The organism is Azotobacter armeniacus (assembly GCF_054779355.1).
Genome location: NZ_BAAGYK010000120.1, coordinates 1 through 56,526 on the forward strand (window position 1 = coordinate 1; position 56,526 = coordinate 56,526).

At 65.9% G+C, this 56,526-nt stretch carries 47 protein-coding genes, 1 tRNA gene and 2 pseudogenes (1 of these 50 only partly in view); 24 read left to right on the forward strand and 26 right to left on the reverse strand.

Annotated features, from left to right (window positions below; all coding sequences use genetic code 11):
- Window positions 1-893 precede the first annotated feature (893 nt).
- On the forward strand, window positions 894-1,334 hold the full coding sequence (locus ACYVD0_RS16190) for a universal stress protein (RefSeq protein WP_460427764.1): 441 nt from the start codon (window positions 894-896) through the stop codon (window positions 1,332-1,334).
- Window positions 1,335-1,372: 38 nt separating this feature from the next.
- On the opposite strand, the pseudogene ACYVD0_RS16195 reads toward ACYVD0_RS16190, so the two are convergent.
- Window positions 1,373-2,045, reverse strand: a pseudogene (locus ACYVD0_RS16195) (DUF6901 family protein).
- Between the two features lie 58 nt (window positions 2,046-2,103).
- Window positions 2,104-4,020, reverse strand: a complete 1,917-nt coding sequence (locus tag ACYVD0_RS16200) for an ATP-binding cassette domain-containing protein (RefSeq protein WP_460427765.1) — start codon at window positions 4,018-4,020, stop codon at window positions 2,104-2,106.
- Window positions 4,021-4,186: 166 nt separating this feature from the next.
- On the opposite strand from ACYVD0_RS16200, the gene ACYVD0_RS16205 reads away from it, so the two are divergent.
- Complete coding sequence (locus ACYVD0_RS16205; RefSeq protein WP_460427766.1) at window positions 4,187-6,118, forward strand: transglycosylase SLT domain-containing protein; 1,932 nt, start codon at window positions 4,187-4,189, stop codon at window positions 6,116-6,118.
- Between the two features lie 3 nt (window positions 6,119-6,121).
- Here the strand turns inward: ACYVD0_RS16205 and yegS are convergent, their stop codons facing one another.
- From yegS to moaB, 3 genes are all read right to left on the reverse strand, one after another.
- Window positions 6,122-7,051: a lipid kinase YegS gene (gene yegS / locus ACYVD0_RS16210; RefSeq protein ID WP_460427767.1), complete on the reverse strand. Its 930-nt coding sequence runs from the start codon at window positions 7,049-7,051 to the stop codon at window positions 6,122-6,124.
- Window positions 7,052-7,123: 72 nt separating this feature from the next.
- On the reverse strand, window positions 7,124-8,329 hold the full coding sequence (locus tag ACYVD0_RS16215) for a molybdopterin molybdotransferase MoeA (protein WP_460427768.1): 1,206 nt from the start codon (window positions 8,327-8,329) through the stop codon (window positions 7,124-7,126).
- Window positions 8,330-8,333: 4 nt separating this feature from the next.
- The gene (gene moaB, locus ACYVD0_RS16220; protein WP_460427769.1) at window positions 8,334-8,873 is read right to left on the reverse strand and encodes a molybdenum cofactor biosynthesis protein B; all 540 of its coding nucleotides are present in this window, start codon (window positions 8,871-8,873) and stop codon (window positions 8,334-8,336) included.
- 67 nt (window positions 8,874-8,940) lie between these two features.
- Between moaB and mobA the strand changes: the two genes are divergently transcribed.
- From mobA to ACYVD0_RS16240, 4 genes and pseudogenes are all read left to right on the forward strand, one after another.
- On the forward strand, window positions 8,941-9,552 hold the full coding sequence (gene mobA / locus ACYVD0_RS16225; RefSeq protein WP_460427770.1) for a molybdenum cofactor guanylyltransferase: 612 nt from the start codon (window positions 8,941-8,943) through the stop codon (window positions 9,550-9,552).
- A 120-nt stretch (window positions 9,553-9,672) separates the two neighbouring features.
- Window positions 9,673-10,554, forward strand: coding sequence for an IS630 family transposase (locus ACYVD0_RS16230; protein ID WP_460427771.1), 882 nt, complete (start codon window positions 9,673-9,675; stop codon window positions 10,552-10,554).
- Window positions 10,555-11,144: 590 nt separating this feature from the next.
- Window positions 11,145-11,221, forward strand: a tRNA-Pro gene (locus tag ACYVD0_RS16235).
- Window positions 11,222-11,375: 154 nt separating this feature from the next.
- Window positions 11,376-11,719: pseudogene (locus tag ACYVD0_RS16240) on the forward strand (transposase); the annotation flags it as partial.
- Between the two features lie 747 nt (window positions 11,720-12,466).
- Here the strand turns inward: ACYVD0_RS16240 and ACYVD0_RS16245 are convergent.
- Window positions 12,467-12,799 (reverse strand): DUF2790 domain-containing protein, encoded by a 333-nt coding sequence (locus ACYVD0_RS16245; protein ID WP_460427772.1) that lies wholly within the window; start codon window positions 12,797-12,799, stop codon window positions 12,467-12,469.
- Between the two features lie 1,273 nt (window positions 12,800-14,072).
- Between ACYVD0_RS16245 and ACYVD0_RS16250 the strand changes: the two genes are divergently transcribed.
- Window positions 14,073-14,285, forward strand: coding sequence for a cold-shock protein (locus tag ACYVD0_RS16250; protein WP_039805696.1), 213 nt, complete (start codon window positions 14,073-14,075; stop codon window positions 14,283-14,285).
- 96 nt (window positions 14,286-14,381) lie between these two features.
- The gene (locus tag ACYVD0_RS16255; RefSeq protein ID WP_460427773.1) at window positions 14,382-14,879 is read left to right on the forward strand and encodes an RDD family protein; all 498 of its coding nucleotides are present in this window, start codon (window positions 14,382-14,384) and stop codon (window positions 14,877-14,879) included.
- Between the two features lie 59 nt (window positions 14,880-14,938).
- Here the strand turns inward: ACYVD0_RS16255 and lptG are convergent, their stop codons facing one another.
- Window positions 14,939-16,000 carry an LPS export ABC transporter permease LptG gene (lptG, locus tag ACYVD0_RS16260; RefSeq protein WP_460427774.1) on the reverse strand — a complete coding sequence of 354 codons (1,062 nt, stop codon included), beginning with the start codon at window positions 15,998-16,000 and terminating at the stop codon, window positions 14,939-14,941.
- On the reverse strand, window positions 15,993-17,114 hold the full coding sequence (gene lptF / locus ACYVD0_RS16265; RefSeq protein ID WP_460427775.1) for an LPS export ABC transporter permease LptF: 1,122 nt from the start codon (window positions 17,112-17,114) through the stop codon (window positions 15,993-15,995). The genes lptG and lptF overlap by 8 nt, the downstream gene beginning before the upstream one ends.
- Before the next feature lie 273 nt (window positions 17,115-17,387).
- On the opposite strand from lptF, the gene ACYVD0_RS16270 reads away from it, so the two are divergent.
- The 8 genes from ACYVD0_RS16270 to ACYVD0_RS16305 all read left to right on the forward strand — a co-directional run bounded on the left by ACYVD0_RS16270 (window position 17,388) and on the right by ACYVD0_RS16305 (window position 29,426).
- On the forward strand, window positions 17,388-18,878 hold the full coding sequence (locus ACYVD0_RS16270; RefSeq protein ID WP_460427776.1) for a M17 family metallopeptidase: 1,491 nt from the start codon (window positions 17,388-17,390) through the stop codon (window positions 18,876-18,878).
- 46 nt (window positions 18,879-18,924) lie between these two features.
- Window positions 18,925-19,353, forward strand: a complete 429-nt coding sequence (locus ACYVD0_RS16275; protein WP_460427777.1) for a DNA polymerase III subunit chi — start codon at window positions 18,925-18,927, stop codon at window positions 19,351-19,353.
- 6 nt (window positions 19,354-19,359) lie between these two features.
- Entirely contained in the window at window positions 19,360-19,698 is a 339-nt protein-coding gene (locus tag ACYVD0_RS16280) for a DNA polymerase III subunit chi (RefSeq protein ID WP_460427778.1), read from the forward strand.
- A 130-nt stretch (window positions 19,699-19,828) separates the two neighbouring features.
- Window positions 19,829-22,663, forward strand: a complete 2,835-nt coding sequence (locus tag ACYVD0_RS16285; protein ID WP_460427779.1) for a valine--tRNA ligase — start codon at window positions 19,829-19,831, stop codon at window positions 22,661-22,663.
- A 368-nt stretch (window positions 22,664-23,031) separates the two neighbouring features.
- Window positions 23,032-24,408 carry a sodium:proton antiporter NhaD gene (gene nhaD / locus ACYVD0_RS16290; protein WP_460427780.1) on the forward strand — a complete coding sequence of 459 codons (1,377 nt, stop codon included), beginning with the start codon at window positions 23,032-23,034 and terminating at the stop codon, window positions 24,406-24,408.
- A 355-nt stretch (window positions 24,409-24,763) separates the two neighbouring features.
- Window positions 24,764-26,527: a putative bifunctional diguanylate cyclase/phosphodiesterase gene (locus ACYVD0_RS16295; RefSeq protein WP_460427781.1), complete on the forward strand. Its 1,764-nt coding sequence runs from the start codon at window positions 24,764-24,766 to the stop codon at window positions 26,525-26,527.
- Window positions 26,528-26,595: 68 nt separating this feature from the next.
- Entirely contained in the window at window positions 26,596-27,585 is a 990-nt protein-coding gene (gene rlmF, locus ACYVD0_RS16300; protein ID WP_460427782.1) for a 23S rRNA (adenine(1618)-N(6))-methyltransferase, read from the forward strand.
- A gap of 281 nt (window positions 27,586-27,866) precedes the next feature.
- Complete coding sequence (locus ACYVD0_RS16305) at window positions 27,867-29,426, forward strand: TerC family protein (RefSeq protein WP_460427783.1); 1,560 nt, start codon at window positions 27,867-27,869, stop codon at window positions 29,424-29,426.
- A 3-nt stretch (window positions 29,427-29,429) separates the two neighbouring features.
- On the opposite strand, the gene ACYVD0_RS16310 is transcribed toward ACYVD0_RS16305, so the two are convergent.
- From ACYVD0_RS16310 to ACYVD0_RS16335, 6 genes are all read right to left on the reverse strand, one after another.
- Window positions 29,430-29,660, reverse strand: a complete 231-nt coding sequence (locus ACYVD0_RS16310) for a hypothetical protein (protein WP_460427784.1) — start codon at window positions 29,658-29,660, stop codon at window positions 29,430-29,432.
- 166 nt (window positions 29,661-29,826) lie between these two features.
- On the reverse strand, window positions 29,827-33,246 hold the full coding sequence (locus ACYVD0_RS16315; protein WP_460427785.1) for an AAA family ATPase: 3,420 nt from the start codon (window positions 33,244-33,246) through the stop codon (window positions 29,827-29,829).
- Window positions 33,243-34,463, reverse strand: coding sequence for an exonuclease SbcCD subunit D (sbcD, locus tag ACYVD0_RS16320; RefSeq protein ID WP_460427786.1), 1,221 nt, complete (start codon window positions 34,461-34,463; stop codon window positions 33,243-33,245). The genes ACYVD0_RS16315 and sbcD overlap by 4 nt, the downstream gene beginning before the upstream one ends.
- A 105-nt stretch (window positions 34,464-34,568) precedes the next feature.
- Window positions 34,569-35,090, reverse strand: coding sequence for a cytochrome b (locus ACYVD0_RS16325; RefSeq protein ID WP_460427787.1), 522 nt, complete (start codon window positions 35,088-35,090; stop codon window positions 34,569-34,571).
- A 57-nt stretch (window positions 35,091-35,147) separates the two neighbouring features.
- A complete protein-coding gene (locus tag ACYVD0_RS16330; protein ID WP_460427788.1) occupies window positions 35,148-35,942 on the reverse strand; it encodes an SDR family NAD(P)-dependent oxidoreductase in 795 nt (264 codons plus the stop codon).
- Window positions 35,943-35,969: 27 nt separating this feature from the next.
- Window positions 35,970-36,785, reverse strand: a complete 816-nt coding sequence (locus ACYVD0_RS16335) for a DODA-type extradiol aromatic ring-opening family dioxygenase (protein ID WP_460427789.1) — start codon at window positions 36,783-36,785, stop codon at window positions 35,970-35,972.
- Window positions 36,786-36,891: 106 nt separating this feature from the next.
- Between ACYVD0_RS16335 and ACYVD0_RS16340 the strand changes: the two genes are divergently transcribed.
- The 4 genes from ACYVD0_RS16340 to yejK all read left to right on the forward strand — a co-directional run bounded on the left by ACYVD0_RS16340 (window position 36,892) and on the right by yejK (window position 41,808).
- On the forward strand, window positions 36,892-37,803 hold the full coding sequence (locus ACYVD0_RS16340) for a substrate binding domain-containing protein (RefSeq protein ID WP_460427790.1): 912 nt from the start codon (window positions 36,892-36,894) through the stop codon (window positions 37,801-37,803).
- A gap of 87 nt (window positions 37,804-37,890) precedes the next feature.
- Window positions 37,891-39,228: a TAXI family TRAP transporter solute-binding subunit gene (locus tag ACYVD0_RS16345; protein WP_460427791.1), complete on the forward strand. Its 1,338-nt coding sequence runs from the start codon at window positions 37,891-37,893 to the stop codon at window positions 39,226-39,228.
- Between the two features lie 117 nt (window positions 39,229-39,345).
- On the forward strand, window positions 39,346-40,047 hold the full coding sequence (locus tag ACYVD0_RS16350; RefSeq protein ID WP_460427792.1) for an HAD family hydrolase: 702 nt from the start codon (window positions 39,346-39,348) through the stop codon (window positions 40,045-40,047).
- A 747-nt stretch (window positions 40,048-40,794) separates the two neighbouring features.
- On the forward strand, window positions 40,795-41,808 hold the full coding sequence (yejK, locus tag ACYVD0_RS16355; RefSeq protein WP_460427793.1) for a nucleoid-associated protein YejK: 1,014 nt from the start codon (window positions 40,795-40,797) through the stop codon (window positions 41,806-41,808).
- 58 nt (window positions 41,809-41,866) lie between these two features.
- Here yejK and ACYVD0_RS16360 read toward each other — a convergent pair whose 3' ends face one another.
- Genes ACYVD0_RS16360 through ACYVD0_RS16370 form a run of 3 tightly spaced genes read right to left on the reverse strand, consistent with a single transcriptional unit; the run spans window position 41,867 to window position 43,805 of the window.
- Window positions 41,867-42,802 (reverse strand): glutathione S-transferase family protein, encoded by a 936-nt coding sequence (locus tag ACYVD0_RS16360; protein WP_460427794.1) that lies wholly within the window; start codon window positions 42,800-42,802, stop codon window positions 41,867-41,869.
- Window positions 42,803-42,831: 29 nt separating this feature from the next.
- The gene (locus ACYVD0_RS16365) at window positions 42,832-43,110 is read right to left on the reverse strand and encodes a GIY-YIG nuclease family protein (RefSeq protein WP_460427795.1); all 279 of its coding nucleotides are present in this window, start codon (window positions 43,108-43,110) and stop codon (window positions 42,832-42,834) included.
- The gene (locus ACYVD0_RS16370) at window positions 43,107-43,805 is read right to left on the reverse strand and encodes a glutathione S-transferase family protein (RefSeq protein ID WP_460427796.1); all 699 of its coding nucleotides are present in this window, start codon (window positions 43,803-43,805) and stop codon (window positions 43,107-43,109) included. Before ACYVD0_RS16370 ends, ACYVD0_RS16365 begins: the two co-directional genes overlap by 4 nt.
- A 137-nt stretch (window positions 43,806-43,942) precedes the next feature.
- Here ACYVD0_RS16370 and ACYVD0_RS16375 point away from each other — a divergent pair, with 137 nt between their 5' ends.
- From ACYVD0_RS16375 to rhlB, 3 genes are all read left to right on the forward strand, one after another.
- A complete protein-coding gene (locus tag ACYVD0_RS16375; RefSeq protein WP_460427797.1) occupies window positions 43,943-44,602 on the forward strand; it encodes an alpha/beta hydrolase in 660 nt (219 codons plus the stop codon).
- Window positions 44,603-44,630: 28 nt separating this feature from the next.
- The gene (locus ACYVD0_RS16380) at window positions 44,631-45,797 is read left to right on the forward strand and encodes a dipeptidase (RefSeq protein WP_460427798.1); all 1,167 of its coding nucleotides are present in this window, start codon (window positions 44,631-44,633) and stop codon (window positions 45,795-45,797) included.
- Between the two features lie 100 nt (window positions 45,798-45,897).
- Window positions 45,898-47,379 carry an ATP-dependent RNA helicase RhlB gene (gene rhlB, locus ACYVD0_RS16385; RefSeq protein ID WP_460427799.1) on the forward strand — a complete coding sequence of 494 codons (1,482 nt, stop codon included), beginning with the start codon at window positions 45,898-45,900 and terminating at the stop codon, window positions 47,377-47,379.
- A 159-nt stretch (window positions 47,380-47,538) separates the two neighbouring features.
- Here rhlB and moaE read toward each other — a convergent pair whose 3' ends face one another.
- From moaE to dmeF, 5 genes are all read right to left on the reverse strand, one after another.
- Window positions 47,539-47,985 (reverse strand): molybdenum cofactor biosynthesis protein MoaE, encoded by a 447-nt coding sequence (gene moaE, locus ACYVD0_RS16390; protein ID WP_460427800.1) that lies wholly within the window; start codon window positions 47,983-47,985, stop codon window positions 47,539-47,541.
- 1 nt (window position 47,986) lies between these two features.
- Window positions 47,987-48,235, reverse strand: a complete 249-nt coding sequence (locus ACYVD0_RS16395) for a MoaD/ThiS family protein (protein WP_460427801.1) — start codon at window positions 48,233-48,235, stop codon at window positions 47,987-47,989.
- A gap of 23 nt (window positions 48,236-48,258) precedes the next feature.
- Window positions 48,259-48,729 carry a cyclic pyranopterin monophosphate synthase MoaC gene (gene moaC / locus ACYVD0_RS16400; RefSeq protein WP_460427802.1) on the reverse strand — a complete coding sequence of 157 codons (471 nt, stop codon included), beginning with the start codon at window positions 48,727-48,729 and terminating at the stop codon, window positions 48,259-48,261.
- A gap of 96 nt (window positions 48,730-48,825) precedes the next feature.
- Window positions 48,826-50,220 (reverse strand): PhoH family protein, encoded by a 1,395-nt coding sequence (locus ACYVD0_RS16405; RefSeq protein ID WP_460427803.1) that lies wholly within the window; start codon window positions 50,218-50,220, stop codon window positions 48,826-48,828.
- Between the two features lie 326 nt (window positions 50,221-50,546).
- Window positions 50,547-51,527 carry a cation diffusion facilitator family transporter gene (dmeF, locus tag ACYVD0_RS16410; protein ID WP_460427804.1) on the reverse strand — a complete coding sequence of 327 codons (981 nt, stop codon included), beginning with the start codon at window positions 51,525-51,527 and terminating at the stop codon, window positions 50,547-50,549.
- An 89-nt stretch (window positions 51,528-51,616) separates the two neighbouring features.
- Here dmeF and yaaA point away from each other — a divergent pair, with 89 nt between their 5' ends.
- On the forward strand, window positions 51,617-52,396 hold the full coding sequence (gene yaaA / locus ACYVD0_RS16415; protein WP_460427805.1) for a YaaA family protein: 780 nt from the start codon (window positions 51,617-51,619) through the stop codon (window positions 52,394-52,396).
- 26 nt (window positions 52,397-52,422) lie between these two features.
- Here the strand turns inward: yaaA and ACYVD0_RS16420 are convergent, their stop codons facing one another.
- The 4 genes in view from ACYVD0_RS16420 to coxB are tightly spaced (each overlapping or abutting the next) and all read right to left on the reverse strand, a layout consistent with a single transcriptional unit that may run on beyond the window.
- A complete protein-coding gene (locus ACYVD0_RS16420; protein WP_460427806.1) occupies window positions 52,423-53,280 on the reverse strand; it encodes a cytochrome c oxidase assembly protein in 858 nt (285 codons plus the stop codon).
- On the reverse strand, window positions 53,271-53,606 hold the full coding sequence (locus ACYVD0_RS16425; protein ID WP_460427807.1) for a hypothetical protein: 336 nt from the start codon (window positions 53,604-53,606) through the stop codon (window positions 53,271-53,273). The genes ACYVD0_RS16420 and ACYVD0_RS16425 overlap by 10 nt, the downstream gene beginning before the upstream one ends.
- Window positions 53,603-56,122, reverse strand: a complete 2,520-nt coding sequence (gene ctaD / locus ACYVD0_RS16430) for a cytochrome c oxidase subunit I (RefSeq protein ID WP_460427808.1) — start codon at window positions 56,120-56,122, stop codon at window positions 53,603-53,605. Before ctaD ends, ACYVD0_RS16425 begins: the two co-directional genes overlap by 4 nt.
- Window positions 56,119-56,526, reverse strand: the final stretch of a protein-coding gene (gene coxB / locus ACYVD0_RS16435; RefSeq protein WP_460427911.1) for a cytochrome c oxidase subunit II. Its footprint extends 540 nt past the window's final position; 408 of the gene's 948 nt are visible here — the last part of the coding sequence; its start codon lies beyond the right edge, outside the window — the gene reads right to left on this strand; it ends in the stop codon at window positions 56,119-56,121. The genes ctaD and coxB overlap by 4 nt, the downstream gene beginning before the upstream one ends.

Sequence of the window (56,526 nt, forward strand, 5' to 3'; positions counted from 1 at the left end):
AATTTATTGACGGAGTCGCCCTCGAGGTCGAACTGCATCTCGACAATGCCATCCCCCAGGGCCTGGACCCGGATGGCTTTCCCTTCGTAAATCATCGACTGATTAATCGGCCGCGTCGGGCCGACCATGAAGCCTGCGAGCCGCCGCCGAATGTCTTGCGGACAGCTTGGCCCAGTGCTGGTTTCAGGATAGTTGCGGGAGCCTGTCGCAGCTCCGGCTGCCCGGACTGACCATCGGGCCTTTTCCGGCGGGAAATCCTCGACGGCGAGCCATGGGTGTATTCAGCATCCGTCCGCCCCCTTGGGCAAGGGGCGGCGCGCGAAACATTGCTTCTGGATGGTTTCCGGCAAACATTGCAGTGTTTTTATGTAGATTAATTATTAACCCAGCCCCAAAATACCTTAGCCATTAACACGGCCCAAAAATAAATTTGTCATGGACCCGGTTTTCGTGGCCTCCACAATCATCTTTGTCAGTCTATTAATGGGCCTGGTTAACAACAATGAAGCACTGACATTTCAAAAAACACTTTTCACCATCAGTGGCCATGAAATTATAGGGACAAATGGCTAATAGTGAAAATTCATAACAATACAGATACTACTGGCGCCCAGTTGGTCCCCCAGGGCAATCGCATGAAGGGACAGGTGCAGCCGTTCACTCCCTCTCCCGCGAGCAGGCTGGGGAGAGGAAAAACAGGCCATTGCTGCTCATTTGCCCTCTCTCCCGGCCCCTCTCCCATGAATGGGAAAGTCGTTCATGCGATTGTCCTGGCTGATCCCCCCACGCTGCCTTGTCATGGTTCAAGGAACTGCGCATTAGTTCCGCCGGAGACTTTTCTGTTCACGAGGGCAGGTCATACTTGTTGCAGGCTCACCGCACAGGACACGACCATGCCTTACCAACACATCATGACCGCCGTCGATCTCACCGACGAATGCCATCCGGTCATCCGTCAAGCCATTGACCTGGCCAACTGTTTCCGGGCCCAGCTGTCGCTGGTGCATATCGTCGAGCCGATGGCCATGGCTTTCGGCGGGGACGTGCCGATGGACCTGTCGACGCTGCAACAGCAGCAGATCGACCAGGCACGCGAGCGGGTCGCAGCCTTCGCCAGCCAGTACCCCGAGTTGCTGCCCGAGCAACGGCATATCCTCTTCGGCCAGCCGCGCCAGGAGATCCACCAACTGGCGAGGGAGAAGGGATGCGACCTGATCGTGGTCGGCAGTCATGGCCGCCACGGCCTCGCCTTGCTGCTCGGCTCCACCGCCAACGACCTCCTGCATGGAGCGCCTTGTGACGTGCTGGCAGTGCGGCTGAAGAAGCCCGAATAAGGGGGACGCTGCCCCTCCTTGCGGGTGAGGAGGCGCGCTCAGTTCTCGCCGGCGCTCACCACCAGCGGGCGGATCTTCGCGAGCTGGGTCTCCAGGGAATAGCTCATGCTGGACACCATGGAGAAGAAGGTCAGGAAGGCCTTGAGATTCGAGTCGCTACCACAGGTGCCATGGCTGCGCTGCCAGAAGGCCTGGTTGACCAACCGCAGCTGCTGGAACAGGCGCCCTTCAGCTCCCAGTCGGCATGGCGCCTTTCCCGGAAGTTGAAATACTGCCACGCCAGATAGAGGGAGACCGCGCGCAGGGCAAACTCCTGCTGGCTGGCGAACGGCGGATGCTGCTGCTCCATCGGCCGCAGGCGGGCCAGCCGGGGACAGGCACTGGTGGCCATGATCACCCCGAGTAGCGAGCGCACGCCCTCCTCCAGGCTGATCTGCTTGCGGTATTCCCGCTCCGGCATGCCCACCCGGACCTGGGCCTTCTGGAACGCTGGCAGGCCCTGGAAGTCTTCGATCACTTCCTGCAGGTCAAGCGCCGCCGGGCAGTAGCTGTGCTATTCCAGGTCAGCGGGCAATTGCTGCACTGCTGGTATTCCAGACACGCCCAGCCAGGCGCGACCTCGGTCCGCGCGCAGTCGTAGCCACGCTCCTACTCGATGCGATAGCTGAAGGCGTGCCAGTCATCCAGGGTGATGCAGTATTCGATTGCCATGCATGCCTTCCGGCAGATCGCTGAGAGAAAAACCGCGGCGCCCGGTTCGGCGAGCCGGTCAACCTTCTTCCAGCTCCGCCCAGCGCTCCAGCAGGCGGTCCAGCTCCTGCTGCAGGCTTTCCAGGCGGGCCAGGACGGCGCCGGCCTGCTCTGCCGGCTGCTGGTAGAAAACCGGATCAGCGATGCTCCCCTGCAGCTCGGCCAGCTCCGCCTCCACTGCGTCGATCTGGGCGGGGATCGCCTCCAGCTCGCGCTGCAGTTTATAGCTCAGCTTTTTCTTGACGACGGTCGACGGGCTGGCAGCTTCCGCCACAGCGGCAGCCGGTGCCTCCTGTTTCAGCGCCTCGTCCCGGCTCGGGCGTTCGCCGACGCCCAAGAGGCGCGGCGAGCCGCCCTGGCGTAGCCAGTCCTGGTAACCGCCGACGTATTCGCGAACCATGCCGTTGCCCTCGAACACCAGGGTGCTGGTCACCACGTTGTCGAGGAAGGCGCGGTCGTGGCTGACCATCAGCACGGTGCCGGGGAAGTCCAGCAGCACTTCTTCCAGCAGCTCCAGGGTTTCCACGTCGAGGTCGTTGGTCGGTTCGTCGAGCACCAGCAGGTTAGCCGGCTTGCTGAACAGCTTGGCCAGCAGCAGGCGCGCGCGCTCCCCGCCGGACAGCGCCTTGACCGGGGTACGGGCGCGCTGCGGGCTGAACAGGAAATCGCCGAGATAGCTCAGCACGTGGCGGTTCTGGCCGTTGATGGTAATGAACTCGCGGCCTTCGGCGAGGTTGTCGATCACCGTCTTTTCCGGCTCCAACTGGTGACGCAACTGGTCGAAATAGGCCACTCCCAGCTTGGTGCCGATTTCGATGCGCCCGCTGGTCGGCTGCAGTTCGCCAAGCAGGAGCTTGAGCAGGGTGGTCTTGCCGCTGCCGTTGGCACCGAGCAGGCCGATGCGGTCGCCGCGCTGCAGGACCATGGAGAAATTGCGGATCAGCGGTTCACCACCGGGATGGGTGAAGCCGACATGTTCGGCGACAATTACCTGCTTGCCGGATTTTTCCGCCGCCTCCACCTGGAAGCTGGCCTTGCCCTGGCGCTCGCGACGCTCGGCGTGCTCGTTGCGCATCGCCTTGAGCGCGCGCACGCGGCCTTCGTTGCGGGTGCGGCGAGCCTTGATGCCCTGGCGGATCCACACCTCCTCCTGAGCCAGGCGCTTGTCGAACAGCGCATTGGCAGTCTCCTCGGCGGCCAGCTGCTGCTCCTTGTGCACCAGGAAGCTGGCGTAGTCGCCGTTCCAGTCGATCAGGTGGCCGCGATCCAGCTCGAGGATGCGCGTCGCCAGGTTCTGCAGGAAGGCGCGGTCGTGGGTGATGAACAGCACGGCACCGTTGAAGCCGGCGAGCGCCTCTTCCAGCCAGGCGATGGCGCCGATGTCGAGGTGGTTGGTCGGCTCGTCGAGGAGCAGCAGGTCGGGCTCGGAAACCAGGGCCTGGGCCAGCAGCACGCGACGACGCCAGCCGCCGGACAGTTCGGCCAGGGTTTTGTCGGCCGGCAGCTGCAGGCGGCTCAGGGTGCTCTCGACCAGCTGCTGCAGGCGCCAGCCGTCCTTCGCTTCCAGCGCCTGCTGGACATGCATGAGCTGGTCAAGGTCGGCATCGCTGTGGATGTTCTGGCTGAGGTGATGATACTGGGCGAGCAACTCGCCGACACCGGCCAGGCCCTCGGCGACCACGTCGAAAACCGACCGTTCGTCGGCACGCGGCAGCTCCTGCGGCAGCTCGCCGATCTTCAGCCCCGGCGCGCGCCAGATCTCGCCGTCGTCGGCACCCTGCCCGCCTTTGACCAGGCGCAGCATGCTGGATTTGCCGGTGCCGTTGCGGCCGATGATGCAGACGCGCTCGCCCCGGGCGATCTGCCAGGACACCTGGTCGAGCAACGGCATGGCGCCATAGGCGAGGGAAACGTCGGTGAACTTGAGCAGAGTCATGGGCAAGGTCTCGAGGAAAATCGGCGCGCATTCTATCAGGCCCGGGCGCCGGCCATGCGCTCGCCCCCCCTTGTATGCTGTCAATGCACAGGGCGCTACAGCTAAACTAAACAAGAGTTCCCATTAGCTCCGAAGCTCCATCGCCACTCCTTCCCCGAGAAGACTCATGCGCAGTCGATTCCTCAGCCTGTTTTTCTGCCTCTCCCTGATCCCCCTGACCACTCCGGACGCCGAGGCGACATCGCTCGGCGAGCAGCGCATCCTCTACGACCAGGCCAAGCGGGCGCTGGCCAAGGGCGATGCCGGCCCCTACCTGCGCAACCGCCAGGCCCTGCGCGACTATCCGCTTGAGCCCCACCTGGCCTACGATGAGCTGACTGCCCGGCTGAAGAGCGCCAACAACAGAGAAATCGAGAAATTCCTCGCTGAACATGGCGACCTGCCGCAGATCGGCTGGATGAAGCTGCGCTGGCTGCGCTGGCTGGCGGAACGCAGCGATTGGCGGACTTTCGTCAACTATTACGACCCAGCCCTGGATTTCACCGAGCTCGACTGCCTGTACGGTCAGTACCAGCTCGCTCACGGCCACAAGGCCGAAGGCCATGCCAGCGCCGAGCAGCTCTGGCTGGTTGGCAAGTCGCAACCCAAGACCTGCGATGCGCTGTTCGAGCGCTGGGCCGCCGACGGTCAACTGACCGATCGGAAGCGTTGGCAGCGCCTCCGGCTGGCTGCCGACGCGCGTAACTACGGTCTGGCTACGTATCTGGCGAAGAGCACCCCCAGCCTCGAGCGCGAGGGCCTGCTGATGGTGGAGGTGGCGCAGAAGCCGCAACTGCTGCTGAGCCAGGGCTCACGCTTCGCGCCGGCCAGCGAGCGAATGGCCGACGTGGTCGGACTCGGCCTGCGCCGTCTGGCCCGCCAGGAGCCGGACAAGGCTTTGACCCTGCTCGACGGCTACGCCCGGCGCATGCGGTTCTCCAGCGAGGAGAAAGTGGCGATCGCTCGAGAAATCGGCCTGACCCTGGCCAAGCGCTTCGACAGCCGGGCCCTCGCGGTGATGGCCGAATACGATCCGGAACTGCGCGACAAGACCGTGGCCGAATGGCGCACCCGCCTGCTGCTGCGCCTGGGTCGTTGGGACGAGGCCTACCGCCTGACCCGCCAGATGCCGCAGGAGCTCGCCAGCAGCAACCGCTGGCGCTACTGGCAGGCACGCAGCCTGCAACTGGCCCAACCGCAGAGTCAGCAGCCGACCGGCCTCTACCAGCCAGTCGCCCGCGAACGGGATTTCTACGGCTTTCTCGCCGCCGATCGCATCCAGGTGCCCTACCAACTGAACCACAAGCCAATAGCACTGGATCCCCGGGTGATGCAGAAGGTACGCAACACCGCAGGCATCCGCCGGGCCTTGGAGTTCTACGCACGCGGGCAGATCGTCGACGCGCGCCGCGAGTGGTATCACGTCAGCCGGCTGTTCAGCCGAGAGGAAATGGTCGCCCAGGCCAAGCTGGCCTATGACATGGAGTGGTATTTCCCGGCCATCCGCACCATCAGCCAGGCACAGTATTGGGACGATCTGGACATCCGCTTCCCGATGGCCTACCAGGGCAGCCTGACCCGCGCCGCCAGGAGTCGCGGCCTGCATTCGAGCTGGGTGTTCGCCATCACCCGCCAGGAAAGCGCCTTCATGAACGATGCACGCTCCGGCGCCGGTGCCGGTGGCCTGATGCAGCTGATGCCGGCCACCGCCCGGGAAACCGCACACAAGTTCGGCATCCCGCTGAGTTCGCCGCGCCAGGTCTACGACCCGGACACCAACATCCAGCTCGGCGCCGCCTACCTGAGCCAGGTGCACGCCCAGTTTGGCGGCAACCGGGTGCTCGCCTCCGCTGCCTACAACGCCGGCCCCGGGCGCGTGCGCCAGTGGCTGCGCGGCGCCAATCATCTGGCCTTCGATGTCTGGGTGGAAAGCATCCCCTTCGACGAAACCCGTCAGTACGTACAGAATGTACTGTCCTACTCAGTGATCTACGGGAACAAGCTCAACGCTCCGCAACCCTTGGTCGAGTGGCACGAGCGCTATTTCGACGATCAGTAGGGGTCACGCTGCAACTGCCGGCCCGGCATTGCCGCGCAGCACCGGTGAGTCAGGCGGCAGATGTATCCGCAGTGCGGCCACCCGGGTGGTAAAATGCAAAGCCTGGCTGTTTGCCGGCTCGCCGTCCAGGTTCAGGTCCAGGCCTTCTGGCGCCTCGACCTCAATCCACGGCAGGCGCGCACTGATGGAGATGGTCTCCGCACCGAGAATACGCAGGGAAATCAACGCACCCAAGGTGCTGAGTGGACTTCCGGCATCCTCTGGCGCCGGCACGATGCAGAGATCGAGCAGACCATCGTCCACCAGCGCCTCAGGGCAGAGCAGATTGCCGCCCCCGGCCTGGCGCCCGTTGCCGATGCCCAGCGCGAGAAAATCGCCCTCCCAACGGAAATCCGGTCCATGGAAACGCCCGAAGGAGGCGCGCAGTTCGGAGAAGCGGGTCAGCCCGGTAAGAAGGTAGGCCGCCCCGCCGAGGGCCTTCTTCAACTCCTCGGAAGTATGGGCAGTGACCTTCGAGCCGAAGCCGCCGGTGGCCATGTTGAGAAACAACTGGCCATTCACCTCGCCGAGATCCACTGGAGTGGGTGCAACCGCCAGCAGGGCCAAGGCCTCTGCTGGCGACAAAGGCACGCCCGCCGCGCGGGCGAAGTCGTTGGCCGTGCCCAGCGGCAGGATTGCCAGACTGGCATCGCTGCCGGCCAGGACCATGGCTTCCGCCACTTCACGCAAGGTGCCGTCGCCGCCGCCGGCGATGAGTGTCTGATAGCCTGCCGCCAGCCCCTCCTCGACAAACCGGCGGGCATCGCCGGCCTCCCAGGTCAGGCGCACGGCAATTTCCCAGCCCGCCTTGCGCTGTGCAAGAATAGCGGCGCGCAGCTCTTCGTTCGTCGCCTGCCGGCCATGCAGCACCAGCCATGCCTTGTACTCACCCATCGTTCACCTCGGAAAACGTTCTAGCCAAGTATGGACGACAGGAGGATGGCCAGTGCCTGCCAGCACGAACCGTCAGCCCAGTACTTCACTCAGTGGAATGAAGCGCACCGGATCGCCCTCGGCCAGGGTCGTGTTCTCGAGTATCTCGACCAGCCCGTTGGCCCAGGCGGCACTGAGCAGGACGCCAGGGCTCTGGTTCGGATAGAGCACGGCCCGCCCATCCTCCAGGCGCGCACGCAGATACTCGCGGCGCTTGCCGGGTTTGCTCCAGACGAAACCAGCCGGCACCGGGAAAGTCAGCGGCGTTACTGCCTGCACACCAAGACGACGCAGCAGATAGGGCCGAGCCAACAGGGCGAAGGTGACCAGCGAGGATGCCGGATTGCCCGGCAGGCCGACCACTGGAACGCCCCGGTAACGGCCGACGGTCAGTGGCTTACCCGGCTTAATCGCCAATTTCCACAAGGCCAGCTCGCCCTCCTCGCGCAGGATCTGACCGAGGAAGTCCGCCTCACCGACCGACACCCCGCCTGTCGAGAGGATCAGATCGACGGCTCCCAGCTCGCCAAGACGGGCGCGAGTCAGCTGCAGACTGTCAGGCAGGATGCCAGCATCCAGCACGCTACAGCCCAGGTGCTTCAGCCAGCTGTGCAACAGGGTACGATTACTGTTGTAGATCTGCCCCGGTCCCAGCGGCCGCCCAGGCTCGACCAGCTCGTCCCCGGTGGACAGCAGCGCCACCCGCGGACGCCGCCGCACCAACAGCCCGGCAGTCCCCAGGGATGCGGCCAGCCCCAGCTGCGCAGGTCCCAGACGGGTGCCGGCGGCAAGCACGGTTTCGCCACGACGGGTCTCTTGGCCCTGCTCGCGGATGTTCTGCCGCGGGCGCAAGGCCTGGGCGAAACGTACCCGCCCACCCTCAAGCAGCTCGGTGTTTTCCTGCAGCTCGACGCAGTCCGCCCCCTCCGGCACCGGCGCTCCGGTGAAGATGCGCGCACAGGTCCCGGGCTGCAGGGGCTCCGGGGCCTGCCCGGCGAAGATCGTCTGACTGATCGTCAGCGGCTCGCCAGTCCAGTCAGCCAGATACAGGGCGTAACCGTCCATGGCGCTGTTCGGCCAGGGCGGCAAATCCAGGGGAGAGATCAGGGACTCGGCCAGCACGCGCCCTTCGGCGTCATCCAAAGCAACCCGTTCGGTCTCGCCGATCGGCGCCCTCTCGGCCAATTGCAGCAGGCATTCGAGAGCCGCCTCGACGGACATCAGTGCGGATTTTTTCATCAACCTACCCGCGAGTCTCGCAGAGCGGCACCGGTTTTAAGTGGGGCACGAAACTACATGGCCGATGACGGGCATCCAACTGCTGGGCAAGGATACCGTCCCAGGCAGTGGCGCAAGCACCGGTCGAGCCCGGCAGGCAGCAGACCAGGGTGCCATTGGCCAGACCGGCCAGCGCGCGGGACTGCACGGTGGAGGTACCGATCTCGGCTATGGAGATGTGCCGGAACAACTCGCCGAAGCCGTCAACCTGCTTGTCGAACAGGCAAGCTACGGCTTCAGGGGTGCTGTCGCGGCCAGTGAAACCGGTTCCACCAGTGATCAGAACAGCCTGTACGTCCTTGTCGGCGATCCAGGCAGCGACCACAGCACGGATATGGTACAAGTCGTCCTTGAGCAGCAGCCGCGCCGCCAGCTTGTGTCCAGCTGCGCTCAGGCGCTCGACGAGCAGTTGACCAGAAGTATCGGTTCCCAGGGTGCGGGTATCGCTGACGGTCAATACTGCGATGTTCAACGGCACAAAGGCCGCCTCAACCTTGTGACTCATGCTGCCTTCCAGTGTTGTGGAGAAGTCGGGCTGGAGTTATACCACAAGCCACCGCTGGAGCCATCCGATGACCTCCCCCACTGCCCTGCCCCCCTGCTCTGTGCTAGTGCTGGCCGGCGGTCGCGGACAACGCATGGGCGGCCGCGACAAGGGACTGCTGGAATGGCGCGGCAAGCCGTTGATCGCCCACCTGCATGCGCTGGCCCGGCCGCTCACCGACGACCTAATCGTTTCCTGCAATCGCAATACCGAACGCTATGCCGCCTATGCCGACCGCCTGGTGCATGACGACAGCCAGGATTTTCCCGGACCTCTGGCCGGCATCCGAGCCGGACTAGCGGCTGCCCGGCACGCCTGGCTGCTGGTGCTACCCTGCGATGCCCCACTGCTCGATGCCGCGCTGCTGTACACCATGCGCCAAAATGCCGCCGGCCAGCCTGATCAGCCACTGCTACTACGCCAGGGCGAACAGTGGGAGCCTCTGTTCTGCCTGCTGCCCAAAAGCCTGGAACCAGCCCTTGAAAGAGCCTGGCAGGACGGCGAGCGCAGTCCGCGCCGGGTCTTTCTAACGCACGGGGCCACAGTCCTGCAATGCCCTCCAGCGGATCCCCGGCTGGCCAATCTAAACACCCCGCAATTGCTGGCCAAAGTAGAAAATGGAGCAAGCCACCACACTTGACGGACGTTGTTGACATCCGCGTTAAACGACGTCGAACTGCTGCTTGTTGCAAGCTAATAGCCTGTGCGGTTGATTGGTTACAAGGTGGCCTTTAAATAGACTTCTAGTTAGACTTCAGGCATGGAAAAGATCGACGCTCGCAAACTGACCGCAGACGGTCGCAAGATGCTTCGCCAGATAGTCATTCGCCTGCGCCAGCAGTCCGGCATGAAAGTCGAGGAGCTGGCCTCGGTCACCGGTGTGCATCCGACCACCATCAAGACTTGGCTGACCCGTGCCAAACGCGAGGGCGCGCAAGCCCTGGAGGAAAAGCGTCGGGGTCGCCCGGTGGGCGCCTGCCGCAAGCTGACGCCGGCCGACGAGCAGTGGCTGCGCGAGCAAATCGTCGAGCAAACCCCGCAGCAACTGCAGTTGCCGTTTGCCCTGTGGACGCGCCCGGCCATCAAGGCGCTGACCTGGGAACGCCTCGGGATCGAGTTGCAGGACCGGTTGATCGGCAAGTATCTCAAGCGCTGGGGGTTCACGCCTCAGCGTCCCGTGAAGCGGGCGCAGGAGCAGCGGCCGGAGGACATCGAGCGCTGGCTGGACCAGACCTACCCCCAAGTCAAGGCGCGCGCCGACGCCGAAGGGGCGGTGATTCACTGGGGGGACGAAACCGCAGTCAAGGAGGATGCGAACTGGATACGCGGCTACGCCCCCAGGGGCCAGACGCCGGTGCTGGCGACGCCTACCCGTTGGCACAAGCTGTCCATGATCTCCGCCATTTCGCCCCGTGGAGAAGTGGCATTTCAAATCGTCGAAGGCCGCGTCAATGCGCCCCATTTCATTGACTTCCTGGGCCGCCTCGTTGAAGGGGCACCACAGAAGATCTTCCTGGTGGTCGATAACCTGCGCGTCCACCACGCCAAGATGGTCACTGAGTGGCTCAGCGACAAGCAGGACAAAATCGAACTGGTGTTCCTGCCCCCTATGCGCCCGAGTCCAATCCCGACGAATACCTGAACCGGAATTTCAATACGGCGCTGTACAGCGGCCCGATCAGCCATGACAAGGCCAGCCTGCTGGACAAGGCGATGGCCTTCATGAACACGCTCGGCGCCTTGCCCGACAAGGTCAGCCTATTTCCGACATCCTGCGGCACGCTATGCCATGGCGTGAATTTAAGTGCTGGATTAATAACTCACGTTCGAATGACCCAGGCTTCGAGCAGGGCGCCACGATGATTTATAGTAGGGCTATAGCGAGGAGGGGGCAACGCAGTATCGGAGCCTCGAGCGCCGAAATTGACTAGGGCCTTATATGGACGCCTCCCCCGACAGCGGGCCAACAGCAGCACCTTGATGGCTATTTGCGAAGGCTTATGAGCAACTCAACGAGTCCGTCATAACGGTTACTCACACAAAAGAGCCCCCGGGATTTCCGGGGCGGTTCAGTCTCCCTACTGAACTGGAGTGGCGCAGAGAGTGCTGGCTGGAATGATCGGGGGAAAGGTGACGGGGTTGAGCACTTACCCTTCTTGGGCCGCGTTTCGTAAAATTTTTCATCTAACCCCTTGTGCAGGAAAACTTTTTCTGTAGAATGCGCGCCATCTTCGGAGCGTAGCGCAGCTTGGTAGCGCGTCTCGTTCGGGACGAGAAGGTCGCTGGTTCGAATCCAGTCGCTCCGACCATACCCTAGTTTCTGGCTCTAACTCTAGAAACATACGCAAGAAGCCCACATCGTCAGCAGCCTACGTGAAAACCAGGCAGTCCGCCGAGTGGATGAAGACAATGCCCGTATCGAAAGACACGGGCATTGTCATTCACGGGTTACATCCGTGACGAATCTCCCGAGCAGGCAGCCTGTTCCCGGCCAGCCTCGATGAGCCGATCCCCAAAGACCATCTCTAGCGCAGGTCATTACCTTGGCCCGCATGGATCTGCAGCAGCTCGGCTTTACCAAGGCCCGACCGGACCAAAACCGAGCGCCCGAACTACGATCCGGCCGACCTGCCCAAGCTCTATCAGTCTGCGTGGCCATTTCCAGCATATTCGCCCCCGCCTGAAGGCTGAAGGCTGAAGGCCAGCGTAATGCCGAAGTCATGTGGCTGCCCAGGCGCCGGACTCCGGATTTCAAGACCATCGCCGACCTTCGCAAGGATAAGGGTGCGGCGCTTCAGGCTGCCTGCTCGGGAGATTCGCCAGAGCCGATTTTTATTGCCTGCAACCCCCTATCCCTTTGCACACTCCCTCAATCGGGCCTGGAGCCAGGCTCGTTCCTGCTCGGCGATTCGCGCCCGTACACGCCGCTGATACAGCGCCAGCCGCTTCTTCCGTTCAACGACCGAAAGCCCATCCCATCCACAGAACAGACCAACATCGTCCACTGGATCCTCCAGATCCGTTTCCGACTTTGGGGAGGGACGCATCCAGCTTCCCAGACACAAACCGGCCGCGAACAGACCGCAGCATACGAGCACAAGAGAAAGAATCGAATTGATGGTCATCAGTTGCCCTTCCTGGCGTTACAACTCATACAGGGTATTCAGGTAGTTGCCATTGTGACCACGCGACGCGCCCAAAGTGCCATTGGACTCAAGCCCTCTATCTCAATCAGCATATTCCCACATCCTGGAGGAGAGATCGTCATGTCATAGCCAAACAAGGCCCCAGGCGATCTCACATGAACAGTCACCCCCGGCAAGACTACGCAAAAGCATGCCCAGAATACCGCTCTTAAGTGCTCGAAGAAAAATAATCCGATATTTTTCCCCTGCATTGCCCGTGCAAGCCTCTGAAATACAGGGGTTGGCCTGGTTCGGGACAGCAGAAAATCCGGGGAAATTTCGTTCGAGCACTTATGATGAGCCGTCTCGCTTGCCTTGCCGTACGCTGCGAAGTCGCTTTACAAGCTTTACAATTTTCCAGTCCATTTTCTAATTTTCACTACACCCCGCCGTTTCCGGATATAGATAACGAATGGCCTTGAGATCTCCCATAGAATCCTCATAAGTCATTTGTGCCGGAATGACCCCGCAAAAATCCGGCTCAGGAGGGAAGTATTCCATGGCTATCACCTTGGCAATATCCAAGCGCATTCCATACCTATAGTCCCGAACTTCAGGCATTTGCGAGTAAATAACTATATCCTCCAGCGCTGTCGAGTCAGCGACCGACCCGTCGTCACTCTCAGCCATAGACAAGGAAGCCGATAAAAGCATGGCCATTGTGAAAATCAATTTCACGGGTTTTACACTAAAAACTGTCATGGAATGCCCTCCTACACGAGAAGGAACTCGAAAATCCTGCGATGCGGAGCCTGCCGGCCCGACATCAGCCCTCTGGCAGTCATAATAAAATGGGATCGATCAAAAGCACCCGTCCGACCACCCTCTCAAATGATGAAAGGCATAACCAAGACCAATACTTGTATCGCCAACGACACGCCACATGCCCTTGGCGGACAAGATGATCACCGATCACTCATCCTTGCTTCAGCACCTGCCATCCAGCATAAAAATAAGGGCCAGGATGGCAACCCCATGGCCTGTGTTTGAGCGAAAGCGCATGACCGCCCGATACTTCATATGATAAAAATGCATGCCATGCCTTTACATCCATGCCTGCATCCGCTCAACTATTCACTGAGCGGGACACTCGGGAGCCCTGCCATGCCCAACTCCCGAGGAAAGCCTGTAACAATGTATAACCAATACAAGAAAAGACCCTGAGGGCATCAAGGTCAAGGCAATACTTATTGGATAACGTTATTTTCAAATCGCCAAGCAGAATTAAAAATATCTTCTTAGACTCACTTCTTTCAAGGTGTACAAAAGCAGCATTGTTAATCAATGCACTTACGCATGATCTCGATGCGTAAAGCTCAGTCGCAGGAAGAGCCTATGCAAGGAAAAATCAATAGGTTGCAAGAAGACACCTTGAAAGCCCTGCTTCCTTAGACCTCACAACCACCACAAACCGCCCTAATCGAGATCCGCCCACTCACCAGTCATGGCAAGAGGGGCACTCCACCCTAGCCCGCCCGGAGCACGCAAAAGGCTTCGGCCATCACCCCCTGCACTTGCCGGTAACCCCTGATCCGCCCCAGCGAGGCTGGAACCAGCCCGGAACCGATCGGCGCAGCAAGGCCTGCCCACGGGCGCAACTAACTGCCGCCGGAACATTGCCAACCTACCGATAAACCTTATCCAGTTGCCACCACAGGAAGAGACAACGACCCAAGGTGCACGGACATTATTACCTAGCGTAAAAATCCATCATTTTCCAGAGAAAATGACTGTAATTTGACAGCTAGAAAACCCTCTGCAAAAAACCTTCCGCTCTGGGGCTTGGCTTTTCCCGCAGACTTGGCGTACAGTAGCTAAACTGTGTTTGCGTGGGTCGCTGTTGAATCTTGACTTGGTGGCAGTAGGTCCTACGGGTCCGCTACATCCCGCTCGACTTCTCTTACTCTCTGCAACCAGTTCCAGATCTCTGTTGTCACAGGGACTGCCATCAACTCCAGTTTCAAGGAAATAAGACATGTCGAATCGTCAAACCGGCACCGTCAAGTGGTTCAACGACGAGAAGGGCTTTGGTTTCATCACCCCCGAAAGCGGTCCGGATCTGTTCGTCCACTTCCGCGCAATCGAAGGCACCGGCTTCAAGAGCCTGAAAGAAGGCCAGAAAGTCACCTTCGAAGCGGTACAAGGCCAGAAAGGCATGCAGGCTGACAAAGTTCAGATCCTAGGCTGATCTTAGGCTTGACGAAAGCTCCTGATGGCAACACCAGGAGCTTTTTTTGTCCAATTTTTCGTAAAATGTCGGTCTTTGCCTTAGCGCGAGTCCGTCATGCCCACCCCCCCCCTGATGCCCCAAGGCGACTTCCCTGCCGCGGGACTGCTCCGCCGCCTGGCAGCGATGTTCTACGACTTCCTACTCTGCATCGCCCTGCTGATCGTTATCACCTTCACCTACAAGCTGATCCAGATGACCGTTGTTGGAAGCGAGCGACTTAGGCAGCTGTCCGATGCTGGCGCGCTGGACGGTGACCCGCTGCTCTCCACCCTGCTGCTCTTCTGCCTGTTCGGCTTTTTCGCGAAATTCTGGACGCACAACGGCCAGACGCTCGGCATGCAGGTCTGGGGACTGCGCATCCAGAACACCGACGGCACCGCCATCGACCTGTGGCAGGCCTTGCTGCGCTTCCTGATAGCCATCGCCTCCTGGCTATGCTTCGGCCTGGGCTATCTCTGGATGCTCCGGGACAAACAGGGGCGTACCTGGCAAGACATGTACTCCAACAGCCGAGTGGTCCGGCTGCCAAAGAACACCCACAAGAAGAAGTAGCCGTCGACCAACCCATCTACCCCCTCCCGCCCACCCATGAGCGGGCACCCGCCTCGCCCCTACCCAGCCCGGCGCAACAGGTAAAGCCCCAGCAGCGCACAGAGTCCGGCCGGCAGGGCCACCGCCAGCAGGGGCGAGAAACCGAACACTTGGCTCGAGGGGCCGAGCAGATCCTGGAACATACGGAAGACGAAGCCGACCAGCACCCCGGTGAAGAGCCGCTGGCCGAGAGTGACCGAGCGCAGCGGGCCGAAGATGAAGGAAATCGCCATTAGTACCAGCGCCGCGGTCACCAGAGGCTGCAACACCTTGGTCCAGAAGGCCAGCCAGTAACGCGCATTATTCAGCCCCTGCTCGGCCAGATAATGAAGGTAGTGCCACAGCCCGGTCATCGACAGAGCTTCCGGATCCATCACCACGGTCCCCAGCAGCTGCGGACTCAGCACCATGTCCCATTGCTCGCTGGCAGCCTTGACGACCTCCGTGCTGCGCTCGAGGAAACGGGTAGTCGTCACATCCTCCAGCTGCCAGTGCTCGCCTTGGTACTGCGCCTTCCTGGCGAAGCTGGAGGACAGCAGGTGGCGCTGCTCGTCGAAACGGTAGCGAGTCACTCCATAAAGCACACCACCGGGCTGCACCGCGTTGATGTGCACGAACTCCTCACCCTGACGATGCCAGAGGCCGTGCTTGGAGGTCTGCGCCTCGCCGCCGCCCTGAGCCAGGGAGCGGTGGGCCTCGGCCTTGTTCTCCGTCCAGGGCGCCAGGTATTCGCCGAGCAACCCGCCGAGCAGCATCAGCACCAGCATGGGCTTCATCACCGCCCAGACGATACGACCGAGCGACACGCCGGCGGCGCGCATGACCGTCAGCTCACTGTTGTTGGCCAGGCTGCCAAGGCCGATCAGACAGCCAATCAGCGCCGCCATCGGCAGCATTTCATAAACTCGCTGCGGCACGGTAAGGACGACGTACCAGGCCGCGGCAGCCAGATCGTAATTGCCCCGGACATCGCCCAGTTCATCGACGAAGGCAAACAGCAGGACCAGGCCGACGATCACCCCGAGCACCGCCAGGATGGCGATAAACACGCTGACGCCGATGTATCTGTCCAGCTTACCCATGACTCAAACTCCGTGCGGCGCGCCGGCTTGCCAGCTGCAGGCGCAAGGGTTCCCAAAACAGCAGCCCTAGACCGATCAGCAGGAAGATCCCATGGACCCACCAGAGACCGATCAGCATCGGAATCTTGCCCTTGTCCAGCTCGCCGCGAACAGCAATCAGCGTGGCCAGATAGGCCATGTAGAGAAGGATCGCCGGCAGCAGCTTGAGGAAGCGGCCCTGGCGGGGGTTGACCCTTGCCAGCGGCACCGCCAGCACGGTGACCACGAACACCAGCAGGGGCAGGGAAAGTCGCCATTGCAGTTCAGCCTGATGGCGCGGCAGCTCGCTGCCGATCAACTCGAGGCTGGGAATCGCCTCGCGTTCGTTGATCTCACTGCTCACCGCCGGCTTGGGCAGCAGCACGCCATAGGTGTCGTAGCGAATCACCCGGTAGTCGGCCTGTCCGGGATTGCCATCATAGCGATAGCCATTCTGCAGGATCAGGTAACGACTGCCGTCCGCCTGCACCTCCTGGCTGCCGCTCTCCGCCACCAGCACGGCGATACCGCGCTCCTTACCGCCATCGCGGGACATCCGCTTTTCGCTGATGAACACGCTGGAAAGCTCGGTGCGATCGTCGGTCAGATCCTCGACATAAGTCACCCGCGAGCCGTCCTTCATGGTCTGGAAGCGCCCTGGCACCAGGGTATCGAACTCGGTCAGGGCCTTCTGCTCGTTGAGCAGTTGCTCCACCATGCGTACTCCCTGGGGGGCCAGCCCCAAGCTCATCCAGGCGACCAGCGCGGCGACCGGGATGGCCGGCACCAGGGTGTAGACGACCAGGCGCTGCGGACTCATGCCAGTCGCGGCCAATACGGTCATCTCGCTGTCGAGGTACAGCCGGCCATAGGCCAGCAGGATACCGAGAAACAACCCCAGCGGCAGGATCAGCTCAAGAAAACTGGGCATCCGGTAGAGCATGATCTGCAGCAGCACGCCCGGGTCGAGCTGGCCCCGGGCGGCTTGTGCCAGATATTTGATGAAGCGACCACTCATAATGAGCGCCAGCAGCACGGCACTGACCGCGCTCAGTGTCACCAGCAGTTCACGGGAAAGATAGCGAGGGATGATCAAACCAGACACTCCAGGGTTGTCAGGCTCAAGCCGCTGTGCTCAAACTAGCCGCCTTGTTGCCGACCCAACGCCCCACAGTCCGTCGAAAAGGCCGCGCGAGGCCGGCCAGGGCAAGACCAGGCAAAGCAGTGCAGTGCCCCTGACGTGAAAGGACTCCGAACCTGGCTCCCACACCGATAGTCGAACGCAGCATTCTCAGCGGCCTGCAACGCGCCACAAAAAAGACCGGCATTATCCTGCAAACCAGACCCTTTGTCTTGGGAACATCACGCCATGCAACTCGTTGTCAAAAGTGCCAGCCCGCAAACCCTGAAAACCGCCACGCTGGTGGTCGCCGTCGGCGAAGGCCGCAAACTGGGAGCCACCGCCAAGGCCATCGACCAGGCCACCGACGGCGCCCTGTCGGCCACCCTCAAGCGCGGCGACCTCGCCGGCAAGGTCGGACAGACCCTGCTGCTGCATCATCTGCCGAACCTCAAGGCAGAGCGCGTGCTGCTGATCGGCGCCGGCAAGGAGAACGAGCTGAGCGACCGCCAGTTCCGCAAGATCGTCGCCGCCGCCCAGGGCGTGCTGAAGGGCCTGGGCGGCAGCGATGCCGCCCTGACCCTGGGCGAACTCCACGTCAAGGGGCGCGACGCCTACGGCAAGGCCCGCCTGCTGGCCGAGACGCTGCTCGACGCCACCTATGTGTTCCACCGTTTCAAGAGCGAGAAGGCCACGCCCCCGACCCTGAAGAAGCTCATACTGGTCTGCGACAAGGCCAGCCAGGCCGACGTGGAGCGCGCCGCCGGCCATGCCCGGGCGATCGCCAGCGGCATGGCCCTGACCCGCGACCTCGGCAACCTGCCGCCGAACCTCTGCCACCCTAGCCACCTGGCCGACGAGGCCAAGGCGCTGGCCAAGGCGCACGACGCGCTGAAGGTCGAGGTCCTCGACGAGAAGAAGCTCAAGGAACTCGGCATGGGCGCCTTCCTCGCCGTCGCCCAGGGCAGCGACCAGCCGCCGCGGCTGGTTGTGCTCAACTACCAGGGCGGCAAGAAGGACGAGCAGCCCTTCGTGCTGGTCGGCAAGGGCATCACCTTCGACACCGGCGGCATCAGCCTCAAGCCCGGCGCGAGCATGGACGAGATGAAGTACGACATGTGCGGCGCCGCCAGCGTGCTCGGCACCTTCCGCGCCCTGCTCGAACTGGCCCTGCCGATCAACGTCGTGGGCCTCCTGGCCTGCGCCGAGAACATGCCCAGCGGCGGCGCCACCCGCCCCGGCGACATCGTCACCAGCATGAGCGGGCAGACCGTGGAGATCCTCAACACCGACGCCGAAGGCCGCCTGGTGCTGTGCGACACCCTCACCTACGCCGAACGCTTCAAGCCGCAGACGGTGATCGACGTCGCCACCCTCACCGGCGCCTGCATCACCGCCCTCGGCAGCCAGACCTCAGGCCTGATGGGCAACCACGACGGACTGATCCGCCAGCTCCTCAAGGCTGGCGAACATGCCGCCGACCGTGCCTGGCAGCTGCCGCTGTTCGACGACTACCAGGAGCAGCTCGACAGCCCGTTCGCCGACATGGCCAACATCGGCGGCCCCAAGGCCGGCACCATCACCGCCGCCTGCTTCCTCTCGCGCTTCGCCAAGAACTACCACTGGGCGCACCTGGACATCGCCGGCACCGCCTGGATCAGCGGCGGCAAGGAGAAGGGCGCCACCGGCCGCCCGGTACCGCTGCTGACCCAGTACCTGCTGGATCGCAGCACCCCGTGAGCGACCGCGGGAGCGGTCGGCCCGCTCCCGCACAGCCGAGGACCCCATGCCCCAGGTTGACTTCTACATCCTGCCCTCCGCAGACCCGGCGGCGCGCCTGAATTTCGCCTGCAAGCTGGCGGAAAAGGCCTGGCGCCTGGGGCACCGCATCTATCTGCACTGCCAGGACGCGGCCCAGCGCGAAGCGCTGGATGCACTGCTGTGGAGCTTCAAGGGCGAGGCCTTCCTTCCCCACGGCACGGCCGAGGAGGATGCCGACGCGCCGATCACCCTCGGCCTGGGCGACGATCCCGGCAGCCACCGCGACCTGCTGATCAACCTGGCCCTTGCCGTGCCGTTCTTCTGTGCACGCTTCGAGCGGATCGCCGAGCTGGTGGTGGGCGATCCGGCCATCCGTCAGGCCACGCGCGCCAGCTACCGCTTCTACCGCGAGCGCGGCTATCCTTTGCAGGATCACCGCCTGCCGCGCCTCTGACGATCCATGGACAGCCTGAAACCCAAGCCGAATACCGCCCACCTGCTGAACGACCTGCAGTCGATCCGCGACCTGCTCGACGAAGATCTGCTGCCGCCGCCACTGCTCACCGAAACCCTCGGCGCCGACGACATCCCGCTGCTCTCGGAGATCGTCGCCACCGAAGAGGATGAACCCGAACCGCCCACGGCCGCCCTCCCATCACGCCTGGAGCAGTCCCTGCGTACCGAGGCCCAACTGATCCTGCAGGAGGTCGTCGACGATTTCGTGCCGCAGATCGAGGCCGAACTGAAGCGCCGCCTCGAAGCCCACCTGGACCAGCTGCTCGCCTCGCGCAAACCCTAGCCCCTCTCCAGCGGAAGCCCGGCCTTCACGACAACCCGCCTAGACTTGCAGGGATACAACCCACAGATACGGGTTTGCCTTTATACTCATCGGCTTCCCAGATCAGCCGTCTTATAAGGGTTTCCTCCGCATGGACAAGACCTACCAGCCGCACGCCATTGAATCCCGTTGGTACGCCGAATGGGAGTCGAAGAACTACTTCGCCCCGCAGGGCAGCGGCGAGCCCTACACCATCATGATCCCGCCGCCGAACGTCACCGGCAGCCTGCACATGGGCCACGGCTTCAACAACGCGATCATGGACGCGCTGATCCGCTTCCGCCGCATGCAGGGCCGCAACACCCTGTGGCAGCCGGGCACCGACCACGCCGGCATCGCCACCCAGATGGTGGTGGAGCGCCAGCTGGCCGCCCTGGGCATCAACCGCCACGACCTCGGCCGCGAGAAGTTCCTCGACAAGGTCTGGGAATGGAAGGAACAGTCGGGCGGCACCATCACCCGGCAGATCCGCCGCCTGGGCAGCTCGGTGGACTGGTCGCGGGAACGCTTCACCATGGACGAAGGCCTTTCCGAAGCGGTCAAGGAAGCCTTCGTCCGCCTCTTTGATGACGGCCTGATCTACCGCGGCAAGCGCCTGGTCAACTGGGACACCAAGCTGCACACCGCGATCTCCGATCTGGAAGTGGAGAATCACGACGAGAAGGGCCACCTCTGGCACCTGCGCTACCCGCTGGCCGACGACGCCCGCACTGCCGAGGGCAAGAGCTATCTGGTGGTCGCCACCACCCGCCCGGAAACCATGCTGGGCGACGCCGCTGTCGCCGTGCATCCGGAGGACGAGCGCTACAAGGACCTGATCGGCCGCCATGTGCTGTTGCCGCTGGTCAACCGCCTGATCCCGATCATCGCCGACGAGTATGTCGACCGTGAATTCGGTACCGGCTGCGTAAAAATCACCCCGGCCCACGACTTCAACGACTACGAGGTCGGCAAGCGCCACCACCTGCCGCTGATCAACATCTTCGACAAGAACGCCACGGTCCTGGCCCAGGCCCAGGTGTTCGACATCGACGGCACGCCCAACGAGCGCATCAACTCCACGTTGCCGGACAGCTATGCCGGCATGGACCGCTTCGACGCGCGCAAGGCCATCGTCGCCGACTTCAACGGCATGGGCCTTCTGGAGAAGATCGACGACCACGCGCTGAAAGTGCCGCGCGGCGACCGCTCCGGCACCATCATCGAGCCCTGGCTGACTGACCAGTGGTACGTCTCTACCAAGCCGCTGGCCGAAAAGGCCATCGCCGCCGTCGAGGACGGGCTCATCCAGTTCGTGCCCAGGCAGTACGAGAACATGTACTTCTCCTGGATGCGCGACATCCAGGACTGGTGCATCAGCCGCCAGCTTTGGTGGGGCCATCGCATCCCGGCCTGGTACGACGAGGCCGGCAACGCCTACGTCGGCCGCGACGAGGCGGAGGTGCGCAACAAGTATGCAATCCGCAACGACGAGCCGCTGCGCCAGGACGAGGACGTGCTGGACACCTGGTTCAGCTCCGGCCTGTGGACCTTCTCCACCCTCGGCTGGCCCCAGCAGACCGAGTTCCTCAAGAACTTCCACCCCACCGACGTGCTGGTCACCGGCTTCGACATCATCTTCTTCTGGGTCGCCCGGATGATCATGATGTCCCTGCACCTGACCGGGCAGATCCCCTTCAAGACCGTCTACGTCCACGGCCTGGTGCGTGACGGCCAGGGCCACAAGATGTCCAAGTCCAAGGGCAACGTGCTCGACCCGCTGGATATCGTCGACGGCATCGACCTCGACACCCTGCTGGCCAAGCGCACCAGCGGCATGATGCAGCCCAAGCTCGCCGAGAAGATCGCCAAGCAGACCCGCGCCGAGTTCCCCGAAGGCATCGCCAGCTACGGCACCGACGCGCTGCGCTTCACCTTCTGCTCGCTGGCCTCCACCGGTCGCGACATCAAGTTCGACATGGGCCGGGTCGAGGGCTACCGCAACTTCTGCAACAAGCTGTGGAACGCCGCCAACTTCGTCTTCGAAAACACCGAGGGCAAGGACTGCGGCATCGCCGGCGAGCCGGTGGAACTGTCCCCGGTGGACCGCTGGATCGTTTCCCAGCTGCAGCGCACCGAGCAGGAAGTGACCCGCCAGCTCGACGCCTTCCGCTTCGACCTCGCCGCCCAGGCGCTCTACGAGTTCGTCTGGGACCAGTACTGCGCTTGGTACCTGGAGCTGGTCAAGCCGGTGCTCTGGGACGAAAACGCCAGCATCGAGCGCCAGCGCGGCACCCGTCGCACCCTGGTGCGGGTGCTGGAGACCGCGCTGCGCCTGGCGCATCCGTTCATGCCCTTCATCACCGAGGAGATCTGGCAGCGCCTGGCGCCGCTGGCCGGCAAGTCCGGGCCGACCCTGATGCTGCAGCCCTGGCCGCAGGCCGACGAGGCGCGCATCGATGCCGATGCCGAGGACGACATCGAGTGGGTCAAGGCCTTGATGCTCGGCGTGCGGCAGATCCGCGGCGAGATGAACATCTCCATGGCCAAGCGCATCGATGTGCTGCTGAACAACGCCTCGGCCAGCGACCGCCGCCGCCTGGTCGAGAACGAGCCGCTGCTGATGAAGCTGGCCAAGCTGGAATCCATCCGCGTGCTGGCCGAGGGCGAGGAAGCGCCGCTGGCCGCCACCGCCCTGGTCGGCGAGATGCAGGTGCTGGTGCCGATGGCCGGGCTGATCGACAAGGACGCCGAGCTGGCCCGTCTGGACAAGGAAATCCAGCGCCTGGAGGGCGAGGTCAAGCGCGTCGGCGGCAAGCTGGGCAACGCCAGCTTCGTCGACAAGGCTCCCGCCGAGGTGATCGCCAAGGAGCGCGCCAAGCTGGGCGAGGCCGAACAGGCCCTGGCCAGGCTGGGCGAGCAGCGCGCGCGCATCGCCGCGCTCTGACATTGACCGGCCAGCGGCAGGAGCTGCTGGCCGCCACCCTTTTCCGTCACCTTCGCCTTATAAGCATCCGTTTTATAAGCATCTGTTGGCTGGCGCCGGCCCGAAATAACGTGAAACAATACTGCTACAAGCGCCACAAGCGGATCGCCGGCAAGCACCGCATACGGAAAGCCAGTCGAAACGGAACAAACACAATGCGACAACGCGGCCACGCCCTGTGGTCCGCAAGGACACTGCCGCTCGCCAGACGCAGGTAGCAGCCGCTCCAGTCTCCCCTGTCTTTTTTCCCATCGCCGCGGCTCCCACAGACTTCGGAAGCCGGCCCGCCTGGCGGCTCGCATGTTTTTTCTCAACCTGTGGAGTCTCCGATGTACGCCCTCATGGCTGTTATATTCGTCATAGGCTATCTAGGCATAGCCCTTGAACATCCCCTGAAAATCGACAAGGCCGCCTCGGCCATCGTCACTGCGGTTCTCACCTGGACCGTGCTGGTGCTGGGTGCGGAGCACATCCTGCCGCTCGTGGAGAGCGCCAGCCACGGCGCCGACGTTACTGGCACAGTCGTCACGGAACTGCGCCATCACCTTGGCGAAGTCTCGGAAATCCTCTTCTTCCTGCTCGGCGCCATGACCATCGTCGAGCTGATCGACTCCCACGAAGGCTTCAAGGTCATCACCGACCGCATCCAGACTCGCAAGCGCGTGCATCTGATGTGGATCATCGGCCTCCTCTCCTTCTTCCTCTCCGCCGTGCTGGACAACCTGACCACCACCATCGTCATGGTCTCGCTGCTGCGCAAGCTGGTCCGCGGCCGGCCGGAACGCGCCCTCTACATCGGCATGGTGGTGATCGCCGCCAACGCCGGCGGCGCCTGGTCGCCGATCGGCGACGTGACCACCACCATGCTGTGGATCGGCAGCCAGATCACCACCTCCGGGGTGATCACCGGCCTCTTCCTGCCCAGCCTGATCTGCCTGCTGGTGCCGCTGCTGATCCTCAGCTTCCGCCTGAAGGGCGAGGCGCCCCGCCCGCGCCCGCTGGAAACCCCGGAAAGCCGCCGCGACCCGACCACGCCCTTCGAGCGCAACCTGGTGCTGGGCCTTGGCCTCGGCTCCCTGCTCTTCGTGCCGGTGTTCAAGACCGTCACCCATCTGCCGCCGTACATGGGCATCCTGCTCGGCCTTGGCGTGCTGTGGATCGCCACCGAGATCATCCACCGCCACAAGAACGCCGAGGACAAGCATCCGCTCTCGGTGGTCGGTGTGCTGCGCAAGGTCGACACTCCCAGCGTGCTGTTCTTCCTCGGCATCCTGCTGGCGGTCTCCAGCCTGGCCACCGCCGGCCATCTGACCCAGGTGGCCACCGCCCTGCGCGAGTCGCTGGGCAACATCTACGCCATCAACTATGCGATCGGCCTGCTCTCCGCCGTGGTAGACAACGTGCCGCTAGTGGCCGGGGCGATGAAGATGTACCCCCTGGTCAGCCCGGAAAGCCTGGCAGCCACCGCGTCCGGGGAAACCACCTGGCTGTCCCAGTTTGTCACCGACGGCACCTTCTGGGAGCTGCTCGCCTTCTGCGCCGGTACCGGCGGCAGCACCCTGATCATCGGCTCGGCGGCCGGCGTCGCGGCCATGGGCATGGAGCGCATCAGCTTCATCTGGTACCTCAAGCGGATCAGCCTGCTGGCCTTCCTGGGCTACACCGCCGGCGCGGCGACCTACATCGTCCTGCTCGCCCTGTCCTGAGGCGAGCCGCGGGGTACCGGCCGGAGCCGTGCCGGCACCCCGCCTTCCGATCCTGCCCACGGATGGGCATCGCCGGCTGTGCAAGCCCGCGCAATATCGGCCCCAAAAGCGTGCACGCTTCACATCCCGACAAACTGCGGAGCGGTGATAGCAAAGCGCCACAAATCAGGATGACGCATGTATCCTGTGGCATGGCATCATCCTCCCGCCGCCGGCCCCGCGAATGGCCGTGCCAACTCACTCCAGTCGCAGGATTGCCAGGCCACGCCCCCGGTTCGAGCCTGCGCGCCGAATCCAGGTGCGCGTCGCACGACGGGAAGACTCCCGTCGACCGATGCCGGAATTGCAGACAAGAATGAAGCAGCACTCATCCTCCTTTTCCCAGCCGTCAGTCGAGCAGTTGGAACTGCTCGCCGCCCTCGAGCACGCCATGGCCATCGCCGAGTTCGCCCCGGACGGTCACGTCCTGCGCACCAACGGCAAGTACCGGCAGATCTTCGGCTACACCGCGGAGGCCATCGATGGCCATCGGCACCAGCAACTCTGCGCGCCCGACCCGACCAACCTGCATGGTTTCGACAGCCTCTGGGCCTGGCTGGGCCGGGGCCGCTCCGCAAGCGGCCGCTACCCCTACGCGAGCGCCGACGGCCGGTGCCTCTGGCTGGAGGCGACCTATATCCCCCTTCTCGACGCCAGCGGACACCTGAAACGCATCGTCAAGATCGCCATCGACGTCAGCGCCCAGGCCGAACGCGAGGAGGCCGAACGGCAACACTGCCGCCTGCTGATCCTGGAGCGCGAGGAAAGCCACAACCGGTTTCGCCAGCTGGCCTTCTACGACACCCTCACTGGCCTGCCCAACCGCAGCCTGCTGCTGGTCCAGGCCGGCCAGGCGATCGCCCGGGCCAAGCGCAACCGCACGGCGCTGAACGTCCTGTTCTTCGACCTGGACCGCTTCAAGCAGGTCAACGACACCCTCGGCCATCCGGCCGGCGACGCCATGCTGCGCATCGTCGCACAGCGCCTGCGCGGCGAACTGCGTGCCGCCGACATCGTCGGCCGCCTGTCCGGCGACGAATTCGTCGTGGTGCTCACCGATTGCGACCCTCGGCAGACGGCTGAAACCATCCGGCGCATCCAGAAGCAGCTGTCGGCGCCCTGCCAGATCGCTGGGGCGACCCTCATGCCATCGGCCAGCATCGGCATCAGCCAGTTCCCGGACAACGGCGAGGATATTGAAACCCTGCTGCACTACGCCGACCTCGCCATGTACCAGGCCAAGAGCAACGGGCGCGGACAGTTCAGCTTCTTCAGCGAGGAGATGAACCGCCAGGCCCAGGAGCGCCGGACCCTCGAGGCGGCCCTGCGCGAAGCGCTGCAGCAGCAACTGCTGCAGCTCCACTACCAACCGCAGATCGACCTCAAGAGCGGCCGACTGTGCGGCGTCGAGGCCCTGGCCCGCTGGACGCATCCGCAGCTCGGCAGCATCCCGCCGAGCCGCTTCATTCCCCTAGCGGAGGAATGCGGGCTGGTCGGCGAACTGGACCGCTGGGCGCTGGAAGAGGCCTGCCGGCAGCTCGCAGCGTGGCGCGAGGCAGGGCTCGAGGTGCCGGCCGTCTCGGTGAACCTGTCGTCGAACAGCTTCCACAACCTGGAGCTGCCCCGGCAGATCGCCGATACCCTGCAGCACCATGTCCTGCAGCCGGCCGACCTGAACCTGGAAATCACCCAGGACGTACTGCGGGGCGGCAATCCGAACAAATTGAAGACCCTGCACGCCGTGCAGGCCATGGACATCGGCCTGACCGTCGACGACTTCGGCACCGGCTACTCCTGCCTCGGCTACCTGCGCCACCTGCCGATCCGCGCCCTGAAGCTGGACCGCAGCTTCGTTCGCGATCTGGAACATGACGAGATCACCCGCGCCCTGACCGAGGCGGCCATGCGCATCGGCGACAGCCTGCGGATCGCGGTGTTCGCCGAAGGGGTGGAGAGCGAGGAGCAGCGGCGCCTGCTCACCCACCGGGGCTACCAGGTGGCCCAGGGCTTCCTGCTCTCGCGACCGCTGTCCGCCGATCGGCTGGCCGACTGGCTGAGAGAGCGCCGGCCCGCCGAGTAGCGGCGCCGGGCGCGCGCCAGCCCGACTTGTGGGACAATCAGCGCCCAGCCCACTGCCAGCCTTCTGCAATGCCCAGCAAGCCCCATCCCCCGGCACCGCAGCCACAACGCCCGAGCCCGCTGCACCCGCGCAACCGCCATCAGGGCCGCTACGACTTTTCCGCGCTGATCCGCCGCCACCCGGCGCTCGCCGCCTTCGTCATCCTCAACCCCTACGGCAAGAAGAGCATCGACTTCGCCAATCCGGAAGCGGTGAAGACCCTCAACCGCGTCCTGCTCGCCGACCACTACGGCATCCGCCACTGGGACATCCCGCCCGGCTACCTGTGCCCGCCGATTCCCGGCCGCGCCGACTATCTGCATGGCCTGGCCGACCTGCTGGCCGCCGACAACAGCGGCACCATCCCGCGCGGCGCGGCGCTGCAGGTGCTGGACATCGGCGTCGGCGCCAACTGCATTTACCCGCTGATCGGCCACCGCGAGTACGGCTGGCGGTTTCTCGGCGCCGACATCGACCCGGCCGCCCTGACCTCTGCGCAGGCCATCGTCCGCGCCAACGAGGGCCTGGTCGAGGCCATCCGGCTGCGCCGCCAGGCCGATCCCACACACATCTTCCAGGGCCTGCTGCAGACCGACGAGTGCTTCGACCTGAGCCTCTGCAACCCGCCCTTCCACGCCTCGCCGGAGGAAGCCACTCGTGGCAGCCGGCGCAAATGGCGCAACCTCGGCAAGCTCGACCCCAGGCGCAAGCTGCCGCTGCTGAATTTCGGCGGCCAGGGCGCCGAGTTGCACTGCCCCGGCGGCGAGGCTGCCTTCGTCGGGCGAATGATCACGGAAAGCGCGCAATTCGCCGGGCAGGTGTACTGGTTCAGCAGCCTGATCTCCAAGACGGCCAACCTGCCCGCCGCCCAGGCCGCGCTGAAAAAGGCCGGGGCCTGCGAGGTGCGCGTGGTGCCCATGGCCCAGGGACAGAAGCAAAGCCGCTTCGTCGCCTGGACCTTCCTCGACGCCGAAGCCCGGCGTCGCTGGCGGGAAGAACGCTGGCCAGCGCTCCGCTAGCCAGGCGCACCTGCCCTGCCAAGAAGCATTACGTTTGCGCGCTTAGCGGTACTGCGTCGATGGCGTAGAATGCGCACACTTCAATATTGATCGGTCGCACATGGACAACGCTTGTCGTCAGCCGCCCTGCCTTCCCGCAGGGCGGCACTCTTCCTCAGCGGGCCAGCCTCGCTCTTTCACCCCGAACGAGCACCTCATCACTGCCCGCCCGCTCGCGCCCCTCCCACGCCGGAAGGCTGCAAGCCCCCTCTTCTCCCATATCGCAACAAAGGTGACCGCCCATGGAATGGCTTGCTGATCCCACGGCCTGGCTGGGTCTTCTAACCCTGATCGTGCTGGAGATCGTACTTGGCATCGACAACCTGGTGTTCATCGCCATCCTCGCCGACAAGCTGCCTCCCCAGCAGCGCGACCGCGCGCGGATCATCGGCCTGTCGCTGGCGCTGGTCATGCGCCTGGGCCTGCTGGCCAGCATCTCCTGGCTGGTGACCCTGACCGAGCCACTGCTCTCGATACTGGGCAAGAGCTTCTCCGGGCGCGACCTGATCATGCTGTTCGGTGGCGTGTTCCTGCTGTTCAAGGCCACCATGGAGCTGCACGAGCGCCTTGAAGGCCACGCCCATGCGCAGTCCGGCAGCCGCGCCTACGCTCGCTTCTGGCCGGTGGTGGCGCAGATCGTCGTGCTCGACGCGGTGTTCTCCCTGGATGCGGTGATAACTGCTGTCGGCATGGTCGAGCATCTCGAGATCATGATGCTCGCCGTGGTGATCTCCATCGGCCTGATGATCGCCGCCAGCAAGCCGCTGACCGCCTTCGTCAACGCCCACCCGACGGTGATCATGCTGTGCCTGGGCTTTTTGATGATGATCGGCTTCAGCCTCACCGCAGAGGGCTTCGGTTTCCATATTCCCAAGGGCTACCTGTACGCGGCGATCGGCTTCTCGATCCTCATCGAAGTGTTCAACCAGCTGGCTCGCTGGCGCCGCAAGAAACAGCTGCGGGGCCGGCACACGCTGCGCGAGCGTACCTCCCATGCGGTGCTACGCCTGCTCGGCGGGCACCAGATGGAGGCCGAGGAGGTCGGCGAGGAAATCGCCGACATGCTCAAGGGCAACGCGGGTGAAACTGCGCCATTCGGCCGCCGTGAACGGGTGATGATTAGCGGCGTGCTGCATCTGGCCGAGCGGCCCATTGCCACTGCGATGACCGACCGCATGCAGGTGGATCACATCGCCCTCGACGCCGACGAGGCGCAAATCAGGCAGCAACTGCTGGATTCGCCCCATTCGCGGCTGGTGGTGGCGCGCACCGCCTCCATCGACGAGCCCCTGGGCTATGTGCACAAGAAGGAACTGCTGCGCACGCTGCTGCAGGGCGAGCATCCGGATATCGAGCAGTTGGTGCGCCAGCCGCTCAACCTGCCGGACGGCTGTTCAGTGCTCAATGCCCTCGAACAGATGCGCCAGGCCTCCACCCATGTGGCCTTCGTGGTCAACGAGTTCTGCCACTTCGAGGGCCTGCTGACCCTCACCGACATTCTCGAGGCGATCGCCGGCGAACTGCCGGATGCCAGCGAGATGGAAGGGCCGGATGTAATCGAGCGCGACGGGATTTACGAGGTCAATGGCGCCATCAGCCTGGCACTGCTCGGCAAGCGCCTGGGCTTCCAAGCCCAGGGCACGGACGACTACCAGACCCTGGCGGGGCTGGCCATGAGCCTGCTCGACCGCCTGCCGGCGACCGGAGACGAGCTGACCTACCGCGACTGGCGGCTGCAGGTCAGCGAAGTGAAGGAGCGGCGGATCACCCGCATGCTGCTGCAGCCGCAACACCCGGCCTGAGCATCAGCGCTGGCCGCCGCGCCGGCGGCGCTCGGGCCAGCTGTCGGCGGCATGGATCCAGAGCCGGCGATCCTTCAGCTCGGCGGTGCGGATATAGCGTGGCGCGCCGCCGACCTCCTCCAGCTCGGTCATCCCCGCCAGCTCGGTGACCACGCGATAGCGCTTGCCGCCCCGCTTGTCCTCGAGGGGATAGAGTTGGGCGATCTGTTGGACGAGTTCAGTCAGGGTGGACATACCACAGGGCTCCGCGTTGCGATTGCAGCTATTTACAGAAGTTTGGTTACGGTTCCGCGACAGGCCAGCAATGCCCGCTGCTGGTGCGATGAACCGGCCGGCCCTGCGAATTCGCGGTGCCGGGCCGGCTCCAGACATATTTCACGCCATCTCTGCAGAACCTGACTCAAGGCACGGCGAAGCGCCGCTCCAGGGTGCTGTAGCCCATGCCCCCCCCCTTGCTCACCCTGAGCTGCACCGGAATGCGCTCCTTCAGCGCCTCCACATGGCTGATCACGCCAATGGTCTTGCCGCTGGCGTTGAGGCTGTCCAGGGCATCCAGGGCAACCTCCAGGGTTTCCCCGTCGAGGGTGCCGAAGCCCTCGTCGAGGAACAGCGAGTCGATGCTGGTCTTGTGGCTGACCAGATCGGACAGCGCCAGGGCCAGCGCCAGGCTGACCAGGAAGCTCTCGCCGCCGGACAGGGTGCGGGTGTCGCGAGCCGCGTCGCCCTGCCAGGTGTCGACGACTTCCAGCTCCAGCTCGCCGTCGACCCGCCGCGCCAGCTGGTAACGGCCGTGCAGGCGGGCAAGCTGGCGATTGGCCAGCCAGATCAGATGGTCGAGGGTCAGACCCTGGGCGAACTTGCAGTACTTGGCGCCATCGGCCGACCCGATCAGCCCGTTGAGGTGCTGCCAGAGGTCGTACTCGCCCTGGCGCGCCGCGATCTCGACAAACAATGCCTGCTGGCTCTGCCGGCGTTCGTCGTCGGCGCGCAGCCGGGTAGCCACTTCGGCCTGGCGCTGGTGCAGTGCCTTGAGCTGTTCGCCCAGGACCTGCAGCTGCTCTTCCAGTTCGGTGGCGGACTGCCCGGTGGCCGAGTCGGCACGCAGCCCGGCCAGGGCCTGCTCGGCGGCAGCGAGCAGCGCCAGCGCCTCGGTCTGCGCCCGCTCCAGGCGGGCCTTCAGTGCCTGCAGCGCGCCACGCTCGGCCTCGTCGAGCCGCGCGGCAATAAAGGCCGCCTCGTCGATGAAGGGACTCTGTGCCAGCTGCGCCTGCCAGTCGCCGGTGCGGGCCTCGAGCTGCCTGCGTTGTCCCTGCAGCGCCTCGTCCAGCGACTGCAGCCGGCCGCCCAGCCCGTCGGCCAGCCGCCGGGCGGCCTCCAGACCGGCTTCCGCCCTGTCCAGTGCCGCCTGAGGATCGTCGACCACCAGCACCGGCCGTCCGACCTCGCCCAGCTCCTGCCAGCGCTGCTGCCAGAGCGCGGTCTGCTCCTCTGCGGCCTCGACCGCGCCGCACTGGACCGACAGCTCACACTCCAGCTGTCGCAGACGCTCCTGGTCCTCCTGCCAGGCCCGCCACTCGGCCTCGCGCGCGGCGAGCCAGGCAGCATCGTCGGCCGGCAGAGCATGCCCGAAGAGCGCCAGCTCCCCGGCCAGGAGCGTCCCGCCCTGCTGCAGCAGCGCCTCGCGCTGGCGCAGCTGGTCGGCCAGACTCTGCAGCCCGGTTTCGCCGCCCTGCCGACGCTCCTGCAGGAGGGCCAACTCGCGCTCCCCGTCGGCGCACTGCTGCTCCAGCGCCAGGCGCTGGTTGCGGGCACCTTCCAGCGCGGTCTTCAGGCCGTCCAGCTGCTGCAGGCGCTGCTCGCTGGCGGCCAGGCGCTCGTCCAGCTGCTGCTGCCGGCCAGCCAGCGCCTGCGGACCGGCCAGGGGTTCGTCCAGGTCGCCGACGAGGCGTTGCCAACGTTGCATCAGCTGCTCGCGCTCGGCCCGGCCCTGCTCCAGGCGCTGCTGCACCTGCTTCAGCTCGGCGTCGAGGGCGGCGAGTTCGGCGCTCAGGCGCTCGCCCTCCGCGCGCACGGTATCTTGCTCGGCCTGTTTCTCCTGCAGGGCCTGCTGCGTGGCGGAGACATCCAGCGCCTGATAGGCGGCGATCGCCGGATGCTCGCGGGAGCCGCACAGCGGGCAAGCCTCGTCGGGCTGCAGCCGGGTGCGATAGGCCTCGAGCGCCTGGATGCGCGTCTCCTGCTCGAGCAACTTCTGCTTGTCGGCGATCTGCTGCTTGAACTCGAGAAAGCGCTGGCGCAGCCTGTCGCGCTGCTCGGCCCTTTCCGCCTGGCGCATCAGCCGCTCGGCGCGCGCCTGATCGGCGGCGACCAGCCGAGCGTCGAGCCTGTCGAGGTCCAGAGCGATCTGCTCCAGCTGGCCGAGCAGGTTGCGCTGGCCGAGCAGCCGCTGCCAGTACTGGCGCAGCTCCCCTTCTCCCTGGCCATCGAGCAGGGCGCCCAGCCGGTGGCGGCAGTCGCCCTCGGCGCTGCGGGCTACCGCCAGCTGGCTGCGCGTCGCGTCGAGCTGGCGAGTCTGACTGTCCAGCCGGCCGGCCAGCCCGACCAGTGCAGCCTGCTCGGCCTGCCGCCGGCCGGCGAGTTCGGCGATTTCCGTGCGCCACTGGCGCAGGTTGGCGAACTGTCCGCGCCAGGCGCCGAGGCATTCGCCCAGCTCGGCATGCCGTGGCTGCGCGGCCAGCCGCTCCTGCAGCTCCCGCACCTGCCGCCGCAGGGCGGACTCCTTCGCCCGGGCGGCCTCGGCGATCTGCCGGCTGGCCTGACTAGCCTGCCACAGCCGCAAGCTGACCTCCGCCAAGACCTGCTGGTGCTCTGCGAGGATCTGCTCGCGGCTGCGCTCGCCCTGCAGTAGCTGCTGCCGGGCCTGCTGCCAGGCCTGATGGGTCGGCTGCAGGCGCAGCGCCGGCTCGCTGGCGGCCAGCCGCGCCAGTTGCGGCGCGGCCTTCTGCAGGGCCTGCTCGGCCGCTTGGCAGGCCTGGCTGGCCTGCGCATGACGCCCTTCGGCCTGGGCCAGCCGGTCCAGCCACTGGCGCTGAGCCTGCAATTCGTCCTGGCGCCCCCGCAGCGGCGCCTCCTGGGCGGCCAGGGCGGCGGCCTCGGCGGCCAGCTCGCCGTGTTGCGCCTCGCCGAGCAGCTCGACGCCGCCGGCCCGGGCCTTCAGCAGCTCGAGCGCCTCGCCCGCCTGCTTGGCGTGGGCATAGACCCGCTGGGAAATCCGCCCGTAGATCTCGGTGCCGGTGAGCTGCTCGAGCAATTCGGCGCGGCTTCGGGCGTCGGCTTCGAGAAAGGCGGCGAAACCGCCCTGGGCCAGCAGCATGGAGCGGGTGAAGCGCTCGAAGTCCAGGCCGGTGAGTGTCTCGATCTGGCGGAGCTTGTCGCCGACCTTGTCGGTGAGGATGGTCCCGTCCGCCGCGGCCAGCTCCACCCTGGGTGCTTGCAGCGCGCCGTCGACCCTGTCGCGGGCACGGCGCTGGCTCCAGAAGGCCCGGTAGCCCAGGCCCCTGACCTCGAACTCCACCTCGGCCAGGCATTCGGCGGTGTGCCGGGTCATCAGCTCGTTGGACTCCTTGGACAAGCGGTCCATGCGCGGTGTGCGGTGGTAGAGGGCCAGGCAGATGGCGTCCAGCAGGGTGGTCTTGCCGGCGCCGGTCGGCCCGGTGATGGCGAACAGGCCGTTATCCTTGAACGGTGCCTCGCGGAAATCGATCTTCCACTCGCCCTTCAGCGAGTTGAGGTTCTTCAGGCGCAGGCTGAGGATCTTCATGCCTGGCCCTCGCACAGCTCGTCGAGCACCTGGCGATAGAGTCCGTGCAGAGGCTCGCTCAGCACCTCGTCCAGTTCCGCGCCGGCCAGGCGCCGGGCGAACACCTCCTCGGGGCTCAGCTCGTCGAGGGTTTCCCGGGCCTCACGCTGCAGGCCGGCGGCGGTACCGGCGCGCTCACGGCGGATGCGCAGCACCTCCACCGGCAGGCCCGCGCAGAGTGCGGCGACGCGCGCCGGCAGGTCAGGCAGATGCTCGTCGGCGGCGACCTGCACCTCCAGCCATACCGGCCGCTCGGCGCTGCCCTGCCCGGCTGCCGTGGCGATGGCGCCGGCCAGCTCATCAAGAGAGCCGTGCACCGTCAGCAGCGGCTGGAAACAGGGCACCGGCAGCGGCGTCACCGCCGCGAGGACACCCTCGTTCAGTTCCACCAGCAGCACCTCCTTCTGCTGGCGCGCCTCGTCGAAGGACAGCGGGATCGGCGAGCCGCTGTAGCGGATGTGCTCCAGCCCGCCGACCTTCTGCGGGCGGTGGATGTGGCCGAGGGCGATGTAGGCCGCTGGCGGGAAGGCTGCGGTGGGGAAGGCCTCCAGGCTGCCGACGTAGATTTCCCGCACCGACTCGCTGGCGCTGGCGCCGACCGTGGTCAGATGGCCTGTGGCGAGGATCGGCAGTGCGCTGCCCAGTACGTCGCGGCGCGCCTCGGCGAGGGCGAACAGCGCCTGGTAGTGCGCGTGGATCGCCTCCTGCAGCGCCTGCAGCTTGTCCTCGGCGCTCTGCCCGGCCTCGCTGCGCAGCACGTCGCGGGGGCGGACGAAGGGGATGGCGCAGAGCAGCGCCCCCGGCGTACCGTCACGCCGCGGCAGCACCAGGAGCTGCTCGGCAAGGTCCGCTGCCACCCCCGGAACCACCCAGGTGTCCAGGCAGGCCAGAAGGCCGCGCGATTCGCCGAGCATGGCCACCGAATCGTGGTTGCCGCCGAGCACCACCAACCGGGCACCGGTCTCGCGCAGCGCGACGATGAAGCGGTTGTACTGCTCGCGAGCGTAGCTGGGCGGCGCGCCGCTGTCGAACACGTCGCCGGCGACGATCAGCGCGTCCACCGCGTGCTCGCGCACCTGCTCGATCAGCCAGGCGCAGAAGGCCTGGTGCTCGGCCTGGCGGGTCTTGCCCATGAAATGCTGGCCGAGATGCCAGTCGGAAGTGTGTAGCAGGCGCATGGCGGTCCGTCGTCCGGAAAGGAAAGCGGCGAACCATGGCACTTCCGCGACCGGGCTGGCAAGCGCGGAGAGGGCAGCACTGGCAGGGCCGCCCTCCGCTTCGGCTCAGCCGGCCATGCGCCGCAGGGTGTCGTCGTCCTTGACGAAATGATGGAACAGTGCGGCGGCGACATGCCCGAGAATCAGCACCAGAAACAGCCAGGCGATGGGCGAATGCAGGCTACCCAAGGCAGCGAGCCAGCCGGTTTCCACGCCACTCCTGGCAACCAGCTGGACGCCGAAGAGTTTGAGTCCGTAGCCCTTGCCGAGCATGTACAGAATGCCGGTAACCGGCATCAGCAGCATGCAGGTGTAGAGCAGGCCATGCCCGGCCTTGACCAGCAGCGGCAAGCTCTCGGGCAGCGGGCGCCGTTGCCGCTGAGCCCCCGCCCAGAGCAGGCGCAGCACCACCAGCGCCAGCAGCAACGCGCCGATGGAGGTATGCCAGGGACCGAAGGTCTCGCCGAGCCAATGCTCACCCTCGCTGACACGATCGCCCAGCTTGAGGAATTGCTGGACGATCAGCAACGCCATCAACCAGTGGAAGAAGCGGGTGATATATCCATAACGCATGGCCGAATCGAGCATGGTCTTTCTCCTGTAGCGTTTGAAAGAGTGATCGGAACGCTCGCCCGCCCCTCGGACTCAGGCGATGCTCTCGACGATTCCGCCCTCCACGCGCAGCGCCGCGCCGGTAGTGGCGCTGGCCTGCGGCGAGGCTGCGTAGACGCAGAGGTTGGCGACCTCCTCCGGGGTGGCGAAGCGGCGCAGCAGGCTCGACGGCCGATGCCGCTGGATGAACAGCTGCTCCATTTCCGCCGGCGTGACGCCCTCCTGCCGGGCCATCTCGCCGATGAAGGCGATGACCCCTTCGGTGCGGGTCGGCCCCGGCAGAATCGAGTTGACGGTCACCCCGCTGCCGGCCAGCACCTTGGCCAGCCCGCGCGATACCCCCTGCAGCGCCGTCTTGCTGACGCCGTAGTGGACCATCTCGCAGGGGATGTTCAGCGCCGACTCGCTGGAGATGAACTGGATGCGCCCCCAGCTCCGTGCCTGCATGCCCTTGGCGTAATGGCGCGACAGGCGTATGCCGCTGAGCACGTTGACCTGGAGGATTTCCTCCCACTCCTCGTCGCCGATCTCGAAGAACTCCTTGGCGCCGTAGATGCCAAGGTTGTTGACCAGGATGTCCGCCTCCGGCTCGGCGGCGATCAGTGCCCGGCAGCCGGCGGCCGTGCCCAGGTCGGTGGCCACCCCGCGGGCCGACGCACCGCCTTTCGTCCCGCGCAGCAGCGCCAGCGCCGCATCGACCCGGCTCTGCTCACGGCCGTTGATGACGACGGTGGCCCCGGCATTGGCCAGCCCCTGGGCGATGGCAAGGCCGATACCGCCGGTAGAGCCGGTGACGATGGCGGTCTTGCCGGACAGGTCGATGATCATGGGGCAATCTCCTTGTGTGTGCTGTGATTAGTCGAAACGGAAGGCGGACAGGGCGGTTTCCAGCACCCGGCCGGAAAACACCCGCTGCCCGCGCCCCTCGGCTGCCGCACCAGCGGCCACCAGGAGCGGCAGCAGATGCTCCTCGGCGCGCGGCGGATGGCAGAGCCGCGCCGCCGGCGCCGCGTCCCAACGCGCCAGACGCGCCTCGCGCTGCGCGGGCTCGGCCTCCACAGTGGCGGTCAGCCACTGGTCGAACTCGTCGGAAACCGGCCCGAAACGCGGATCGCCGTAGCCGTGCATGTTGTGGAAGCTCATGCCGCTGCCGACGATCAGCACGCCCTCGCCGCGCAGCCTCGCCAGCGCGTGGCCGGCATCCAAATGCGCCTGCGGGTCTAGGTCCCGGCGCAGCGACAGCTGCACCACGGGGATGTCGGCAGCGGGAAACATCAGCTTCAGCGGAATGAACATGCCGTGGTCGAAGCCGCGCCCCCCATCCTGCCGGGCGACGAGGCCTGCCGCGCCGATCAGTCCGATGATCTGCGCAGCCAGCGCCGGCGCACCAGGAGCGGGATAACGCAGCTCGTAGGTGTGTGGTGGAAAGCCGTAGTAGTCGTAGATCAGCCCGGGCTGGGTGGCGCTAGTGACGGTGAACTCCGGCTCCAGCCAGTGTGCCGAGACCATTAGAATGGCCCGCGGCGGCTGCGGCAGGCTGCCCGCCACGCCCTTGAGAAAGGCGGCCATGGCGTTCCAGGCATCCGGCGGACTCCAGTCCATGAAGAAGCAGGGACCGGCCCCGTGGGGCACGAACAGGGTCGGCAGCAGGGCATTTTCGCGGGCGGACATGGGAACGCTCCTCGGCGGCGGATGGCAAACGAGTATGGACCTGCGCCTGCGAACGGATAATCTGCCAACTCGCAGCAGCAGCTCTCACCATAAGTAGGAAATGACCATGCTCGACCGCGTCACCGGCATGCGCGTCTTCGTCCGCGCCGCCAGCGCCGGCAGCCTATCCGCCGCAGCTCGCCAGCTGGAGATGTCGCCAGCCATGGCGACCAAGCACGTGGACGCCCTGGAGCGGCGCCTCGGCCTCAAGCTGTTCCAGCGCAGCACCCGCCGCCTGACACTCACCGAAGCCGGCAGCCAGTACCTGGAGGCCTGCCAACGCATCCTCGCGGAACTCGACGAGGCCGAGGCGACGTTGGTCTCGCAGCGCGTCGAGGCCAGCGGTCTGCTGCGGATGAACGTGCCGCTGAGCTTCGGCAACCGCTTCATCGCCCCGCTGCTGCCAGCCTTCGCCCGCCGCCATCCGGCGGTGCGGGTCGAGCTGGGCCTGACCGACAACCAGGTCGACCTCATCGAAGGCCGCTGGGACCTGGCCGTGCGCATTGGCCGGCTCGCCGACAGCCCGCTGCAGGCGCGCCGGCTCGGCGACTGCCCGATGCTGGTCTGCGCCGCGCCGGCCTACCTTGACCAGCGCGGCGTGCCGCGGCGGGTCGCCGAGCTGAGCCAGCACAACTGCCTGGGCTACACCCTGTCGTCCTGGGGCGGCAGCCGGGAATGGGCCTTCGGTCGCGACGGTGGTGTGCGCATGGCGGTTTCCGGCGATCTGACGGCGAACAATGGCGATGCCCTGCTGGCTGCCGCGATCGGCGGCCAGGGACTGATCTACCAGCCGCTGTTCATCGTCGCCGACGCCCTGCAGCGTGGCGAACTGCTGACCCTGGAGCTCGACCACCCGGCTCATCCCCTGGGCGGTATCCACGCCCTCTACCCACCCGACCGCCGCCCGCCGGCCAAGGTCCGGGTAATGCTCGACTACCTGGTCGAGTCCTTCGCCGCCCGCCCGCCGTGGGCGCGCTGAACGGGCAGCACACCGGCGCTCGCCCGGCTGCTTGGCTATGGTGATTGGGCGGGGACGCCGCGTCCCCCGTAGCCACGGTAGCTGCCCATGACCCGCGCCCACGATCTGAAGATCTACCTCAAGGCCCACCTCTGGCTGATTCCGGTACTGGCGCTGATCGGCGGCCTGTTCTTCTGGACCCTCGACCCGGCCCCGCCGACCCGCCTGAGCCTGGCCACCGGCTCCGAGGGCGGCGGCTACCATGCCTTCGGCCAGCGCCTGAAGGCCCGCCTGGCCGAGGAAGGCATCGAGCTGGAGCTGATCACTACGGCCGGCTCGCCGGACAACCTCGAGCGCCTGCTCGCCGAGGACAGCCCGGTGCAGATCGCTCTGGTGCAGAGCGGCACCGAACTGCAGCTGGCACCCGAGGAACGCCAGCGTCTACGCGGACTCGGCGCGCTCTACCAAGAGCCGCTGTGGCTGTTCCAGCGCCGCGACCTCGATATCCGGGAGCTGGCCGAGCTGCGCGGCAGGCGGGTCGGCATCGGCCAGGACGGCAGCGGCACCCAGGCGGTGGTCGCCAGCCTCTTCGCCGCCAACGGCATCGAGCGGGAGCCGGGCTGGCTGGCGCTGACCAGCCGGCAGGCGAGCGCCGCCCTGAACGACGGCAGCCTGGAGGCGGCCTTCTTCATCGGCCCGCCGGAAAATCCCCTGATCCAGGAACTAGCGCGCAATCCTGGCCTGCGGCTGGCCGACCTGCGGCGCGCTGCGGCCTACCAGGCGCACTTTCCCTTCCTCAAGGCGCTGTCCCTGCCGGAGGGGCTGCTCGACCTGGTCCGCAACAGCCCCGACCGGCCGCTCACCACCCTGTCGCCGGTGGCTACCCTGGTCGCCAACCGCAGCCTGCATCCGGCACTGACGCCGCTGTTGCTGGAAAGCTCGCGCCGGATACTGCAGCCGGGCAGCCTGATCGACCCGCCGGGCAGCTTCCCCCGAGCAGAGCCCGGCGGCTTCGCCCTGACCAAGGAGGCCGACAGCTACCATCGCAACGGCCTGCCCTACCTGCAGCGCTTCCTGCCGTTTCGCATCGCCTCGGTGGTCGACCGCTACATCGTGCTGCTGATCCCCCTCCTCGCCATCCTGCTGCCGCTCGGCAAGCTGGTCTCGCCGCTCTACGAATGGCGCATGCGCGCGCGGACCTACAAGTGGTACCGCCATCTGCACGAGATCGACGCGCGAATCCACGATGGCAGCATCAGCGGTCATGAGAAGGAGGAAATCGCCCAGCTCAGGGAAATGGAAAAGGCGCTGGGCCGGGTCGAGCTACCGCTATCCTACTCCCACGAGCTGTACACCCTGCACCTGCATGTGCGCTACATGATCGAGCGGCTGCGCGGGCTCGCCAAGGAAAACGAGGCGCTCCAGCAAGAGCAGCGTCAGTCGTAGGCGGGAGGGCCCCTCGCCGCCCTGCTGTCTGCGGAGCCTTGCGCAATGCCCCCCTGGCCGAGTTATATGCATGGACCATTTATAACCTTGCAAAAACAAGCAAAGAGGCCTGCGTATATGACCCGAACCAGCCACATCGACCTGTTGATCTGCGATTGCGACGGTGTACTGATCGACAGCGAAATCATCACCGGCCGAGTGATTCGCGAGGCGCTTGCCGCACTGGTGCCGGAGCATGAGCTGGACATGCAACTCGCCGGCACCTTCGGCCTGCTGAGCCGCGACATCATCGCCCGGGCCGCCGCGCATTTCGGCCTCGACTTGCCGGAGGACTTCCATCCCAACGTGCGCCATCGCGCCGAGGCGATCATCCGCGCCGAAGTGCAGACCATTCCCAGCGTGCGCGAGGCACTCTGCGCGATCGACCTGCCCCTGGCGATCGCCTCCAACAGCCAGCACGAGGCAGTGCTACATGCACTGCGGCGTACCGGACTGACCGAGCGGGTCGACGTGGGCGTCTTCAGCGCCGACCTCGTCAAGCGTCCCAAGCCGGCGCCGGACGTCTACCTGCTGGCGGCCAGTACCGCCGGCGTGACGCCGCAGCGGTGCCTGGTCGTCGAAGACAGCGCTACCGGAGCGACTGCAGCCCTGACCGCCGGCATGCAGGTGATCGGCTTCCTCGGCGCTAGCCACATCCCCCCCGAGCAGGGCGAGATCCTGCGCGAACTGGGCGTCGAACACCTGCTGCATGACATGCGCGAATTACCGGCGCTGGTGGAAAGATTGCGCTACCTCAACTCCATCGAAACATCCGCTTGAACCTGTGCCCATTGCCCCTCCATCAGCCAGGACAATAGCAGAAGGGGCAGATGCAGCCATTCACGCCCTCTCCCGCGTGCGGGAGAGGGCTGGGGAGAGGGAAAACAGGCCATTGTTGCTCATTTGCCCTCTCCCCCGCCCCCTCGGCTTTGGCCTCCTGCGTCGCCCTACCTCCTGCATCCATGCAGTCGTCTCCCATGAATGGGAGAGGGAAGAAAGTGGTTCATGCGCTTGCCTTGCTTCATCAGCCGAGCCCACTGCGATCGCCTGCTACAGTTACAGATAATCACGCAATGGAGAGCAACCGATGTTCACAATCAGCACCACACTTTTCCTTGCACTATTGGGCTGTGCCCTGGTTGGCCGGAGGCTGTACCTGAATCGATGGATGCGGGCGAGGGTGCCGCATGAATTTGACGGCCCACAGAACGATCTGTGGGACCGGCAGGAGATCGCTGCGCAAGAACAGGCCTGGCAGCGCTTGCAAAGGCTGGAGCAGGGCGGGTTGGCAAGCCGGAAGAGAAGAAGATAGAAGGCGAAGACCCTGCAGAATGGCGGGCTTTCGCACTGCTTGAAGCGCGGCCCGCTCGAATGCGCACTGATAGGGCGCGGGCCGGGCCATGCGTCTGAACCATCCCCAGCCAATCCCTCGACAGACGCCCATGCCGCTTTTGCTTGGGCATCGCCCCGCACCCACGCAGCGCCTCGGGTAAACTTCCGCACTCCTTTTCCTCGCCCGAGACCGCCGTGCCGATACGCCACTGCATCGTTCACCTGATCGACAAGAAACCCGACGGCAGCCCCGCCGTGCTGCATACCCGCGATTCGGCGCTGGCCGAGTCGCAGGCCCTGGAGAACCTGCTCGCTGACCTCAACGACAGCTACAACGCCAAGCAGGGCAAGGCCTGGGGGCTGTTTCAGGAAGAGTCCGGCGCCTATCCCTTCAGCGGCTGGCTGAACGGCTACCTGGACGGTGCCCGGGATTTCGCCGCCTTCACCCGCGAGGCCGTGGAACACCTGAAGACGCTGATGGAGGAGTCCAACCTCTCCACCGGCGGCCATGTGCTCTTCGCCCACTACCAGCAGGGCATGACCGACTACCTGGCCATCGCCCTGCTCCACCACAGCGAGGGGGTGACTGTCACCAAGACGCTGGACGTGGCTCCGGCCAAGCACCTGGACCTCGCCCAGCTGCATCTGGCGGCGCGTATCAATCTCTCCGAGTGGCGCAACAACAAGCAATCGAAGCAGTACATCTCCTTCATCAAGGGCAAGAACGGCAGGAAGGTCTCGGACTACTTCCGCGACTTCATCGGCTGCCGGGAGGGCGTCGACGCGCCCGGCGAGACGCGCACCCTGCTCAAGGCCTTCAGCGACTTCGTCGAGAGCGAGGAGCTGGCCGAGGAGGAGGCTCGCGAGAAGACCAGCGCGCTAGTCGACTACGCCAGCACCCAGGCCCGCCTCGGCACGCCGATCGCCCTGGAAGAGCTGTCCGGGCTGATCGACGAGGAGCGCCCGCGGGCCTTCTACGAACACATCCGCAACAAGGACTACGGTCTGTCGCCGGAAATCCCTCCGGACAAGCGCACCCTCAGCCAGTTCCGCCGCTTCACCGGGCGCGCCGAAGGCCTGTCGATCAGCTTCGAGGCGCACCTGCTCGGCTCGCGGATCGACTACGACGAGGAGCACGACACCCTGACCATCCGCCAGCTACCGAGTCAACTGAAGGATCAGTTGAAGCGCCGCAAGGATAAGGAATAGCCAATAGCCGGCCGCCGCCGTTCACGGCGGAGGAGCTGAAGCGCGCCTGAACCCGGGCTCAGCGGCCCTCGACGCGAAACCCCTGGCGCGGCAGGTGTACGTGCAGCCACCCGGCACGCGGGTCCTCACGGCGCAGGATCAGCTCCTCGAGCCCGGCATGCAGCAGCTCGCCCTCCACCGGGTCGACACCGTAGTCGATAGCGGCGATAGCCACCCGCTGGCCGATGCGCCAGCTGTTCGCCTCGATGCTGGGCTCGGACGGCAAAGGCGCCGGGGTCGCCGCGCGGGCGATCTCGATGGCCTCGGCGGCGGACAGCTCGCTGAACGAGCCATAGCCGAAGTCCAGCACTCGGTCGAGCCAGGCGGCCACTGCCGGCCTGGCGTCGACCAGCTTGGCGGTGATCGGCATGGCGCGCAGCAACCAGAGCGGATGGGCCACGGCGAAGTCGGCCAGCGAGGGCTCGCCGAACAGGTAATCGCCGTCCGCGCGCGCCAGCTGCTGCTGCAGCCGCGCCATCAGGGTCGGCCACTGCTGACGGGCCTGCTCCAGTGGCAGGCGGTCGAAGATGCCGCCGCTGAGCAGGGCGGCGCGGTCATTGATGAAAGCCTTGAGCGATCCCGGCGGCGACTGGGCGAAGCGCTGGACGACGGCCTCGGGCTGGAAGGCCAGGCTCGCCGCATGCAGGAACAGCGGTCCGTCAGCCCAGGCGGCGAGGCTGGCGACATTGAACTCCTGCCCTTCCGGAAACAGCGCCGGCGATGCCTTCTCCGTCTCCAGGCGGCGGGCGATCAGCGCGCTGTCGCAGTAGATGTCGGCACCGATCTGCAGCACCGGGGTGCGCCGGTAGCCGCCGGTCAGGGCCAGTAGATCCGGCTTGGGCATCACCCGTGGAATGGTCACCGAGCGCCAGGACAGCTGCTTGAAGCCGAGGATCAGACGCACTTTCTCGGCGAACGGCGAACTCGGGTAGTGGTGCAGGACAGCTTCGTGCATCACGGCTTCCTCTGGGAGGTGGATAGGGGCTACAGACACTCAGCGGCGCCAGCGGCCACCAGGGCTTCCTTGGCCGACTTGGCCAGGCGTTTGATCGCCCGCTCGCGGCGCAGGGCGGCGCCCTTGTCGGCGCAGGCCTCCACATAGGCCAATTCGCGGGCCGGGCTGGTATGGAAGAAGCGTGCGCCGCGGCCGCTCTGGTGCATGGCAAAGCGCCGCTGCGGATCGTCGCTGATGCCGCAATAGAGCGCGCCGTTGGCGACTCGTATCAGGTAGACGAACCAGGGTCTGGACAGTTCCGCAGTCATCCCCAGACCCTCGCGCGCAACCGCTCACAGTAAGCCGCGAGCGGCGGGAACTCGCGCGCCAGGCGGTTCAGCGGGGTGTCCAGGCGGCACAGCAGCAGGTTGGCGAGAATGCCGTAGGCTGCCGCATCGGCGCTGCAGGGCTGCTCGCCGCCGAAGAAGGGCGCCTCGCCGAGCAGGTCGGCGAGCGCCTGCAGGTCCTCGCGGGCAAAGACCAGCAGATCCTCGCGGCTGTGCCGCCCCAGGCCCTGGGCCCAGAGCGCGCGGCTCATCTGCCACCTTACCAGCGGCGGCAACAGCAGGCGTAGCAAGGCGGGCAGGTTGCCGAAGAAGCTGGCGCGGATCTGCCGCCAGCCCTCCTCGTCCAGCCAGCGGAAATACATCAGCAGCACGGCCAGATGCTCATCGCACAGCCGTATGATGGCCAGTGCCCGCGCCCGGCCAGCGGCGTCCAGATGATCGTCCAGGGTCAGCGTGTAACGCTCGCCCAGCCGCCGCTGGATGACCGCCGAGTCGGCGATCACCTCGCCGTCCAGCTTGATGAAGGGCAGCTTGCCCTTCGGCGCCTTGCGCGGATCGCGCACGTTGTACACCTGATACTCGAGACCGCTCAGGCGCAGAAAGGTCTCCAGCTTGAGACAGTAGGGACTGATGTTGGGCACGCCGAAGGCGGCGGGAAACTGGTAGAGGGTGATCATGATGGGCGGCCGCTGGGAGTCTCGGGCGAGGGTAGGCGAATATCCGGCGGATCGCTAATCGAGGAAGGCGGCAGGAAGCGGAGAGCCCCGCGGCAAAGTTGTGTAACCTTGCGCCAGACCACAGCCCGGAGCCCACCATGACCGAACCCCTGATCCTCGAACCGCAGGCCGTCGCCGATGCCTGTGTCATCTGGCTGCACGGCCTCGGCGCCGACCGCCATGACTTCGAGCCGGTCGCCCGTTTCCTGCAGCGCCGCCTGGCCAGCGTGCGCTTCGTCCTGCCGCAGGCGCCGAGCCGCCCGGTGACCATCAACGGCGGCTGGAGCATGCCCAGCTGGTACGACATCCTCACCATGAGTCCGAGCTCCCGGGCCATCGACGAGGCGCAGCTGGAGGAATCGGCGCGCCACACTATCGAACTCGTCGAGGCGCAGCGCGAGGCAGGCATCGACCCGGCGCGGATCGTCCTCGCCGGCTTCTCCCAAGGCGGCGCAGTGGTCCTGCACACCGCCTTCCTGCGCTGGCAGGGCCCGCTGGCCGGCGTCCTGGCCCTTTCCACCTATGCGCCGACCTTCACCAGGCTCGAGCTCGACGCCGAGCGGACCCACCTGCCGGTGCTGCACCTGCACGGCAGCCACGACGAGGTGGTGCCGCCGGCCCTCGGCCGTGCCGCCCACGACGCGCTCGCCGCCCGTGGCGTGCCGGTCGAATGGCGGGAGTATCCAATGGGGCACGAGGTGATCGCCGACGAGGTCCACGACATCGGCGCCTGGCTGGCCGAACGCCTGGCGCGCTGATCCCCTCGCCCCGCACGGACGCCACCGCATGCGCAAACTGCCGCTCGTCCTGCTCCTGCTCGCCCTGCTCGGTCTGGGCGGGCTCCTCTTCCTGCCGGCTTTGGCCGACTGGCGCCTGAACGGCGTGGCCAGCCCGCCGCCCTACCCGGTCGGCGCGGCGGCGCGCCAGTTGCACGAGCGCCTGTTCGTCGCCGACCTGCACAACGATGCCCTGCTCTGGAACCGCGACCTGCTCGCGCGCTCGCGCTACGGCCACAGCGACCTGCCGCGCCTGCTCGAAGGGAACGTCGCCCTCACGGTGTTCTCCACCGTGACCAAGAGCCCGCGCGGGCTCAACCCCGAGCGCAATGCCGCCGGCAGCGACGACATCACCCTGCTGGCCATCGCCCAGCGCTGGCCGCCGGCGACCTGGAACAACCTGCTCGAACGCGCCCTGTACCAGGCCAAGCGGCTGCGCGAGGCCGCCGCCGGCAGCGGCGGACGCCTGGTGCCGATCCGCAGCCGGGCCGATCTGCAGACCTTTCTCGCCCACCGCGCGAGCGACCGCGGGCAGGTCGCCGCCGTGCTCGCCGCCGAGGGCCTGCATCCGCTGGAAGGCCGCCTGGAGAACCTTGACCGCCTCTACGACGCGGGCTTTCGCCTCGCCGGAATCACCCACTTTTTCGACAATGAGGTGGGCGGCTCGGCCCACGGCCTGGAAAAGGGCGGCCTCAGCCCCTTCGGTCGCCAGGTGGTCGCGCGCCTGGAGGACAAGCACATGCTGATCGACCTGGCGCACGCCTCGCCCGCCGTGATCGACGAGGTGCTGGCCATGGCCAGGCGTCCCGTGCTGGTCTCCCATACCGGCGTGCAGGGCACCTGCCCGGGCACACGCAACCTGTCCGACGAGCAGCTGCGGCGCATCGCCGCCAACGGCGGGCTGGTCGGCATCGGCTTTTGGGACATCGCCGTCTGCGACACTTCGGTGGCGGCCATCGTCAGGGCGATCCGCTACACCACCGATCTGATCGGCGTCGAGCACGTGGCCCTGGGCTCGGACTTCAACGGCACCGTGCGCACCCCGTTCGATGCCAGCGGTCTGCCGCTGCTGACCGAGGGCCTGCTCGCCGCCGGTTTCGACGAGGCGCAGATCACCGCAATCATGGGCGACAACGTGCGCCGCCTGCTACTCGCCAGCCTGCCGGAGGAGGAATAGCCGACGCGCCGTTGCGCCCCGAGACCGGCACCCCTTCGCCCAACCGGCCTCTTGCTTTACACTGGCGACAATTCATTCCTCATCCATCGACGAGATAATCGTGCTCAAGGCACTCAAGAAACTCCTAGGCATGGGCGAACAGACGCAGCCGTCTCTTGCCATTGACACGCCAGCCCCCGTCACCCGCCCTGCCGCACCCGCCATCCCACCCAAGCCATCCCGGCAGAAAGCCAAGCCGCCCCGCTCCGAAGGCAAGTCCGGCGGCAGAAAGGCCCTCGCCGACAAGCCCGCCAGCGGGCGCAAGGCCGCCAGCAAACCCCGGATCGATCGACCGCGCCGCGAGCCGCCGCCGAGCAAGCCGGCAGCGGAATGGAAGCTGGAGGACTTCGTGGTCGAACCCGTGGAGGGCAAGACCCGCTTCCACGACTTCGCGCTCGACCCGCGGCTGATGCATGCCATCCATGACGTCGGCTTCCCCTACTGCACGCCGATCCAGGCCCAGGTACTCGGCTACACCCTCAAGGGCCAGGATGCCATCGGTCGCGCCCAGACCGGCACCGGCAAGACTGCCGCCTTCCTGGTCTCGATCATCAGCCAGCTGCTGCAGACCCCGCCGCCCAAGGAGCGCTACATGGGCGAGCCGCGCGCGCTGATCATCGCACCGACCCGCGAGCTGGTGGTGCAGATCGCCAAGGACGCCCAAGCCCTGACCCGCTACACCGGCCTCAACGTAATGAGCTTCGTCGGCGGCATGGACTTCGACAAGCAGCTCAAGCAGCTGGAAGAGAAGTTCTGCGACATCCTGGTGGCCACCCCCGGCCGCCTGCTGGACTTCAACCAGCGCGGCGAGGTGCATCTGGACATGGTCGAGGTGATGGTGCTGGACGAGGCCGACCGCATGCTCGACATGGGCTTCATCCCCCAGGTGCGACAGATCATCCGCCAGACTCCGTACAAGGGCGAGCGGCAGACCCTGCTGTTCTCGGCGACCTTCACCGAGGATGTGATGAACCTGGCCAAGCAGTGGACGGTCGATCCGGCCATCGTCGAGATCGAGCCGGAGCACGTTGCCAGCGACACCGTCGAACAGCACGTCTACGCGGTGGCCGGCAGCGACAAGTACAAGCTGCTGTACAACCTCATTGCGCAGAACAACTGGGAGCGGGTGATGGTGTTCGCCAACCGCAAGGACGAGGTGCGGCACATCGAGGAACGCCTGACCCGCGACGGCATCAGCGCCGCGCAGATGTCCGGCGACGTGCCGCAGCACAAGCGCATCAAGGTCCTGGAAGGTTTTCGCGAGGGGCAGATCCGCGTGCTGGTAGCCACCGACGTGGCCGGCCGCGGCATCCACGTCGAGGGCGTCAGCCACGTGATCAACTACACCCTGCCGGAAGATCCAGACGACTACGTGCACCGCATCGGCCGCACCGGCCGGGCCGGGAGCAGCGGCACCTCGATCAGCTTCGCCGGCGAGGACGACGCCTTCGCCCTGCCGCCGATCGAAGCGCTGCTGGGGCGCAAGATCGACTGCGAGATCCCTCCCGCCGAACTGCTCCAGCCGGTGCCGCGCCGCTCCTGAAGCCTGACCGAACCCGTAGGGTGGACAACGCCGCAGGCTTGTCCACCGCGGTGGATGGCTCCGGCCATCCACCCTACCAGTCTGGGCGACCACGTAGGGCGGGTGTAACCCGCCGATTTCGGTGCAGGCCCTTGCCACGTCTGGCGGGTTGCCTCCACCCTACCAGCGCCGCACCGCCGCCTGGTCGCTGTCGCGGCCTTCGACCCAGCGCGGCCCTTCGCCAGTATCCTCCTTCTTCCAGAACGGCGCACGGGTCTTCAGGTAGTCCATGACGAAGTTGCAGGCGTCGAAGGCCGCCTGCCGGTGGGCGCTGGCGCAGCCGACGAAGACGATCGGCTCGCCCGGCTCCAGGCGGCCGATACGATGAAGAATCTCCACCCTGAGCAGCGGCCAGCGCTGCGCGGCCTCGTCGGCGATCTTCGCCAGGGCCTTCTCGGTCATCCCCGGGTAGTGCTCGAGGAACATCCCGCCGACCTCGCGCCCCTCGTTGAAGTCGCGCACGTAGCCGACGAAGCCGACCACCGCACCGACCCCGACGTTGGCCGCATGCAGCGCGTTGAGTTCGCGCCCCGGATCGAAGGCGTCGACCTGCACCCGAATGCCCATCTCAGCCTCCGGTGACGGTAGGGAAGAAGGCGACCTCGTCGCCGTCGGCCAGCGGCTCGTCCAGGCCGCAGAGCTCCTGATTGCGGGCGCACATCAGGTTGCGCTCGCCGAGCACCGCCCAGGCGCCGCCGCGCTCCAGCAGGTGGTGGCGCAGGTCGTCCAGGCGGGCGAAGTCCTCGTCCCAGCCGAGCTGCTCGGAATCGACGCCCAGCGCCTCGCGGTAGCGGGCGAAGTAGTGCACGTGAATCATGGGAATGTTGCTCTCCGTCGGAATCAGGAATCGGCCCGGTAGTGGCCGCTCTTGCCGCCCTGCTTTTCGAGCAGGCGGATCTGCTCGATGAGCATGCCGCGATCCACCGCCTTGCACATGTCGTAGAGGGTCAGCGCGGCGACGCTGGCCGCAGTCAGGGCCTCCATCTCCACGCCGGTCTGCCCGGCCAGCTTGCAGCGGGCGGTGATGCGCACGCGGTCCTCGCCCTCGGCCGCCAGCTCGACCTTGATGCCGGTCAAAAGCAGCGGATGGCAGAGCGGAATCAGCTCGTGGGTCTTCTTCGCCGCCATGATCCCGGCGATGCGCGCCACGGCGAACACGTCGCCCTTGGGATGGCCGCCCTGCTGGATCAGCCGCAGGGTTTCCGGAAGCATGCGCACCCAGGCTTCGGCCTCGGCCTCGCGGGCGGTGTTCGCCTTGTCGGTGACGTCGACCATGTGCGCATGGCCCTGGGAATCGAGATGGGTGAGCATGACAGCGGCTCCTGGCGCGAAAGGAGGCCAATTGTATACCCAGCCGGCCCGCCAGGCAGGCCGCGGGGTGCCGACGGCAACCCCGCGGTCGCGCCGCTACATGTTCGCCTCGGCGTACTCCGCCAGGGCCGAGCGCGGCACTCCCTGCAGGGTGATGTGCACGCCGTGGCGGAAGTCCTTGAAGCGCTCGGTGAGGTAGGTCAGCCCGGAGCTGGTGGCGGAGAGGTAGGGTGTGTCGATCTGCGCCAGGTTGCCCAGACAGACCACCTTGGAGCCGCTGCCGGCGCGGGTGATGATGGTCTTCATCTGGTGTGGGGTGAGGTTCTGGCACTCGTCAATGAGGATCAGGCTCTGCTGGAAGCTGCGCCCGCGGATGTAGTTCAGCGATTTGAACTGCAGGGGCACCTTCTGCAGGATGTAGTCGACGCTGCCGTGGGTGTTTTCGTCGTCCATATGCAGCGCTTCCAGGTTGTCGGTAATGGCGCCGAGCCAGGGCTCCATCTTCTCCGCCTCGGTGCCGGGCAGGAAGCCGATGTCCTCGTCCAGCCCCTGCACGCTGCGGGTGGCGATGATCCGCCGGTAGCGCTTGTTGACCATGGTCTGCTCGATGGCCGCGGCCAGGGCGAGGATGGTCTTGCCGGAGCCGGCGGCGCCGGTCAGGTTGACCAGGTGAATGTCCGGCTCGAGCAGGGCGAACAGCGCCAGGGCCTGGTAGATGTCGCGCGGCCGCAGCCCCCAGGCCTCCTGGTGCAGCAGGGGCTCCTGATGCAGGTCGAGGATCAGCAACTCGTCGCCCTTGATGCCCTTGACCCAGCCGACGAAGCCTTGCTCGTCGAGGATGAACTCGTTGAGGTGCAGCGACGGCAGGTTGTCGGTGAGCTGCACCCGGTGCCAGGCGCGGCCATGGTCCTGGCGGGTCTCCACCTTGCTCACCCGGTCCCAGAAGGAGCCGCTCAGGCTGTGGTAGCCGCGCGACAGCAGGCTGACATCATCGATCAGCTGATCGGTGTGGTAGTCCTCGGCCGCCACCCCGCAGGCGCGCGCCTTCAGGCGCATGTTGATGTCCTTGGTGACCAGCACCACCGGCACCTCCGGCCGGCGCCTCTTCAGATCCACCACCAGGTTGATGATGCGGTTGTCGTTGCTGTCGTTGTCCGGCAGGCGAGTATCAGCCTCGACGCAGCGGCTCATGAGGATCGATAGCCAGCCGCAGGGGCCGCTCTTGCCGCGCTGGATGGGCACGCCCTGCTCGACCTCCTCGGGCGTCGCCTCACCGAGCACCTGATCGATCAGTCGGATCGCCTGGCGGCATTCGGCGGCCACGGTGTGCTTGCCGGCCTTCAGCTTGTCCAACTCCTCGAGCACCGTCATCGGGATGCCGACGTGGTGTTCCTGGAAATTCATCAAGGCGTTGGGATCGTGGATCAGGATGTTGGTGTCGAGGACGTAGAGGGTCGACTGGGTGGGGTGGGCGCATCCGTGGTCATCCATAATCGGTCACCTTTCTCTGGCCGGGGGCAGGCGACGGAATGCCGGATACAGCGCTCCGCCGCGGGAAACCACCATCCTCTCCGGCGCCGGGCGGGAGAAGCCGGGCTCGCCGCCGGCCGGGGCCGCCGGGCGTGCGCGCGTTCGACAGACCGTGGCAACTCTTATGATGCACAAAGCGTTTTCCTTGGTCTGTCAGGCGGTCTGGCTTTGTTGATACAGCAAAACGGATGACAGAAAAAAGTACTTTTCAGCACCTGTTAAGCTTTTTTTATCCCATTGCAGAATAACCTTGGCGGCCCTGCCGGGGGCCGCTACAGTGAAAGGATTCACTCCCGGCCAACCGGCTGGCGTACCCCGCAGCGGTTCACCTCCACAGTCACGTGCACCAGCCCGGCGATGCCCGTCAGGCAGGCCTTGTAGCGGTCCGCGGTGTCCTCGCCGTGGGTCACCACACTGAGGATGCAGGCGTACTGGGCACGGCCAACGCGCCACAGGTGCAGGTCGGCCACCTCGGTATCCGGCTCGCGCTCCAGGGTGGCACGCACCCGCTCCACCAGCGGGCTGTCCATCTCCCGATCGAGCAGCACCTTGCCAGTCTCGACCAACAGCCCCCTGGCCCAGAGGCCGATGACCAGCGCGCCGACGATGCCCATCAGCGGGTCCAGCCAGTTCCAGCCGAAGAGCTTGCCGCCCAGCAGCGCGACGATGGCCGCCACCGAGGTCAGCGCGTCGGTCATCACGTGCAGGTAGGCCGCATGGCGATTGAGATCGCGGCCGCCATGGGCAGGGCCGTGATCGTGATCGTGATCGGCATGGACATGGCCATGCCTGTGTTGATGGTGGCCATGCTCATGCCGGTCGCGCAGCAGCCAGGCGGACAGCAGGTTGACCGCCAGTCCGATCACCGCCACCCACAGCGCCAGGTCGAAGGCGATCTCGCGGGGCTGCCAGAGCCGCCAGAGCGACTCACCGAGCATCAGGAGCGCCACCAGCACCAGCACCAGCGCACTGGCGAAACCGGCCAGCACCTCGATCTTCCAGGTGCCGAAGGCGAAGCGCGGGTCCTGCACATAGCGCCGGGCGAGCAGGTAGGCCACAGCGGCCAGGCCGATCGCCACCATGTGCGAGGCCATGTGCCAGCCGTCGGCCAGCAGCGCCATGGAGTTGAACGCGTAGCCGGCGGCGATCTCCACCAGCATGGTGACCCCGGTCAAGGCTGCGACCTGCCAGGCCTGGCGTTCGCTGCCCGCCTCCAGCGGACGATAGTCGTGGGAAGACTGCCAGTGTTCGTGATTGCATTCAATCATCGCATCGCTCCGGGAAAACGTGAGGCGCGGGCCGGGTCAAAGGAGGGCCGTCGGCGCTAGAATCGCCGCAGATCCGAAGGAGAGCAACGATGCTGATGGTGATTTCCCCGGCCAAGACCCTCGACTACCAGTCCCCCCCGGCCACCCCCCGCCATACCCTGCCCCAGTACCTGGACCACGCAGCCGAACTCATGGTCCGGCTGCGCGAGCTGGCCCCGCCGGCGATCGCCGAACTGATGAGTCTGTCCGACAAGCTCGCCGGCCTCAACGCCGCGCGCTACGCCGAGTGGACGCCCGACTTCACCCCGGACAACGCCAAACAGGCCCTGCTCGCCTTCAAGGGCGACGTCTATACTGGCCTGAACGCCGAAGTCTTCAACGACGCCGACTTCGACTTCGCCCAGGTGCACCTGCGCATGCTCTCCGGCCTCTACGGCGTGCTGCGCCCACTCGACCTGATGCAGCCCTACCGTCTGGAAATGGGCACCAGGCTGGCCAACGCCCGCGGCAAGGATCTCTACGCCTTCTGGGGCGAGCGCATCAGCCTCTGGCTGAACCAGGCACTGGCCGAACAGGGCGACGACCTCCTGCTCAACCTGGCCTCCAACGAGTACTTCTCGGCGGTCAAGCGCCCGGTCCTGCAGGGGCGGGTCATCGACACCGAATTCCGCGACCTGAAGAACGGCCAGTACAAGATCGTCAGCGTCTATGCCAAGCAGGCCCGTGGCCGCATGGCCCGCTACGTGATCAAGGAGCGCCTGCGCGATCCAGAGGGCCTCAAGGACTTCGACGACCAGGGCTATCGCTTTTCCGCCAGCCACTCCACGCCCGACCGCCTGGTCTTCCTGCGCGACCGGCCGGCGGACTGAGCCAGCCGGGCGGGGCCCCCTGCCGGTCATTGCCGCGGGCCTGCCGCCGGCATGCCTCGGCTTCTGCGCAGCAATCGATGCCACCAGCGCTGCCCGCACCAGAGGGCGGCGAGCAGGTAGATCAGGCCGCCCGGCACCCACATGAGCAGGCCGGCCAGCTGCTGGTCGCCCAGATCGCTGGCGGCGCGGTAGAGCGGAACCTGGGCGAAGGTCAGCAGGGCACCGAGCAGGCCGGTATGCATACTGGTCAGCAGCAGGGCAAGCAATGCGTGCCCCTGGTTGCGCGATCCTGCACGCAGCACCGACCACCAGAACAGCCAGGCGCTGAACAGGAAGCAAGCATGCTCGAAGAAGTGCCACCAGAGATTCTCCAGTGCCAGCCGATAGGGCCCTGGAGCATGCCAGACCCAGATCAGCGCGCCGTGCAGTACCGCGCACGCCAGCGGCCGCCGGGCCAGGCGCAGCGGGCCATGCCAGAGGCCATCCAGGCGCGGGCCGAACAGGCTGCGCCATTGCGGCAGTGGACGGGCCAGCACGGCCAGCGGGGCGATGACCAGCATCAGCAGCATGTGCTGCAACATGTGCAGGGCGGCGCTGGCTTCGGCAGCCTCATCGAGGGGGCCGAACAGGCTCAGAGCGGCGAGCAGGAAGCTCGCATGCAGCAGCCCACGCTGGCGGAGCGGTGCCGACCGGCGCCGGCAGCCCCCCTCGTAGGCAAGCCAGGCGGCGCCCAGCAGCCCGGCACCAAGCAGCACCGGCAGCCGCTCGCCCAGCAAGTGGCCGACCCCTTCGCCGAACAGCCCATGGGCCTGCGCCCCGCTCGGCAGCAGCAGCAGCAGCAGCAGCAGCAGCAGCAGCAGCAGCAGGCATCCGATCAGAGGCATGGCGGCAACGCCAGAATCGGCAGGCCGACGAACAGCGTGGCCAACGCTGCCAGGAGATAGACCCAGACGCCGACCCGGACCACAAAGCGCCGCGCCGCCAGCGCGGGCGGCTGCATCCGCCACAGCCGCCAGGCGCAGCCGAACAGCCAGGCCGCGGTGAGCAGGCTGAAGCCGCCGAGCAGGCCGTTGAGCCAGGTGGCCGGCCCCAGCCCGGCGCCCGGCCGGGCCAGTACGCAGCCCAGCGACAACCCGCCGTACACGGCGATCAGCCACAGGCTCCAGACAATCAGTCCAAGCGCCAGCTGCAGTGGATGCCCCGGCCTCATCCGCCGATCCCCCGCCCGGCGGGAAACAGCACCAGGGCGAAGTAAGCCACCCAGAAAGTCAGCAGGCAGTAGTCCCACCACTGGGCGACTACCGCCGGCTCATAGGGCGCCCGCTCGCCGACCAGCCCCAGGCGTACCCGCCAGGCCTGCAGCGCGGTGAACAGCGGCGCCAGAGTGCAGTGCAGCAACAGGTAGCCAAGGGTTATGGCAATCAGCGCGTCATGGGCGCTGGCGGTGGGCGCCAGCGGCGTCGAAAAGAGAATCCAGGCAAGCCCCGCAGCCTGCAGCAGACCCAGCCCGGCGAGCGTCCAGAGCCCCCCTTCCAACTGACGGAAGCTTCCCCGACGCAGGCGCCGCACCAGCAGCTGAAAGCCCAGCACGATGCCGCCGAGCAGTACGCCGTCGAGCAGCAGCGGCAGCCAGGGCAGCGGCGAGCGCGCTGGCGGCTGCCAGGCAGGCGCCACGGTCCACAGGTAGAACCAGGCGAAGATCAGCGAGAAGAACAGCACGCCGTTGGCCAGCAGGGTGATGCCCATACCCCACAGGCCGGGGCCGTCGAAAGTCCGCGAATGCAGCGGCGGGTCGCCCGGCTGGGTGCGCGCATCCGGCGCGGCCAGCGGATGCGCGCCATTGATCCAGGACCAGCGCAGCAGGATCGCCAGGGTCGCCAGCGCCGCAACTCCGGCCAAGGCATAGGCGCCACTCAGCAGGGCCAGGCAGACCACGGTCAGGACCATGGCGCTGTACAGCGGCAGCCAGCTGTTGCCCGGCAGGTGGATGATTTCCCGTACCTGCCCGGTCAGCGGGTCGCTGCCCCAGGTCTCGCGGCGGCCGTGGTCGATGGTGGACAGCCCGTGGCGACCTTCGGCGATGCTCTGCCCGAGGGCCGGATTCTCCCACAGCGGATGGCGCGTCGCGCAGGCCGGCAGGCTGACGAAGTTGTAGGCAGCCGGGGGCAGCGCGGTGGCCCACTCCAGGGTGTCGGCCTGCCAGGGATTGTCGGCGGCGCGGCGACCGAAGCGGAAATGCAGGCCGATGTCCAGCAGCACCATGGCCACGCCCATGGCCATCACGAAACTGCCCATCGAGGAGATCAGGTTGGGCAGGTCCCAGCCGAGGCCCGCCTGGTAGGTGTAGACCCGCCGCGGCATGCCGAGCAGGCCAGTCCAGTGCATCACCAGGAAGGTCGCGTTGAAGCCCAGGAAGGTCAGCCAGAAGCCCCAGTGGCCCAGGCGCTCGGACGGCAGGCGCCCGGAAAAGTGCGGCAGCCAGTAGTAGAGCCCGGCGATCAGCGGGAACAGCATGCCACCGACCAGCACGTAATGCATGTGCGCCACTACGAAATGACTGTCGTGCACCTGCCAGTCGAAGGGCACCAGGGCCAGCATCACCCCGGTCAGGCCGCCGGCGACGAAGATCACCAGGAAGCCGACCAGCCAGAGCATCGGCACGTTGAACAGCGGCCGACCGGTCCACAGGGTAGCCAGCCAGGAGAACACCTGGATGCCGGTGGGCACTGCCACCAGCATGCTGGCCGCGGAGAAGAAGGCCTGCCCCAGCAACGGAATGCCCACGGTGAACATGTGGTGCACCCACAGGCCGAAGCTGAGGAAGCCGGTGCCGATCACCGCCAGCACCACCCAGCGGTAGCCCACGGTCGGGCGGCGGGCGAACACCGGCAGCAGCGTGCTGACGATGCCCGCCGCCGGCAGGAAAATAATGTAAACCTCGGGGTGGCCGAACAACCAGAACAGGTGCTGCCAGAGCAAGGGATCGCCGCCGCGGGCGACGTCGAAGAAGGCGAAGCCCGCGGCGCGCTCCAGTTCCAGGAGGATGCTGCCGAGGATCAGCGGCGGGAAGCCGAACACGATCATCAGCGCCGTCACCAGCATGTACCAGGCGAACAGCGGCATCTTGTCGAGGCTCATGCCGGGGGCACGGCTGCGCAGGATCGACACCACCAGCTCGATGCCGCCGGCCAATGAGGAAATTTCCACGAAGGTGATGGCGAGCAGCCAGAAATCCGAGTTCACTCCCGGAGAGTGGGCGGCGCTGCTGAGCGGCGTGTACATGAACCAGCCGCTGTTCGGCGCCAGGCCGAAGGCCAGGCTGGACACCAGGATGCTGCCGCCGAACAGGTAGCACCAGTAACTCAGGGCGCTGAGCCGCGGGAAGACCAGGTCGCGGGCGCCGATCATCTTCGGAATCAGGTAGATGGCCAGCCCCTCGATCATCGGCACGGCGAAGAGAAACATCATCACCGAGCCGTGCATAGTGAACAGCTGGTTGTAGGTCTGATGATCGAGCAGCGCTAGCTCCGGGCGCGCCAGCTGGGCGCGCAGCAGCATTGCCAGCAGCCCGCCGATGAGGAAAAACAGCGTCCCCGTCGCCATGAAGCGCAGACCGATGCTGGTGTGGTTGACGATGGAGAGCGCCCGCCAGCCCCGGGGATTGCCCCACACAGCATGGAAGTCCTGGTGCAGCCGCTCGGGGCTCTGGACGTGACTATCGTTCATGGGGCGAGGGTCTCCAGCCAGGCGGCAATGGCATCGAGGGTCGCCGCAGGCAGACGATCGTGGCGGGGCATGCCGTTGTGCGGCTTCAGTTGGCGGTGCTCATGCAGCCAGCGGCGCATGGCGCCCTCCTCCATAGCCAGGGTGCCGGCACCGAGGCTGGGCCGGGCGCCGACATCGGTGAGATCCGGCGCCCGGCTGCCACTGCTTACCCCGGCCACCCGATGGCATTCGCCGCAATAGGGGCGGAAGGCGTCCACCGCCGCGGCATGCTCCCGGGTTATCGACGGGGCCGTCTGGCGGGCCGCCTGCCAGGCCTCGAAGGCCTCTGTCTCCAGGGCCTCGACCGCCAGCACCATGTGCGCATGCTGGGCACCGCAGAACTCCGCGCACTGGCCGCGGTAGCT

Excerpts from the sequence above, each read along its gene's own strand:
- ACYVD0_RS16190 (WP_460427764.1), top strand. The coding sequence starts at position 894 with ATGCCTTACCAACACATCATGACCGCCGTCGATCTCACCGACGAATGC.
- ACYVD0_RS16200 (WP_460427765.1), bottom strand. The coding sequence starts at position 4,020 with ATGACTCTGCTCAAGTTCACCGACGTTTCCCTCGCCTATGGCGCCATG.
- ACYVD0_RS16205 (WP_460427766.1), top strand. The coding sequence starts at position 4,187 with ATGCGCAGTCGATTCCTCAGCCTGTTTTTCTGCCTCTCCCTGATCCCC.
- yegS (WP_460427767.1), bottom strand. The coding sequence starts at position 7,051 with ATGGGTGAGTACAAGGCATGGCTGGTGCTGCATGGCCGGCAGGCGACG.
- ACYVD0_RS16215 (WP_460427768.1), bottom strand. The coding sequence starts at position 8,329 with ATGAAAAAATCCGCACTGATGTCCGTCGAGGCGGCTCTCGAATGCCTG.
- moaB (WP_460427769.1), bottom strand. The coding sequence starts at position 8,873 with ATGAGTCACAAGGTTGAGGCGGCCTTTGTGCCGTTGAACATCGCAGTA.
- mobA (WP_460427770.1), top strand. The coding sequence starts at position 8,941 with ATGACCTCCCCCACTGCCCTGCCCCCCTGCTCTGTGCTAGTGCTGGCC.
- ACYVD0_RS16230 (WP_460427771.1), top strand. The coding sequence starts at position 9,673 with ATGGAAAAGATCGACGCTCGCAAACTGACCGCAGACGGTCGCAAGATG.
- ACYVD0_RS16245 (WP_460427772.1), bottom strand. The coding sequence starts at position 12,799 with ATGACAGTTTTTAGTGTAAAACCCGTGAAATTGATTTTCACAATGGCC.
- ACYVD0_RS16250 (WP_039805696.1), top strand. The coding sequence starts at position 14,073 with ATGTCGAATCGTCAAACCGGCACCGTCAAGTGGTTCAACGACGAGAAG.
- ACYVD0_RS16255 (WP_460427773.1), top strand. The coding sequence starts at position 14,382 with ATGCCCACCCCCCCCCTGATGCCCCAAGGCGACTTCCCTGCCGCGGGA.
- lptG (WP_460427774.1), bottom strand. The coding sequence starts at position 16,000 with ATGGGTAAGCTGGACAGATACATCGGCGTCAGCGTGTTTATCGCCATC.
- ACYVD0_RS16270 (WP_460427776.1), top strand. The coding sequence starts at position 17,388 with ATGCAACTCGTTGTCAAAAGTGCCAGCCCGCAAACCCTGAAAACCGCC.
- ACYVD0_RS16275 (WP_460427777.1), top strand. The coding sequence starts at position 18,925 with ATGCCCCAGGTTGACTTCTACATCCTGCCCTCCGCAGACCCGGCGGCG.
- ACYVD0_RS16280 (WP_460427778.1), top strand. The coding sequence starts at position 19,360 with ATGGACAGCCTGAAACCCAAGCCGAATACCGCCCACCTGCTGAACGAC.
- ACYVD0_RS16285 (WP_460427779.1), top strand. The coding sequence starts at position 19,829 with ATGGACAAGACCTACCAGCCGCACGCCATTGAATCCCGTTGGTACGCC.
- nhaD (WP_460427780.1), top strand. The coding sequence starts at position 23,032 with ATGTACGCCCTCATGGCTGTTATATTCGTCATAGGCTATCTAGGCATA.
- ACYVD0_RS16295 (WP_460427781.1), top strand. The coding sequence starts at position 24,764 with ATGAAGCAGCACTCATCCTCCTTTTCCCAGCCGTCAGTCGAGCAGTTG.
- rlmF (WP_460427782.1), top strand. The coding sequence starts at position 26,596 with ATGCCCAGCAAGCCCCATCCCCCGGCACCGCAGCCACAACGCCCGAGC.
- ACYVD0_RS16305 (WP_460427783.1), top strand. The coding sequence starts at position 27,867 with ATGGAATGGCTTGCTGATCCCACGGCCTGGCTGGGTCTTCTAACCCTG.
- ACYVD0_RS16310 (WP_460427784.1), bottom strand. The coding sequence starts at position 29,660 with ATGTCCACCCTGACTGAACTCGTCCAACAGATCGCCCAACTCTATCCC.
- ACYVD0_RS16315 (WP_460427785.1), bottom strand. The coding sequence starts at position 33,246 with ATGAAGATCCTCAGCCTGCGCCTGAAGAACCTCAACTCGCTGAAGGGC.
- sbcD (WP_460427786.1), bottom strand. The coding sequence starts at position 34,463 with ATGCGCCTGCTACACACTTCCGACTGGCATCTCGGCCAGCATTTCATG.
- ACYVD0_RS16325 (WP_460427787.1), bottom strand. The coding sequence starts at position 35,090 with ATGCTCGATTCGGCCATGCGTTATGGATATATCACCCGCTTCTTCCAC.
- ACYVD0_RS16330 (WP_460427788.1), bottom strand. The coding sequence starts at position 35,942 with ATGATCATCGACCTGTCCGGCAAGACCGCCATCGTCACCGGCTCTACC.
- ACYVD0_RS16335 (WP_460427789.1), bottom strand. The coding sequence starts at position 36,785 with ATGTCCGCCCGCGAAAATGCCCTGCTGCCGACCCTGTTCGTGCCCCAC.
- ACYVD0_RS16340 (WP_460427790.1), top strand. The coding sequence starts at position 36,892 with ATGCTCGACCGCGTCACCGGCATGCGCGTCTTCGTCCGCGCCGCCAGC.
- ACYVD0_RS16345 (WP_460427791.1), top strand. The coding sequence starts at position 37,891 with ATGACCCGCGCCCACGATCTGAAGATCTACCTCAAGGCCCACCTCTGG.
- ACYVD0_RS16350 (WP_460427792.1), top strand. The coding sequence starts at position 39,346 with ATGACCCGAACCAGCCACATCGACCTGTTGATCTGCGATTGCGACGGT.
- ACYVD0_RS16360 (WP_460427794.1), bottom strand. The coding sequence starts at position 42,802 with ATGCACGAAGCTGTCCTGCACCACTACCCGAGTTCGCCGTTCGCCGAG.
- ACYVD0_RS16365 (WP_460427795.1), bottom strand. The coding sequence starts at position 43,110 with ATGACTGCGGAACTGTCCAGACCCTGGTTCGTCTACCTGATACGAGTC.
- ACYVD0_RS16370 (WP_460427796.1), bottom strand. The coding sequence starts at position 43,805 with ATGATCACCCTCTACCAGTTTCCCGCCGCCTTCGGCGTGCCCAACATC.
- ACYVD0_RS16375 (WP_460427797.1), top strand. The coding sequence starts at position 43,943 with ATGACCGAACCCCTGATCCTCGAACCGCAGGCCGTCGCCGATGCCTGT.
- ACYVD0_RS16380 (WP_460427798.1), top strand. The coding sequence starts at position 44,631 with ATGCGCAAACTGCCGCTCGTCCTGCTCCTGCTCGCCCTGCTCGGTCTG.
- moaE (WP_460427800.1), bottom strand. The coding sequence starts at position 47,985 with ATGGGCATTCGGGTGCAGGTCGACGCCTTCGATCCGGGGCGCGAACTC.
- ACYVD0_RS16395 (WP_460427801.1), bottom strand. The coding sequence starts at position 48,235 with ATGATTCACGTGCACTACTTCGCCCGCTACCGCGAGGCGCTGGGCGTC.
- moaC (WP_460427802.1), bottom strand. The coding sequence starts at position 48,729 with ATGCTCACCCATCTCGATTCCCAGGGCCATGCGCACATGGTCGACGTC.
- ACYVD0_RS16405 (WP_460427803.1), bottom strand. The coding sequence starts at position 50,220 with ATGGATGACCACGGATGCGCCCACCCCACCCAGTCGACCCTCTACGTC.
- dmeF (WP_460427804.1), bottom strand. The coding sequence starts at position 51,527 with ATGATTGAATGCAATCACGAACACTGGCAGTCTTCCCACGACTATCGT.
- yaaA (WP_460427805.1), top strand. The coding sequence starts at position 51,617 with ATGCTGATGGTGATTTCCCCGGCCAAGACCCTCGACTACCAGTCCCCC.
- ACYVD0_RS16420 (WP_460427806.1), bottom strand. The coding sequence starts at position 53,280 with ATGCCTCTGATCGGATGCCTGCTGCTGCTGCTGCTGCTGCTGCTGCTG.
- ACYVD0_RS16425 (WP_460427807.1), bottom strand. The coding sequence starts at position 53,606 with ATGAGGCCGGGGCATCCACTGCAGCTGGCGCTTGGACTGATTGTCTGG.
- ctaD (WP_460427808.1), bottom strand. The coding sequence starts at position 56,122 with ATGAACGATAGTCACGTCCAGAGCCCCGAGCGGCTGCACCAGGACTTC.